54 protein-coding genes and 5 pseudogenes (1 of these 59 running past the window's edge) are annotated in these 55,651 nt (G+C 70.5%); 20 read left to right on the top strand and 39 right to left on the bottom strand.

The features are described from left to right. Window positions 1-172: 172 nt before the first annotated feature. The 4 genes from ABD944_RS04620 to ABD944_RS04605 form a co-directional block, all read right to left on the bottom strand. Window positions 173-418: a hypothetical protein gene (locus ABD944_RS04620; RefSeq protein WP_345172710.1), complete on the bottom strand. Its 246-nt coding sequence runs from the start codon at window positions 416-418 to the stop codon at window positions 173-175. 281 nt (window positions 419-699) lie between these two features. After that, entirely contained in the window at window positions 700-867 is a 168-nt protein-coding gene (locus tag ABD944_RS04615) for a hypothetical protein (RefSeq protein WP_345172709.1), read from the bottom strand. 32 nt (window positions 868-899) lie between these two features. After that, window positions 900-1,256 carry a PRC-barrel domain-containing protein gene (locus tag ABD944_RS04610; RefSeq protein WP_345172708.1) on the bottom strand — a complete coding sequence of 119 codons (357 nt, stop codon included), beginning with the start codon at window positions 1,254-1,256 and terminating at the stop codon, window positions 900-902. A gap of 10 nt (window positions 1,257-1,266) precedes the next feature. Next, window positions 1,267-1,677, bottom strand: coding sequence for a hypothetical protein (locus ABD944_RS04605; protein ID WP_345172707.1), 411 nt, complete (start codon window positions 1,675-1,677; stop codon window positions 1,267-1,269). A gap of 635 nt (window positions 1,678-2,312) precedes the next feature. Between ABD944_RS04605 and ABD944_RS04600 the strand changes: the two genes are divergently transcribed. The 3 genes from ABD944_RS04600 to ABD944_RS04590 all read left to right on the top strand — a co-directional run bounded on the left by ABD944_RS04600 (window position 2,313) and on the right by ABD944_RS04590 (window position 3,613). Beyond that, window positions 2,313-2,513 carry a hypothetical protein gene (locus ABD944_RS04600; protein ID WP_345172706.1) on the top strand — a complete coding sequence of 67 codons (201 nt, stop codon included), beginning with the start codon at window positions 2,313-2,315 and terminating at the stop codon, window positions 2,511-2,513. A 47-nt stretch (window positions 2,514-2,560) separates the two neighbouring features. Next, complete coding sequence (locus ABD944_RS04595) at window positions 2,561-3,139, top strand: DUF5994 family protein (RefSeq protein ID WP_345172705.1); 579 nt, start codon at window positions 2,561-2,563, stop codon at window positions 3,137-3,139. Between the two features lie 78 nt (window positions 3,140-3,217). Then, the gene (locus ABD944_RS04590) at window positions 3,218-3,613 is read left to right on the top strand and encodes an STAS domain-containing protein (protein WP_345172703.1); all 396 of its coding nucleotides are present in this window, start codon (window positions 3,218-3,220) and stop codon (window positions 3,611-3,613) included. Window positions 3,614-4,020: 407 nt separating this feature from the next. Here the strand turns inward: ABD944_RS04590 and ABD944_RS04585 are convergent, their stop codons facing one another. The 5 genes and pseudogenes from ABD944_RS04585 to ABD944_RS04565 form a co-directional block, all read right to left on the bottom strand. Further along, complete coding sequence (locus tag ABD944_RS04585) at window positions 4,021-4,278, bottom strand: DUF6458 family protein (protein WP_345172701.1); 258 nt, start codon at window positions 4,276-4,278, stop codon at window positions 4,021-4,023. Window positions 4,279-4,548: 270 nt separating this feature from the next. Further along, entirely contained in the window at window positions 4,549-5,757 is a 1,209-nt protein-coding gene (locus ABD944_RS04580; protein ID WP_345172699.1) for a PP2C family protein-serine/threonine phosphatase, read from the bottom strand. Window positions 5,758-5,837: 80 nt separating this feature from the next. Continuing rightward, the gene (locus ABD944_RS04575) at window positions 5,838-6,128 is read right to left on the bottom strand and encodes a UBP-type zinc finger domain-containing protein (protein WP_345173119.1); all 291 of its coding nucleotides are present in this window, start codon (window positions 6,126-6,128) and stop codon (window positions 5,838-5,840) included. 60 nt (window positions 6,129-6,188) lie between these two features. Beyond that, a complete protein-coding gene (locus ABD944_RS04570; protein WP_345173118.1) occupies window positions 6,189-6,593 on the bottom strand; it encodes an acyl-CoA desaturase in 405 nt (134 codons plus the stop codon). A gap of 223 nt (window positions 6,594-6,816) precedes the next feature. Next, a pseudogene (locus ABD944_RS04565) lies at window positions 6,817-7,284 on the bottom strand (fatty acid desaturase family protein); the annotation flags it as partial. A 247-nt stretch (window positions 7,285-7,531) separates the two neighbouring features. Between ABD944_RS04565 and ABD944_RS04560 the strand changes: the two are divergent. Then, on the top strand, window positions 7,532-8,446 hold the full coding sequence (locus ABD944_RS04560; RefSeq protein WP_345172698.1) for a LysR family transcriptional regulator: 915 nt from the start codon (window positions 7,532-7,534) through the stop codon (window positions 8,444-8,446). A 168-nt stretch (window positions 8,447-8,614) separates the two neighbouring features. Further along, a complete protein-coding gene (locus ABD944_RS04555) occupies window positions 8,615-9,490 on the top strand; it encodes a slipin family protein (RefSeq protein WP_345172696.1) in 876 nt (291 codons plus the stop codon). 369 nt (window positions 9,491-9,859) lie between these two features. Here ABD944_RS04555 and ABD944_RS04550 read toward each other — a convergent pair whose 3' ends face one another. From ABD944_RS04550 to ABD944_RS04535, 4 genes are all read right to left on the bottom strand, one after another. After that, window positions 9,860-10,684: a serine/threonine-protein kinase gene (locus ABD944_RS04550; RefSeq protein ID WP_345172694.1), complete on the bottom strand. Its 825-nt coding sequence runs from the start codon at window positions 10,682-10,684 to the stop codon at window positions 9,860-9,862. A 1,406-nt stretch (window positions 10,685-12,090) separates the two neighbouring features. Next, window positions 12,091-12,492, bottom strand: coding sequence for a hypothetical protein (locus tag ABD944_RS04545; protein ID WP_345172692.1), 402 nt, complete (start codon window positions 12,490-12,492; stop codon window positions 12,091-12,093). 189 nt (window positions 12,493-12,681) lie between these two features. Next, a complete protein-coding gene (locus ABD944_RS04540) occupies window positions 12,682-13,113 on the bottom strand; it encodes an STAS domain-containing protein (RefSeq protein ID WP_345172690.1) in 432 nt (143 codons plus the stop codon). A gap of 54 nt (window positions 13,114-13,167) precedes the next feature. Then, complete coding sequence (locus tag ABD944_RS04535) at window positions 13,168-13,758, bottom strand: DUF5994 family protein (RefSeq protein ID WP_345172688.1); 591 nt, start codon at window positions 13,756-13,758, stop codon at window positions 13,168-13,170. Window positions 13,759-14,973: 1,215 nt separating this feature from the next. Here ABD944_RS04535 and ABD944_RS04530 point away from each other — a divergent pair. From ABD944_RS04530 to ABD944_RS04520, 3 genes and pseudogenes are all read left to right on the top strand, one after another. Further along, entirely contained in the window at window positions 14,974-15,366 is a 393-nt protein-coding gene (locus tag ABD944_RS04530) for an STAS domain-containing protein (protein WP_345172686.1), read from the top strand. Between the two features lie 412 nt (window positions 15,367-15,778). Beyond that, window positions 15,779-16,219, top strand: a pseudogene (locus tag ABD944_RS04525) (PAS domain S-box protein); the annotation flags it as partial. Between the two features lie 301 nt (window positions 16,220-16,520). Then, the gene (locus ABD944_RS04520) at window positions 16,521-17,513 is read left to right on the top strand and encodes a SpoIIE family protein phosphatase (protein WP_345172684.1); all 993 of its coding nucleotides are present in this window, start codon (window positions 16,521-16,523) and stop codon (window positions 17,511-17,513) included. 49 nt (window positions 17,514-17,562) lie between these two features. On the opposite strand, the gene ABD944_RS04515 is transcribed toward ABD944_RS04520, so the two are convergent. From ABD944_RS04515 to ABD944_RS42380, 4 genes and pseudogenes are all read right to left on the bottom strand, one after another. Continuing rightward, window positions 17,563-17,859 (bottom strand): hypothetical protein, encoded by a 297-nt coding sequence (locus ABD944_RS04515; protein ID WP_345172682.1) that lies wholly within the window; start codon window positions 17,857-17,859, stop codon window positions 17,563-17,565. A gap of 603 nt (window positions 17,860-18,462) precedes the next feature. Next, window positions 18,463-19,764, bottom strand: a pseudogene (gene qcrB / locus ABD944_RS04510) (cytochrome bc1 complex cytochrome b subunit); the annotation flags it as partial. Between the two features lie 158 nt (window positions 19,765-19,922). Then, window positions 19,923-20,654: an MFS transporter gene (locus ABD944_RS04505; RefSeq protein WP_345172678.1), complete on the bottom strand. Its 732-nt coding sequence runs from the start codon at window positions 20,652-20,654 to the stop codon at window positions 19,923-19,925. 79 nt (window positions 20,655-20,733) lie between these two features. Then, window positions 20,734-21,138, bottom strand: a pseudogene (locus ABD944_RS42380) (MFS transporter); the annotation flags it as partial. Between ABD944_RS42380 and ABD944_RS04495 the strand changes: the two are divergent. Beyond that, window positions 21,092-21,226, top strand: a complete 135-nt coding sequence (locus tag ABD944_RS04495; protein ID WP_345172675.1) for a hypothetical protein — start codon at window positions 21,092-21,094, stop codon at window positions 21,224-21,226. The pseudogene ABD944_RS42380 and the gene ABD944_RS04495 overlap by 47 nt on opposite strands. Window positions 21,227-21,516: 290 nt before the next feature. Here ABD944_RS04495 and ABD944_RS04490 read toward each other — a convergent pair whose 3' ends face one another. The 4 genes and pseudogenes from ABD944_RS04490 to ABD944_RS04475 form a co-directional block, all read right to left on the bottom strand. After that, entirely contained in the window at window positions 21,517-21,741 is a 225-nt protein-coding gene (locus ABD944_RS04490) for a sigma-70 family RNA polymerase sigma factor family protein (protein WP_345173126.1), read from the bottom strand. 85 nt (window positions 21,742-21,826) lie between these two features. Beyond that, a pseudogene (locus ABD944_RS04485) lies at window positions 21,827-21,904 on the bottom strand (hypothetical protein); the annotation flags it as partial. Then, complete coding sequence (locus tag ABD944_RS04480) at window positions 21,904-22,299, bottom strand: sigma factor (RefSeq protein WP_345172673.1); 396 nt, start codon at window positions 22,297-22,299, stop codon at window positions 21,904-21,906. The pseudogene ABD944_RS04485 and the gene ABD944_RS04480, both read right to left, overlap by 1 nt. Before the next feature lie 238 nt (window positions 22,300-22,537). Next, entirely contained in the window at window positions 22,538-23,281 is a 744-nt protein-coding gene (locus ABD944_RS04475; protein WP_345172671.1) for an AraC family transcriptional regulator, read from the bottom strand. Between the two features lie 64 nt (window positions 23,282-23,345). Between ABD944_RS04475 and ABD944_RS04470 the strand changes: the two genes are divergently transcribed. After that, window positions 23,346-23,915, top strand: a complete 570-nt coding sequence (locus ABD944_RS04470) for a TIGR03086 family metal-binding protein (RefSeq protein WP_345172669.1) — start codon at window positions 23,346-23,348, stop codon at window positions 23,913-23,915. Between the two features lie 137 nt (window positions 23,916-24,052). Here ABD944_RS04470 and ABD944_RS04465 read toward each other — a convergent pair whose 3' ends face one another. Continuing rightward, entirely contained in the window at window positions 24,053-25,177 is a 1,125-nt protein-coding gene (locus ABD944_RS04465) for a glycoside hydrolase family 76 protein (protein WP_345172667.1), read from the bottom strand. 283 nt (window positions 25,178-25,460) lie between these two features. Between ABD944_RS04465 and ABD944_RS04460 the strand changes: the two genes are divergently transcribed. Continuing rightward, entirely contained in the window at window positions 25,461-26,213 is a 753-nt protein-coding gene (locus ABD944_RS04460; RefSeq protein WP_345172665.1) for a DeoR/GlpR family DNA-binding transcription regulator, read from the top strand. A 228-nt stretch (window positions 26,214-26,441) separates the two neighbouring features. Here the strand turns inward: ABD944_RS04460 and ABD944_RS04455 are convergent, their stop codons facing one another. From ABD944_RS04455 to ABD944_RS04430, 6 genes are all read right to left on the bottom strand, one after another. After that, on the bottom strand, window positions 26,442-27,638 hold the full coding sequence (locus tag ABD944_RS04455; RefSeq protein WP_345172663.1) for a UDP-N-acetylglucosamine--N-acetylmuramyl-(pentapeptide) pyrophosphoryl-undecaprenol N-acetylglucosamine transferase: 1,197 nt from the start codon (window positions 27,636-27,638) through the stop codon (window positions 26,442-26,444). Then, window positions 27,635-28,219 carry a peptidase gene (locus tag ABD944_RS04450; RefSeq protein ID WP_345172661.1) on the bottom strand — a complete coding sequence of 195 codons (585 nt, stop codon included), beginning with the start codon at window positions 28,217-28,219 and terminating at the stop codon, window positions 27,635-27,637. The genes ABD944_RS04455 and ABD944_RS04450 overlap by 4 nt, the downstream gene beginning before the upstream one ends. Before the next feature lie 58 nt (window positions 28,220-28,277). Beyond that, the gene (gene vanX / locus ABD944_RS04445) at window positions 28,278-28,886 is read right to left on the bottom strand and encodes a D-Ala-D-Ala dipeptidase VanX (RefSeq protein WP_345172659.1); all 609 of its coding nucleotides are present in this window, start codon (window positions 28,884-28,886) and stop codon (window positions 28,278-28,280) included. After that, window positions 28,883-29,923 (bottom strand): D-alanine--(R)-lactate ligase, encoded by a 1,041-nt coding sequence (gene vanA / locus ABD944_RS04440; protein ID WP_345172657.1) that lies wholly within the window; start codon window positions 29,921-29,923, stop codon window positions 28,883-28,885. Before vanA ends, vanX begins: the two co-directional genes overlap by 4 nt. After that, complete coding sequence (locus tag ABD944_RS04435; RefSeq protein WP_345173116.1) at window positions 29,920-30,909, bottom strand: D-isomer specific 2-hydroxyacid dehydrogenase family protein; 990 nt, start codon at window positions 30,907-30,909, stop codon at window positions 29,920-29,922. The genes vanA and ABD944_RS04435 overlap by 4 nt, the downstream gene beginning before the upstream one ends. A 437-nt stretch (window positions 30,910-31,346) precedes the next feature. Next, window positions 31,347-31,544 (bottom strand): hypothetical protein, encoded by a 198-nt coding sequence (locus tag ABD944_RS04430; protein ID WP_345172655.1) that lies wholly within the window; start codon window positions 31,542-31,544, stop codon window positions 31,347-31,349. A gap of 212 nt (window positions 31,545-31,756) precedes the next feature. Here ABD944_RS04430 and ABD944_RS04425 point away from each other — a divergent pair, with 212 nt between their 5' ends. Next, on the top strand, window positions 31,757-32,320 hold the full coding sequence (locus ABD944_RS04425; protein WP_345172653.1) for a dihydrofolate reductase family protein: 564 nt from the start codon (window positions 31,757-31,759) through the stop codon (window positions 32,318-32,320). A 141-nt stretch (window positions 32,321-32,461) separates the two neighbouring features. On the opposite strand, the gene ABD944_RS04420 is transcribed toward ABD944_RS04425, so the two are convergent. Next, window positions 32,462-33,469, bottom strand: a complete 1,008-nt coding sequence (locus ABD944_RS04420) for an RNA polymerase subunit sigma-70 (protein ID WP_345172651.1) — start codon at window positions 33,467-33,469, stop codon at window positions 32,462-32,464. Between the two features lie 276 nt (window positions 33,470-33,745). On the opposite strand from ABD944_RS04420, the gene ABD944_RS04415 reads away from it, so the two are divergent. The 3 genes from ABD944_RS04415 to ABD944_RS04405 all read left to right on the top strand — a co-directional run bounded on the left by ABD944_RS04415 (window position 33,746) and on the right by ABD944_RS04405 (window position 37,941). Continuing rightward, on the top strand, window positions 33,746-33,997 hold the full coding sequence (locus ABD944_RS04415; protein ID WP_345172648.1) for a DUF4873 domain-containing protein: 252 nt from the start codon (window positions 33,746-33,748) through the stop codon (window positions 33,995-33,997). A gap of 715 nt (window positions 33,998-34,712) precedes the next feature. Further along, a complete protein-coding gene (locus ABD944_RS04410; protein WP_345172646.1) occupies window positions 34,713-35,501 on the top strand; it encodes an ABC transporter ATP-binding protein in 789 nt (262 codons plus the stop codon). Between the two features lie 88 nt (window positions 35,502-35,589). Beyond that, window positions 35,590-37,941: an FtsX-like permease family protein gene (locus ABD944_RS04405; protein WP_345172644.1), complete on the top strand. Its 2,352-nt coding sequence runs from the start codon at window positions 35,590-35,592 to the stop codon at window positions 37,939-37,941. Between the two features lie 80 nt (window positions 37,942-38,021). On the opposite strand, the gene ABD944_RS04400 is transcribed toward ABD944_RS04405, so the two are convergent. Continuing rightward, window positions 38,022-38,405 (bottom strand): DUF5997 family protein, encoded by a 384-nt coding sequence (locus ABD944_RS04400; RefSeq protein WP_345172642.1) that lies wholly within the window; start codon window positions 38,403-38,405, stop codon window positions 38,022-38,024. 55 nt (window positions 38,406-38,460) lie between these two features. Between ABD944_RS04400 and ABD944_RS04395 the strand changes: the two genes are divergently transcribed. The 3 genes from ABD944_RS04395 to ABD944_RS04385 all read left to right on the top strand — a co-directional run bounded on the left by ABD944_RS04395 (window position 38,461) and on the right by ABD944_RS04385 (window position 41,781). Beyond that, window positions 38,461-39,144, top strand: a complete 684-nt coding sequence (locus ABD944_RS04395) for a LysR family transcriptional regulator substrate-binding protein (RefSeq protein WP_345172640.1) — start codon at window positions 38,461-38,463, stop codon at window positions 39,142-39,144. A gap of 94 nt (window positions 39,145-39,238) precedes the next feature. Then, window positions 39,239-40,243, top strand: coding sequence for a hypothetical protein (locus ABD944_RS04390; protein ID WP_345172638.1), 1,005 nt, complete (start codon window positions 39,239-39,241; stop codon window positions 40,241-40,243). A 221-nt stretch (window positions 40,244-40,464) separates the two neighbouring features. After that, on the top strand, window positions 40,465-41,781 hold the full coding sequence (locus tag ABD944_RS04385) for an MFS transporter (protein WP_345172636.1): 1,317 nt from the start codon (window positions 40,465-40,467) through the stop codon (window positions 41,779-41,781). Window positions 41,782-41,919: 138 nt separating this feature from the next. On the opposite strand, the gene ABD944_RS04380 is transcribed toward ABD944_RS04385, so the two are convergent. The 5 genes from ABD944_RS04380 to ABD944_RS04360 form a co-directional block, all read right to left on the bottom strand. Further along, window positions 41,920-43,146 (bottom strand): Wadjet anti-phage system protein JetD domain-containing protein, encoded by a 1,227-nt coding sequence (locus ABD944_RS04380; RefSeq protein ID WP_345172634.1) that lies wholly within the window; start codon window positions 43,144-43,146, stop codon window positions 41,920-41,922. Further along, the gene (locus tag ABD944_RS04375) at window positions 43,143-46,487 is read right to left on the bottom strand and encodes an ATP-binding protein (protein WP_345172632.1); all 3,345 of its coding nucleotides are present in this window, start codon (window positions 46,485-46,487) and stop codon (window positions 43,143-43,145) included. The genes ABD944_RS04380 and ABD944_RS04375 overlap by 4 nt, the downstream gene beginning before the upstream one ends. Continuing rightward, window positions 46,484-47,155, bottom strand: coding sequence for a DUF4194 domain-containing protein (locus tag ABD944_RS04370; RefSeq protein ID WP_345172630.1), 672 nt, complete (start codon window positions 47,153-47,155; stop codon window positions 46,484-46,486). Before ABD944_RS04370 ends, ABD944_RS04375 begins: the two co-directional genes overlap by 4 nt. After that, window positions 47,152-48,687 (bottom strand): DUF3375 domain-containing protein, encoded by a 1,536-nt coding sequence (locus tag ABD944_RS04365; RefSeq protein ID WP_345172628.1) that lies wholly within the window; start codon window positions 48,685-48,687, stop codon window positions 47,152-47,154. The genes ABD944_RS04370 and ABD944_RS04365 overlap by 4 nt, the downstream gene beginning before the upstream one ends. Window positions 48,688-48,773: 86 nt before the next feature. Continuing rightward, window positions 48,774-49,991 (bottom strand): NAD(P)/FAD-dependent oxidoreductase, encoded by a 1,218-nt coding sequence (locus ABD944_RS04360; RefSeq protein ID WP_345172626.1) that lies wholly within the window; start codon window positions 49,989-49,991, stop codon window positions 48,774-48,776. Window positions 49,992-50,147: 156 nt separating this feature from the next. Between ABD944_RS04360 and ABD944_RS04355 the strand changes: the two genes are divergently transcribed. Both ABD944_RS04355 and ABD944_RS04350 read left to right on the top strand, forming a co-directional pair. After that, entirely contained in the window at window positions 50,148-50,780 is a 633-nt protein-coding gene (locus tag ABD944_RS04355; RefSeq protein WP_345172624.1) for a TetR/AcrR family transcriptional regulator, read from the top strand. A 42-nt stretch (window positions 50,781-50,822) separates the two neighbouring features. Next, entirely contained in the window at window positions 50,823-51,731 is a 909-nt protein-coding gene (locus ABD944_RS04350; RefSeq protein WP_345172622.1) for an alpha/beta hydrolase, read from the top strand. 108 nt (window positions 51,732-51,839) lie between these two features. Here the strand turns inward: ABD944_RS04350 and ABD944_RS04345 are convergent, their stop codons facing one another. From ABD944_RS04345 to ABD944_RS04330, 4 genes are all read right to left on the bottom strand, one after another. Next, window positions 51,840-52,985 carry a serine hydrolase domain-containing protein gene (locus ABD944_RS04345; protein WP_345172620.1) on the bottom strand — a complete coding sequence of 382 codons (1,146 nt, stop codon included), beginning with the start codon at window positions 52,983-52,985 and terminating at the stop codon, window positions 51,840-51,842. A 489-nt stretch (window positions 52,986-53,474) separates the two neighbouring features. Beyond that, the gene (locus ABD944_RS04340) at window positions 53,475-54,137 is read right to left on the bottom strand and encodes a DedA family protein (protein ID WP_345172618.1); all 663 of its coding nucleotides are present in this window, start codon (window positions 54,135-54,137) and stop codon (window positions 53,475-53,477) included. Window positions 54,138-54,261: 124 nt separating this feature from the next. Beyond that, entirely contained in the window at window positions 54,262-55,398 is a 1,137-nt protein-coding gene (locus ABD944_RS04335) for a TolB-like translocation protein (RefSeq protein WP_345172616.1), read from the bottom strand. Continuing rightward, window positions 55,395-55,651, bottom strand: the final stretch of a protein-coding gene (locus tag ABD944_RS04330) for a SigE family RNA polymerase sigma factor (protein ID WP_345172614.1). The gene runs 277 nt beyond the window's last position; 257 of the gene's 534 nt are visible here — the last part of the coding sequence; its start codon lies beyond the right edge, outside the window — the gene reads right to left on this strand; its stop codon occupies window positions 55,395-55,397. The genes ABD944_RS04335 and ABD944_RS04330 overlap by 4 nt, the downstream gene beginning before the upstream one ends.

The following is a 55,651-nucleotide window of genomic DNA, read 5'->3' as shown; positions in this document are numbered from 1 at the left end:
CGCCACCTCCGCCAGCAGCAGTGGCCCAGCAACGGGGTTAGATACCGCCGCACATGATCGGCGTAACCGGTCACCGTGGACGGCGCGCCCTGGTGGTTGTCCAGCCAAAGCTGCAGCCACTCGGCCACCGTGAGCGGACTCCCGGCCGGGCCGCACAACCGCGCCAACTCCTCTAGCGCGGACTTACGGGTCCGGAAACCGCCGCGGCGGACACGGCGCCGACGACCATCCGCACCGGATGGCGGCGGTCGCGGTCAACGTCGTGCTGTTCACGGTGGCGTTCCGGATACTGACCGTCCGGCCGCTCACTGTCGCGCAGGTCCGGGTGGGGGCGATCGTTTCGGCGCTGGTCTGGCAGGCCCTGCAATGGGCCGGTGCGTTCCTGCTCCCCCACATGCTCGAGGGCGCGAACCGCCACCTACGGCATGTTCGGTCTCGTGCTCGGGCTGCTGACGTGGATCTACCTGGGCGCGGTCACCTTCGTGGCCGGCGTGGAGATCAACGTAGTGCGCGAGCGGCGGCTGTGGCCCCGCAGCCTGCTGACGCCCTTCACCGGCAATGTCGAGCTGACCGCCGGAGACCGGCGCCTACGCCTCCTGTGCCGAGACCGAACGCCACAAGGGGTTCGAGAACGTCGACGTCGACTTCGACCCGCCCGCGGACGACGCGGTGACGTCGGGGCCGTTTCCGTGCAGGTGGTCAGCGAAGCGGCCGTTCGCGCCTGGTCGAGCGCACGCCGAGGAACGCCAGATCGGCGACGAGAACGATGACGCCGATGATCAGCAGGTAGAACAGGCCGTGGACGAGGATGCCGAGGATGCCCAGCACCAGCGCGGCGATCACCACCACGAGGACGAAGACCATCATGTGCCTTCACTCCTTCGGTCGGGTCCGAGTGTTCAGCGGCGGGCGAGCTGGCGCTCGCCGCCTGCGCCGGGTTCGTAGTGCAGGCCGTAGTGCCGGAAGACCGCTTCCTCGTCCTGGGCGGGCAGAACGTCGTCCATGCCGATCGCGGGACTGTGCTTGACCTGCGACCTGTCGTGGGCGATCCGCACGTAGCCGGGGCCGGCGGTCGCACCTTCCAGGGGGACGAAGGCCAGGCGGTGCCGGGTGGGCAGACCGATCCGCACGGTGGCCATGGCGGGTTCGTCGGTGCTGGTGTCGACGTAGACCGACTCCAGCGTGCCGATCTTGCGGCCGCCGGAGTCGAGGACGGCGCGGGTGCGCCATTCCCTGATGTCGGCCATCTGGATCATTGGGACTCCTTCATTCTTCGGTTGAATTTCCCCAGTCTTCGTCGTCCAGTTCGTCCCAGGTCGGCTGATCCGTGGGCGGTGTGCCCGGACGGCGGGGGGATCTGCCGCAAGCGCCGGCGCGGGGCGGCGGTGCCGGGGACGGTGCGGCGGCCGGTTCGTCCAGGCGGGGTTTGAGTTGCCGGTAGCGCTCCTCGGTCTCCTCGACGCCGAGGCCGAGGACGGCGGCGATCTGTTCGAAGCTCAGGCCCGCGGCTTGGGCGGTGCTGAACAGGCGCGCCTCGGTCTGGTCCAGATCCAGGCGGACCGCGCCCAGCACCAGCAGTGCCGCAGCGACCTCGACCTGCTCGGGACTGTCGCCGTTTCCGTGCTGGGCCCGGTCGCCGGCGTCGAGGACCGCGCCGATGGCGTCGCGGTCGGGCATCGGCCGTTCCCTGGACTGCCAGAGAAACTCGTCCACGCCGGTGGCGTGGCGGGGGGTCAGGAAGGCGCGCGCCTGCTGGACGGAACGCGGTGCGGGCGCCGGCAGGCCGACTGACACGACCGCCGGCGAGGCGGCGTCCGCGTTCGAGGGCCGCTGTTCGTGGTCGGCCCAGTCCGGCGCGCCGGGAGGGGGGCTGCATTTCGAGGTTCGGATCGGGGAGATCCGGTCTCGGACGGTCATGGGGCTCACTTCCTGTTCAGCAACCCGGCCAAAGGTCTCGCCTCACCACGGGTCGGCCATGGTCCAGGACCGGCCGGCTCGGGGAGGAGCGGACGGTCCTGGACCAGCCGGGCGCAGCCCCCAGCGGTGACCGGCTGTTTCTCATTCAAGTCGGACGGCCTGAAGGCGGGAAACAGGCAAAGCGCGCACACGCCATCACTCGCACCGATGACCGCCCGCCCGGAGCTCGAATGAGTCCTGATCCCGTGTCCCTGCACACCTTCAAAAGAAATCTTTTTAGAGAATTGCAAATATTCATGAATCGTCGGGTAGGATCAAATTATCCGGCAACGATGACGTCCTCATTCTGAGGTTGTTCCGTCACACCGGCTCGCTCGCCCCCGAGAGGGGGAGTCATGCCGAATTCGGCCGTCTTCATGGTGGTCGTGGTAAGCAACACCGGCGACGCGCGAATCTCCTTCGCCGGCATGAGCGGTGTCCTGCCGCTGGCGGTCGTGCTCCTGGCCGCGATGGCCGCCGGAATCGCGGTGACCCTGATTCTGGGCACCGCCCGCCTCACCCAACTGCGGCCGCTGACCCGCAAGCGCCTCCGATGAGGAACCGGCTCGCCGCATCGATCGAAATCCAGAAGAAGGTGCCGGCCATGTGGACCACCACCGAACGCCGCACGACGATCAGCCTGTCACCACCCTCGACTCCACGATTGCGGTTGCGCCCCGCGGCTCCTCCCGGCTCGGTGCGGACCGCGCTGGACGGCGCCTGGTGGCCCCGCTCGGCCGACCCGGTCGCGGAGTTGCCGGGGCTGGTCCTGGCGCTGCAGGACCACGGCCCCATCGACGACCACCGTCCCGTCACCCACGTCCTGCTGCGGGTGGACGACTGGGACAGCCGACCGCGCCGGCTGCGGATCGACGGCCCGGCCGACAGCAGGGTGGTGCGGCTGAGCTGGTTCGACTCGCTTCCCGCCGGGCTCCTCACCGCGATCCATGCCGACGGGCGGCGCGTCGACCTGCTCACCGTCCCGGTCTCCACGACCCGCACCGAAGCCGAGGCGGTGATGGAACTGGCGTCCCACCCCGCCAACCATCTGCACACCCCCGGCCTGCTGGCCGCCCTCACAGCGGCACCCGGCCGACCGGACCGGGCCGGCACCCAGAACGCCTCGGAGGACACCTGGGAATCCGAGGGCGGACGCCTTCGAGGAGACCCGGCGACACGCTGATCCGACCCGTTGCCCGGCCGGCCCGTCGGGCGGCCGCCCGGGCACGGAACCTCCGCCCCTCCCCGAACGGAGATCACCATGACCACCTTCACCACCACCCCGCCCGCCGCCGCAGATCTCGTGCGAGGCCCCCACGAGGTGCGGATGCGCGCCCACCGGCGCCCCGGTCACACCATCGTCGCGCTGTCGGGCGCCCTGGACGGTGCCGCCGCCGCAGCGCTGCGCGAACACCTGATCGGCGCGTTGCGGCCCAGCGGCCGCCTGCTGATACTCGACCTGAGCGCGGTGACGTCCGCCGACGCGGCCGGACTGGCCGTGCTGATCGGCATCCGCCGCCGCGCCGCCGGACTCGGCATCACCCTGCGCCTGGCCGCCCCCGGCCCGCAGGTCGCCGCGCTGCTCCGCGCCACCGGGCTCGACCGCGCGCTCATCGTCCTGCCCGCTCGGGCAGTCCGCGCCGGGCTCGCCGCATGACCGCATGGGCGCCGGGCACAAAGAGAGGCGATGTGACCAGACCGAGCCCGGTTCCGCGATACCGGCCTGCCCTGCCGCGCACGGCCCGGTCGATGTGCGGCCGGAACCGCGCGCCTGCTGTGGCGAGATCCGCGCCCGTATCCGCGTCGCTCGGGAGCCCGTCCGGGGCCGCCGGTCATCCGTCCGGCCACGCGGACGGCCACGGCATCATCGCCCTGACGTATGGGCGCCGGCCCTCCCGCAGGCGTGCCCGGTACATCCACTCCTTCGCCTGGTGGCAACGGGACCCAGCCGCCGACTGGTGATCCCGTCAGGAAACGACGACGGCGACCGCCGCGATGAGCACGCAGACGATCGCCACCGCGATGACCATGCCGCCGATGAGTCCCATCACCAGCCGAAGGTATTCATTCTTCATGCTCATCGGGCACCCTCTGCCGTCTTTGCCTGGCGTGCGCTTCGTCGATGGCGTCTTGGCGGCTGCGGGCCGGCCATCGCTGCGGACGCGGCCTTCCGCGCACGACCAGCGGAAGCAGCAGCAGGGCCACGCCGGCGACCATGAAGATGGCGCCCACCGCGTGCAGATCGATACCGCTCACGGATCCGGTGACGGCGAAAACGAGAATCGCGCCGATTATGAGGAGAGCGATACCGGCTATCGGCATCACACGCCGCCCTTCGGTGAGATCACATCAATGAACCGGGCGTCCATGCCCATGAGCGGACTCCTTGAACGAGCCGTGAATTCGGTCCGGATGGGCCTTATGGTCACCGGACTCGCATGCTCAATACCATCAAACCGCCCCCCGGCCGCAACGGAAACAGCGGATTTCCGAACGTCTCTTCTCTTCAGGAGATGACCGGTCGTCATCTCCACCAACCCTCACCGCCTCACCTCCCGTTAGCCCGGTCGCCAACTGGCAGGGGTCTCGTGGTCACAGGAGGGGCCGGGTGAGGTGGTCGGCGGTGCCGCCGCGCCATTCGATGAGGAAGAGGGTGGCATCGTCGCTGGTGATTCCGCCTCGCTCACCCATAAGGGTGTGGGAGAGGTCGCGCACCATTTGCTGGACGGTCGCGCTGGCGGGCCCGACGCGTTCGATGGTGGCGATCAGCCGATCCTCGCCGAACAGAGTCCCGCCGGCGGTGTGCTCTTCGATGAGGCCGTCGGTGTAGGCCAGGACCCGGTCGCCGGGGAGGAGCCGGCGGTGGTTGATCAGGGGTGTGGAGCCGCCGAAGCCGACGGGGAGTGTGCCGTGGCCTTCCAGTGCGCAGATGACCTTGTGGTCGCGGATCAGCATGGGGGCGGGGTGGCCGGCGTTGACCCATTGCAGGTGGCCTGTTCCGATGTTCAGCCGCATCATCTGCGCGGTGACGAAGTGGTCGGGGCCGAACTGCTCGTCGATGGCGGTGTCCATGAACGCGTACAGCTCGGCGAGCCCGGCCTCGGCGCGTCTGGCGTGCCGGTAGGCGCCCACGGCGACGGTGGCCAGGACCGCGGCGTTCAGACCGTGGCCCATCGCGTCGATCATGGCCAGGTGCAGGACGTCGTCGTTGAGGGCGTAGTCGAGGCTGTCGCCCGCGACATCGTAGGCGGGTTCGAGGATCCCGGCGACGGCGACCTGCGGTGTCGTCATGGTGAGCGGGGGCAGCAGGGACCACTGGATCTCCGCGGACACGCTCATGGGCGCGCGCCGCCGTGCTCGCAGGAACTGGTCGGTGTAGTTGTTCTTGGTCACCAGCATGTCGGCGACCAGGCCCGCGAGCCGCCGCAGCAGCCGGCGGTCGTCGTCGTCGACCCTGTCCAGGGTCAGGGACATCACGCCGATCTCGTCGCTGCCGTCCAGCAGCGGCAGGAACATCCGCACCCCATCGGCCCGCCGTTGTTCGACGACGGTCTCCGACAGGAACGCGCGACCGGCCGAGGACCCCTCCAGCGGCAGCGGTTCACCATCGGTGAGGCCCCGGCCCGGCAGCGGCACCAGCGTCAACTGGGCGTAGTCCTGCAGCAGGATCGAGACGTCCCGGCCGCCGATCGCACGCACCTCCTCGGCCACCAGCGGTGCGATGAGCTGGGGCGGCATCTCGTGCGCCCGGTCCAGCAGCTGTCCCAGCAGCCGCTCACCGAAGCCTTCGCTCCGATCCACCCCGTCCTCGGGCCCGTTCAGTTCCCCCACGTCGTCTATGTGCCCTCCGGCATGGGCGATAACTTCGCATAGCGAGAGTGTTATACGGGACGTTCGTGGATATAGCACCATTTCCAGGTCGATCCCGGCTCCATAGCGGCGGCGAGCGGATGATCGGTCTCCTGGTAGTGCGCTCGCGCGTGCCGTCCGGGCGAGTCGTCGGAGCAGGCCACCCAGCCGCAGGTCAGGCACAGCCGTAGCGCCGTCCACCGGTCACCCCGTGCCTCACACGCCGCGCAACCAAGTGATCGTGGCGTGACGGGGGCCAGGCCGTCCGGATGCTCACAGCGCGGCGCCGAGCCGTTGGGGCTGTGCGGCACGCCCGAGGCCATGGCGCGGACCCTCATCTCGTGATTCATCGAACCTCCCCCTTCCGGGTGTCGCGTTACGGGTCAGTACTCCAGTTCCAGGCGCAGGGGACCGCCGACCGCGTGCAGGTGACGCATTACATCGGCGTAGGAGCCGGTGAGGGTCGTCTCACGGTAGGCGATGTCGTTGCGGGCGCAGAAGGCGCGCACGAGGGCTTGGGCGCGGCGCAGGTTGGGCCGCGGCATGGAGGGGAAGAGGTGGTGTTCGATCTGGTAGTTCAGGCCGCCGAGTACGAAGTCGTTGATCCGGCCGCCGCGGATGTTGCGCGCGGTCAGCACCTGCCGGCGCAGGAAGTCGGACCCGTGGTCCCTGCCGAAGATCGGCATGCCCTTGTGGTTGGGGGCGAACGAGCACCCCAGGTAGAGCCCGAAAAGTCCCTGCTGGAGGAGGAAACCCACGGCCCGGGCAGGCGCCAGCACCCAGAACAGGACGGTGAGGTATCCGGCGGCATGGACGAACAGCAGGCCGCCCTCGACCAGCCGCGTCGTTCCCGGGGTGTTCGCCCGGGAGGTCGCGCCATTCCCCGAGCAGTGCCCGGACGCTCGCCAGGTGCAGGTGGAGTCCTTCCAGGAGCAGCATCGGGAAGAACAGCCAGGCCTGGCGGCGGGCCAGCCATACGCCGAGAGCGCCGCGGGCCTGGGCGTCGTCGCGGGTGAAGGCGATCGCGCCGGTGGCGATGTCGGGGTCGCGGTCGATCTGGTTGGGGTGGGCGTGGTGCTGGTTGTGCTTGGCGACCCACCAGCCGTAGCCGAGACCGACCAGCAGGTTGCCGTGCAGCCGTCCAAGCAGGACGTTGACCCGCTTGGAACCGGAGATCTGCTGGTGGCCCGCGTCGTGGCCGAGGAACGCGGTCTGGGTGAACGCGGCCGCCAGGAACGCCGCCACCGCGAACTGCCACCAGGACGGGCCGATCAGCACGAAGGCGGTCCAGCCCGCGGCGAGGAACAGCAGGTTCGTCGCGGCCTTCACCCAGTAGTAGCCGGGCCGCCGGGCCAGTAGCCCGGCCCATTTCACCTGCCGCGACAGCACCGCGTAGTCGCTGCCTCGGACGCTGCCTGGTCCGCAGGTCTCGTCCGGTGCGCCGCATCGAGGGCCGCCTGGCGGGACGATCTTGGTCATGGTCTTCGACTCCAGAAAGATGCCCTCCGGTGAGGGACAACCGGCTCGAACGCCGCCGGTGGGCTCGGGAGCCGGGAAGGCGCCTATCCCCAGTTGAGCCTGCTCTTGGGCCGGACCGAACCGGGCAATGCGGGCAGGGATCATCAGTAGCGGCGATAACCGCCGGACGGCGATGCAGAGCTTCAGGTGCACGCCGCGATGTACGCTGCTGGAGGGTCCAGCTGTTCCGGCCCGGAAGGCGGGAGACGTGGAACTGCGCCAGCTCCGCTATTTCGTCTCCGTCTCCGAGGAGCTCAATTTCGGGCGCGCGGCGGCCCGCGAGCACATCGTCCAGTCGGCGCTGAGCCAGCAGGTACAGCGGCTGGAGCGGGAGCTCGGGGTGCGCCTGCTGGAGCGCACCACGCACTACGTCGCCCTGACCCCGGCGGGGGCGGCGTTCCTGATCGAGGCGCGGCAGATCCTCGCCCACGTGGAGCGCGCCGCCCAGGTCGCCCGGACCGCGCAGGGCACCTCGCCGGCGTTGCGGGTGGGCATCATCGACGCCAGCTACGACTCGATGCCGCAGATCCTGCACGAGGCCCAGGCACGCTACCCCGACCTGGTGATCCACCAGGTCGAGGTCGGGGTTCCCGAGCAGTACCAGCAGCTCGTCGACGGGCGCCTGGACGTGGGCATCGGCCGCGCCGCGCAGGCACCCGGCGGGATCGCCTCGCACCTGTTCCGCCAGGACCGCCTCGGCGTCCTGGTCCCCCGCGGGCACCGGTTCGCCGACCTGGACGAGGTGGCCGTCGATGCCCTGGCCCGCGAGCCGCTGCTGCTGGCCGAGGAGATGAAGGCTCCGGAGTTCAACCAGTTCACCGTCGAGATGTGCCGCGCCGCCGGCTTCACCCCCACGGTGCACCAGGGCACCGTCGACAGCATCCGCGCCGCGTCCACCCTGGTCGCCCAGGGCCGCTGCCTGTACTGCGTGCCCTCCTCCTGCATCTCCGCCCTCCCGGGGACGATCTGGCGCCCGCTCACCGAACCGGTCTCGTTCTACCCCTGGTCGATCCTGTGGCGCGCCGCCGACGACTCCCCTCACGTCCGCGCCGTCGTCGCCTGCGCCCGCGGCATGTCCGAACGGCTCAGCTGGCTCATCACCGCCGACCAACCGGCCGGCTGACCCGTCCGCCACTGATCCACCGGCCTCCACCCGACCCGCGCGGTGATCGGTCGTGGTGATCGGCTCAGACCGTATCGGCGGTATCCCCGGCGGCCGCACGGGATTGTCTGTAATAGGGGTCTTCCACACGGCCCGTCCAGGCCCAGCCCCCACCGAGCGGAGCATTCGATGGGAATCCTGATCGCCGTTGTCGTGATCATGGTGCTGGTGGCGCTGTTGCTGCTCGCGATGGCGGTGCGGATCGTCAAGCAGTACGAGCAGGGGGTGCTGTTCCGGCTCGGCCGGGTCCGCGGCGTTCGCGAGCCCGGCCTGCGGCTGATCATTCCGGTGGTGGACGTGATGCGGCGGGTGACCCTGCGGATCGTCACGATGCCGATCCAGTCGCAGGGCATCATCACCCGCGACAATGTCAGCGTGGACGTCTCGGCGGTGGCCTACTACCGGGTGGCCGACGCGGTGAAGTCGGTCGTGGCGATCGAGAACGTCCGCGCCGCGATCGACCAGATCGCCCAGACCACGCTGCGCAAGGTGGTCGGGCAGCACACCCTGGACCAGACGCTGTCGGAGACCGACCGCATCAACGCCGACATCCGCGAGATCCTCGACGTCACCACCATCGCCTGGGGCGTGGAGGTGAGCCTGGTCGAACTGAAGGACATCCAGCTCCCCGAGACCATGAAACGCGCCATGGCCAAGCAGGCCGAGGCCGAACGGGAGAAGCGCGCCAAGATCATCAGCGCGGAGGGCGAGTCGATGGCCGCCGCCGCCCTCGGCGACGCCTCGGACACGATGATGGCCCACCCCCTTGCGCTGCAACTGCGGAACCTGCAGAGCCTGGTCGAGATCGGCGTGGACAAGAACAGCACCGTGGTGTTCCCCGCACCGCTGATGACCACCATCGCCGAACTCGGAGCCTTCCTCGCCCGCGAGAAGACCGCCGCCGTCCCCGCCGCCACGCCGAACGGTGCCCCGCAACCCAACGGCGCCCCGCAACCCGCCGCGACCACGTTCGTGAACCCGCCCGCTCCCCCTCCCGCCACCTGAGAAGGCCCCCATCGGGAACGCCGTCGCTCACGCTCGGGCGCCCGACCCTCAGCCACGCGGTCAGTCGACTCCATCCGCATCACGACGCCGGCCCCGCCACGCGATGATCACCGGTCGGCCGCGCCCCCGTCTGAATCCGGGCGATGCGACTCCGGCAAGCTCTGAAAGAGATAAGCCATGCTCGGATACCTCATGGCCATCACTCGACGGATCATCTTCGCTGAGCAGTGATCCGCCATGTCGGGGGGACCGGCCGGATCTCTCCGGGGCCGCCCGTTGGAAGGAACTCGGGCGGCCCCGGACGATCTCGATGAACGCGAGCGCGCGCTCGAAGCGAGACGTGCAGAAGCGGAGATTCGCCGCAGCCCCTCATCCGGTTGCGAGTGCGCGCCGGCAGCCGGCGGCGGCCGCAGGCAGGTCGCACATCACCTGGCCGGCATTGGGCCGCAGGGCCGGATCCTTGGCCAGGCACGCGGCCGCCAAGGCGCGCAGTCGTCCCGTCAGCCGGCCCAGTTCGGGATCCTCGTCGAGGATCCGTCGCATTACGGCCGGGATCGTGTCATCGCCGAATGCTGGTGATCCGTTCGCCGCGAAGGCCATCGTGGTGGCCCAGGCGAACATGTCGGCCGCGGGCCCGGCACATTCGCCGAAGAACTGCTCGGGGGCCATGTAGGAGGGTGTGCCGATCACCTGGCTGGTGGCGCTCGTACTCGCCTCCAGCACCCGCGCGATCCCGAAGTCGATCACCCGGGGCCCGTCCGGGCCGATCAGCACGTTGGCGGGCTTGAAGTCGCGGTGCACGATGCCGGCATGATGAACGGCCGCCAGGGCGGTGGCCGTGCCCAGCGCCAGCCGGTCCAGGTCACCACCGCGGCGCGGTCCCTGCCGGCGGACCAGGTCCCGGAGCGAGGGCCCGGCGATGTACTCGCACACGATGAACGGTCGCTCACCATCGACCTCGGCGGCCAGCACGGCGGCGGTGCAAAAACTCGCCACGCGCTGTGCCGCGGCCGCCTCGCGGACGAACCTTGTCCGTGCCCGCTCGTCATCCCCGCGGTGCATCACCTTGACAGCGACCGGCTTCCCGCCGCCGGTCTCACCGAGATAGACCATCCCCTGGCCGCCCTCGCCCAACCGGCCGAGGATCCGGAAACCGGCAAGCCGTGATGGGTCGCCGGGTCGCAGCGGCTCCATGATGTCCCACTCTCGTCATGCCGTGCGTGCTATGTGCTCCGTGGGAGCACGGGAACGGCTCGGTGCGCCTATGACCGCGGTCCCGCGCATCTTTCAGGTCCTTGCGGGCTCGCTGGAGGAGTTCGATCGTTGAGCCGTCCGGGGCCGCGGTGCGGTTCTCGGCGGAATCGGGATGGCGTCGCGTGCCCAACGGCGGCGCTGCTGAGCCCGCCTGCGGGCGGCCGGCGCGAAAGCGTTCCGAACGAGCATTACGCACCGAAGTTGCCGGGGGGCCGGGGCCGGAGTGCGGGCTCATGGGTGTCCGGGCCGCCACGGTCCACCGCCGCCCCAGGGCCATTTCACCTGCGGCCTGCCCAGCTGTTCGAGCGGCCGGGACGCCGGCCGTTCCGGCGTCCGCCGCCGTGTCCGGCGCGGCGTGTGGTGATGAAGTGGTAGGCGAGCAGGAGGAGTGCCGATCCGGCGACGGCGGTGATCCCGGTGGTGGACGATCACTCCGGCGACCGGGCCGAGGATGATCCAGGCGATGATGCCCATGACCGAGCTCCTAGACGAGCCTTGAATCGATGGCTGCCCGGCAACGGTCATCCGGACCGGCCGGGGCAGGGGCCCCGGCATATCTTCCGCAGGAGCGCGGAAAGGGGCCGCTCGTTCACCCCTCAGCCAATCCCGTTGGCGCCGGACGGGAAACAGTCAATCCACGACAAGTGTCATCACCGTGACCGATGACCGCATGGGCACCGGAAGTCAGGTGATCGGACCTAGTGATGGCCTTTGCGCGAATCACCCGTTTCCCGTGACCCTTTCCGCACCCCGATGCCGCGACGCCCCGGACGGGAGCCCAGCGCGCCCAGAGGGCGCCGACCGGGGCGACGCCCCCCTTTGTCCTCCTGTTGGCTCGCGGGCTCGATCGGGACCTCCAAACGCCCGAGTCACGCCCGGAAATCCCCCGATCCTGCGCCGCCAGGAGGTGCAGGTGGTACGGTGCCCTGCCGGGTCCGAGGAGGTCTGTCCGCTGGTGACGACCGCATGGTTCGGCGGCGCGGCGGCCGGACACCAGGGCACCCTGGATGGAGCCGGTGTCGCGGTCCCGGGGCGGCGCCGTGGTCGCCGCAGACGTAGCGTCCTCCGTGTATCCGCACCGGGCGGCGCGGCCGCAGTGGCGGGAGCATCGCCGGAAGAGCGCCTTCGATCGGATACGTGGCGATCAGCTGCCACCCGGCGGTGTCACCGTAGATCTCCTCCAGCCGGCGGCGCACGCGCGACCCGTCGGCGTCGATCCCGAGCAGGGAGGTCGCGATGAGCGCGCGGCCATCGGCGGAGTACTCGGGCGCCGCGTCGGTGAGGACCGGCATCCGTCCCATCCCGAAAGCGGGGACGCCGCGGCTGCGCTCGGCCTGCCGATGACCTCAGCGTGGCCGTTCCGCCGTCCAGCGGCGGTGACGTACTGCGTGGAGTCTCCCGTCGGGCGGGGAGGTCGTGGCCGGCGGCGCCTGGGGGGCGATGGCGTGGGCGAGCGCCGCGGCGCGGATGCCGTGGATGATCTCGTCGAGTGCGCCGATCGCCTGCCGCAGTGTCCTGCGCAGCCGCTCGGTCTCAGCGGGGGTCACCCGGCGATGGGCCGCGGCGGCAGGTCGGCCGTCGCGCTGCCGCCGGGGCAGCTGGTCGTCACCGTCCTGTGGGCTGAGCCGGGCGAGGTCCTGATGCAGGTCCATGCTGACGGTGAACGCCCGGCGGATCAGCCCGTCGGCCAGCACGGTGAAGTCGGGGGGCCCGCCGTCCGCGGGTAGATGGGGCCGTTGTTCCGGCATCGCAGACCTTCCTTACTGGATTGAAGGACGACGGCCCCGCGGTGGTGAACTCGCTCCGCCCACCGCGCGAGCCCAGCAGCGGCGCCGACCACACCTGACGGCCACCACGCCGGTCCGGCCGCCGTCCAGGCCTGATCGCCTGGACGGCGGCCGGTCTGGCGGGCACCGTGGATGTCCTCTTCGGCCGCATCATCTGCCCGGGGCATCCGGAGCGTAGGGAGAGGGGTCCGGGCGGACGTTGAGGCCGCGGTCCAGGCCGGTGATGCGCAGCAGTTTGGCGACCTGCGGGCGGGGGGCGGACAGCCGCAGGGTGAGGCCGAGTCCGGTGGCCTGGCGCTGGATGCCGATCAGCAGGGTCAGCCCCGCCGCGTCGCAGAAGGTCACCCCACTCAGGTCGAGGATCAGCAGCCGGGCGCTCCGGGGCAGCGCGGCGAGCAGATGCTCACCTAGTGCGGGGGCAGACGCCATGTCGAGATCGCCCTGCAAGGCGAGAATGGCGATTCCCGATCGTCCGCGGGGAAACGCAGTGGCCCTGGCGGCTCCATGGGAGCGGTTCACTGCTGCGAACCTGGTGTGTTCGGCGTATCGGTTGCTCAGAGCGGTGGGCCTGCTGCCGGTCATGGCGATCTCCGATCGCGAGGTGGTGGCTCCGGCCGTGTGAATCCTGTCCGCTGATCAGCGCGACGTCGCCGGTTCACGCAGTCGTTCGCCTTGCCGTGTCGAGGCGCTTCGGGGTGGTTCGGCGCCCCACCCGTCCCGCGGCTTGGCCGGAGCGGTCGGTACGGCCGGCACGTCGCGGGCGGGCAGACTGCCGGCAGGATCGGCGGCCCTCTCCAGGGCCGCCTGAGCCGCCGCACTGCCGGTGGCGGCCGGGACGGTGAGCAGCTCGACGCGGCGGCCGTCGGCGTAGATCGCGGTGAGCAGCCCGGCGGGCAGGTGGTCGAACCAGCTCAGCAGGACCTCGCGGGTGTCGTCGGGACCGTTGACGAGCAGGCGGCGCGGATGGCTGTCCCAGTCGGCCGCCCGCAGCAGAACGTGGCTGATCGGCCGGCGGTCGTCGGGTGGGCCGTGGGCCCTCAAGGCCAGCAGCAACCCGGGCAGTTCGGCGACCGGATCGGCCGAGCGGGGCCACCACGCACCGTCCAGAAGCGTGCGGCCCCGTTCTGAACGGTTTCGGCTGAGCGGGGCGGACGGCCGCAGGACGAGCCGGGGGGCCGAGGGCGGCGGAGGGCCGACGATCGTTCCTGGTTCCGCGGTGGCACGCATGGGATTCCCCTTCCCCTTGAACCGCGAAGCGGTTCCGAGCAGTGAACGAGCCGGTGTGGCGGATCACCCTCTAGGGTGGGGATGTCGTCTTTGCCGGATATGTTTACTCTAGCCGCCAACCCTCGGCGCCTTAAAAACCTGGAGTAATATCCGCCCAAGTTTTCGACATTTCTCCCCTGTCTTTTGATTCCGAGGGTTTGACGGAGGGGGATTTCCAATCCCGAATTTCCGTCCGTCCGGAGGTGCCGAATCCGTGCCGCCAGGGCTGGCCTGGGGCTTCTCGGCGTCCCTGATCTGCAGTGATCAGTAGTGGAGCGCGGCACAAGGAACGTCCCCTGGCCGCTCAGCGTGGCGAGAAATGCAGGCGTGAAGAGAGCTGCCGAGGCCCGCCGGGCTCCGACCGCCCCACCGGCTCCGGTGGCCGCTGGGGTCAGCGGGAGCGCAGTCTGTCGAGGCGATGGGCCGGCACCCCGAGCGCCTGCAGAGCGTCGCGCAGTTCGCCGCGCTCCCCTGCGCTGACCGGTGCGTCCCTCATGTACAGGCCCATGATCAGCTCGCCGATCGCCTTCTCCCACCGCCCAGGGCGGCCGAGTCGGCCACACGCCGCAGCGTCGAGGCGGGAAGGCGATCCTGGAAACCCCCGGGCAGGCACCGCATGGCGTCAGCCAACTCCCGGTGCTGCGCGGCTGCCAGCGGTGGCGCGGATGCTGGTTCGGGGGGCGGTCTGGTGAGACCGAGTAACCGCACCATCTGATCCATCGCGCCCACAGCGTGCCCCTGCCTTTGCTGGCCCGGAGGGGGCGCCCGGCGTTCGTGCCCGTTATTCCGGAGGTGTGGCCAGCTCATACCCCCGAACGCCCAGGCCCACCCATCGCGATGAGCCGGCGCAGGGTGGTCCGGCGCTCCAGTGACCTCGATCGCCGGCAGCACCCCCGGGCGAGGCCCGGTGGCGTAGGCTCCGTGGTACCGGAGGCACTTCGTGCGCGGGCCGCCATGTCGGCGCCGTCTCCTGCGATCACGACCCGGTCCTCCACAGACCGAGAACGGGGCCTTCGAGATGGCCCGCACGGTCTTCGATTCGCATACGTCGCCAGGCGGCGGTCCCGGTCGGCCAGGTGCCGCGGAGGAGATCCGCGCCTCCCGTGCCACGCGATTCGGTGTCATTCATCGCCCACCTCCCGGGGCGGTAGAGCGTTCCGTGATCGGAGATCACCAATGAGTGCCATGACCGCCGCGTCCACTGCCGATGATCTGACCACGGCACCCGCCACGGGACGGGTGCCCGCCCGTCGGCGTCCCGGCCACACCACCGTCGCGCTGCACGGCGACCTCGATGCCGCCGCGGCGCCGGCACTGCGCGAGCATTTGCTGCGCATGCTGCGTCCAAGCGGCAGGCTGCTGATACTCGACCTGGGAGAGGTGCCGTCCTGCGACGAGGCGGGGCTCGCCGTTCTGGTCGGCGTCCAGCGCCGCGCGGCAGGACTCGGGATCATCGTCCGCATCGGTGCCCCGAACCGGCAACTCACCGAACTCCTCCACCTCACAGGTCTGGACCGCGTACTCGTGGTCCAGACGGCTCCGGGGGCCCGGGCCGCGTCCACGGCATGACCGCCGGGACTCCGGACGGCACGGGCACGCCGGCCAGAGCGCACTGTGCCCGGCCACGCCGGTCGTACCGGACGGCGCGGGCCGTTCACTGATCGGCCGCCCACGTGATCCCCCGCCACTCGCTCTGCACCCAGGCGGCCCCGACGAGAATCCATCGAATCCCGAGGCGGGCGAATGACGATGAAGGACGAATACCTCGCGCTGATGAAGGGCCTCGCCGCGGGCATGGCCATCGCGCTGACCGCCGTCTGCGCGGTCGTCGCCGTCGTCTCTCTGATCGTCTCCTGAATCGGCCGGTCGGAGGCGGCAGCGCAGTGCACCCGAGACCCTTCGGGGAGCGGGCCGCCGGCAGATCGGCCCATGCACCTGCGGGACCGAGGTGTTCCGGTGGCCGCGGGGGGCAGGGGTCCTGATGTCCGACCAGGAGGAGCAGATGAGCGGGCAGCCGCACGCCCGGGTCGGTGCGGACCACGCGGGCCCGGTCGGTGCGATGGACTCGGCGATCGTGGCCGTCAGCACGTCCGGCAGGATCACTGCCTGGAATCCGTGGGCCCGGCATCTGCTGGGTTACACCGCCGAGGAGGCGCTGGGACGGCCGGTGGAGCGGTTCCTGCCCCGCATCGCAGCGGGCGGTGCCCCTCCGCTGCGAGACCACCGCATCCTGCGGGCGCTGCGGGCCGGTGTCCCCGACCACGCCGACGGCGACTCGTTCACCCATCGTGACGGGCACCCGGTGATGCTGGCCTGGTCATCCGCTCCGATCCACGCCGACGAGCCGGGAACTGAGGGACGCGGAGCCGGGGCGGTGACCGGAGCGGTCATCGTGCTGCAGGACGCGACCGAGCGGCTCCGGATCGAGCGGGAGCAGCACGACCGGATGGAGCAGGCGCGGCGGGCCAACTCCCGGTTGGAGCTGGTCGCCGAGATCACCACCGTGCTGTCGTCCACCCTGGACGAGAACGAGGTGCTGCGGCGACTGGTCCGGCTGGCGGTGCCCGCGCTCGGTGACTGGGCGGAGGTCGACCTGCTCATCCCGGACGGACGCGTCGAGCGGGTGGCCGCGACCCACCGCGAGTTCTCCCCCGCCGACATCGCTCACCTGGAAGGGCCACTGCCGCCGCTCCCCCGGTCCCCGCGCGGGCCCCCTCGCGCGAGTGCTGCACGGCGGCACGACCATGGTCGTCGGCGGCGACGATGCCCGGCCGTACTCCGACGAGCCGCTCACCGCCGCGCAGCACGAGCTCTTCCAGACCATGGACGCCCACAACGTGATCATCACCCCGCTGGCGGCCCGGGGCGAGACCTACGGCGCGCTGACCCTGGGCTACTCCCGCCCCCGGCACGGCTACGGTCCTGACGACCGGCTCGTCGTGGAGGACATCGCGCGCCGCACCGGCCTCGTCCTGTCCAACGCCCGGCTCTTCGCCACCCAACGGAACACGGCCGAGGCCATGCAGCGCAGCCTGCTCACCCCTCTGCCCCAACCGGACGACCTGCAACTCCAGGCCCGGTACCTGCCCGCCGCCCAGGCCAGCTGGGTCGGCGGCGACTGGTACGACGCCTTTCCCCTCGCCGACGGCGCCACCGGGCTGGTCATCGGCGACATCATGGGCCACGACCTGCGCGCGGCGTCCCGCATGGCGCAGGTCCGCAACATGCTCAGGGCCCTGGCCTGGGACCTCGCCGCGCCCCCGAGCACCGTCCTGGAGCGCCTGGACGCGGTGATGGACGCCGCCAGCGACGCCGAACTCGCCACCGCCGTGTTCGCCCGCGTCGAGAAGACCACCGCCGGATCCTGGCAACTGCGCTGGTGCAACGCCGGCCACCCCCCGCCGCTCCTGATCACCCATGACGGCGCCACGACCTTCCTCGAAGAGCACGGAATGCTGCTCGGCAACCCCGCCCTCACCGGTGGCCGCCCCGACGGCACTCGCGAACTGCCGCCGCTGTCCACCCTGCTGCTCTACACCGACGGCCTCATCGAGACCCGCGGCACCGACCTGACCGACAGCCTCACCAGCCTTCGCCGCCACAGCGCCCACCTGGCCCCGCTCCCCGTGTCCGACCTGTGCGACCAACTCCTGGAACGCATGGAACTCAGCGGCGAGGACGACGTCGCCCTCCTCGCCCTCCGCGTCCCCACATGAAGGCACAAGCCCTGCGCCCCAGCGACAGGGGGCCGGCGTGCGCCTCCGCTCACAAGGGTTCGCTGACCCAGCGCCAACCGCCGTCAACACGCCGCGCACTGATCAACTGCGCGCTCCCAGAGTCCGCGACCTCGGCGATCATCCGGACCAGCCGGCGATGGAAGTCCGCGGGCGGACGACCATCGCCCGACACCCCCTCCAACAAGGACACGCTGACCTTCGCCTCGTCGCGCAACTGCACCGTCAACCGGCCAGTCCCGTCCAGACGCAGGACCACGATCGCATCAGCACGGATCAGGTCGCCTTCAGCCGCCGAAATCCATACCTCTGGTGCATTACCGCCCATGAGCCCCACCTTCCATGAGTCCAGGAGCCCGCCTCACCCCCGAACCTAATGCGGACCCCGCCCCAGACCCCTCGGCGCGCCGACGAAGAGGACACCGCCCACAGCCGGACGGCGCGGCGACAGCGCCCAGCCCCCTCCTCCCTCCCGGGAGCAGACCGGCCCAAGCCTCACGTCAAGGTCCCCACCCGCCCCACCGCCGTTGCCGTCGACCAGGTCGGCTCGCTACCTGCTCGACGGTTCTGAACCAGGGCAGCACCACGCGACATGGCACGGTATGGAAATGGAGTTGGATGTGGACAGAGCTGTGCACCCCGGCACTAAGAGCACTGCTCTGATACAAGAACTGCGGACTTTTAATCCGTAGGTTGTGGGTTCGAGTCCCACGCGACCCACCCAGCCCTGACCAGGGCGAACGCGAGAACGCCAGGCTGGTCCGCCGCCCGCTTCGCCCCACTTCGTCCCCATGTCGGCTCCAGGACGGGCTCGGCGGCCCGATCCGAGCCCCACTTCCCCCTGGTCACGCCTCAGTGCCCGGCGTGCTGCGGGTCGGCCTGGACGACCCGCCGCGGTCAGGGCGGCCGCCTGTGGTCGATGAGGCCGAGGTCAATGTGTCAGTTCGCGGGGCCTGTGCGGGGCTTCGTGGATCTCGCTGAAACCGCCTTCCGAACTCATCACGATCCGTCCGGTCTCGCGGCCGTGCTCGGAATCCCTCTGGTCCCTGTAGGTCAGCCCGAGGCAGATCAACCGGGTGACGGCGTAGACGAGCGGCGGTCCGGCGAAGACGGCCAACCGGAAGAACCAGGTGACGTCGTACAAGGACAGGCGGAAGTTGTCCGCGATCTGGTCGTTGGCGGCCGCGGCCCACAGCAATCCATAGAAGGCGATGCCGGCCGCACCCACTGCCGTACGGGTCACCGCGTCGCGGGGGCGGTCCAGAACGTGGTGAATGCCGTGATCGCCGGTAAGCCGCCGTTCTATCCAGGGATAGACCGCCAGGACCGTGAAGAACGCCCCCGGCATGAGAAGCGCGGGCACCAGCACCGCGAGGGTGATCGGGTGGCCGGCCACGCTGGGTTCCCAGCCCGGCATGATCCGCACGGCTCCGTCCAGGAAGCCCATGTACCAGCCGGGCACCGCTCCGGCGGTGATGTCCCCTGGCCGGTACGGGCCGTACTGCCAGACCGGGTTGATCTGCGCGAACGTTCCGAGGAGCGCGAGAACCCCGCCAGTGGCCAGCAGAAGCGCCACCGCTGAGCCGCGCGACGCGTCTCCCGAGAAGGCGCCGGGAAAACGGGTGTGGCCGTGCTCGCGGACGAGCCTCTGGCGGAGGACGAACAGGGCGGCCAGGACCGCTGGAAGGACGAGGATGTGCAGCCAGTAGAGCCGGGTGATGATCTTTTCCCCCGGAAACTCACCGCCGAAGATCAAGTAAGTCAGGCTGGTGCCGACCAGGGGAATCGCTTGGGTCACGCCTTGGAGGAGCCCGAGGCTGCCGCCGGACAACATGTCGTCCGGCAGAATTGTGCCGGTCCAGGCCGTCACCATGCCCAGCACCAGTACGGTCACCCAGATCAGCCAGTTGAGGCCGCGCGGGCGGCGGAACGCGCCGGTGAAGAACAGCCGCAGCAGTTGCAGGGTGATCGCGGCGACGAAGATCAGCGCGGCCCAGTGGTGGATCTGCCGCATGAGCAGTCCGCCGCGCACGTCGAGGCTGATGTCCAACGTCGACGCGTACGCCTCACTGACCGGGATGCCCCGTAGCGGCCCGTAAGAGCCGTTATAGGTGACCTGCGTCATGTCGGGGTCGAAGAAAACGGTCAGGAACGCGCCCGTGACGATGAGTACCAGGAACGAGTAAATCGCGAGCTGGGCGAACAAGAACGACCAATGATCGGTCCGTGCATGCCGTGACCACCGTCCCACGCCGCGGGCTTGTCCCTGCATTGGCTTCACTCCCCGAACTGGTTCTGGTACACATGCGACACTCCGAGATCGGCAGATGTGACATCCCAAGGGAGAAAACCGGCAGGTGTGACATAAACGACGAGCGGCCGCTCGTACGGTCACTGGGCGGCGACGGTCTCGGTGTGCTCCGCCTCGTCCGGTGCGGCCGCGGGGGCGGCGTTCTTCGGGCCCCGGAGGACGATGTACACGAGCAGCAGGCCCATAAGGGCGACGCCTGCCCACATGGACTGCTGCAATCCGTCGACGTAGGACTGCTTTGCGGCGTCTACCAGGGTCTGAGCCTGCGAGCCTGCGCTGTTTGAGGCCTGGAGTGCGTTGGCGATGCCCTCGCGTGCGGTGCCTGCGGTCCCCTGCGGAATGCCGTCCAGCCGGTCGTCGATGGCGTTGCGGTAGCCGGCTGTCAGGAGCGCGCCGAGCATGGCGACGCCGAGTGCGGTGCCGAATTCTCGGGTGACGTCGTTGAGGGCGGAGGCGACGCCTTGTTTCCCTTGCGGCAGGGAACGGGTGATGGCCTCGGTGGAGGGCACCATGGACAGGGCCATGCCGACGCCCATGACAACGATTCCGGGCAGGATCGACAGGTAGCCGCCGTCGATGGAGACGAACAGGGCCAGGAGGGCCAGACCGACGCTGGTCAAAGCGATTCCCGAGCTCATGGTCAGGCGGGGGCCGACCCGCGCGGCCAGCCTGGGGGCCAGGCCGGAGGCCGTCATCATCGCGACCGCCATGGGCATCAGCGCCGCCGCGGACAGCAGCGCCGACCAGCCGAGCACGGCCTGGAAGAACGGGAAGAGGACCACGAAGATGCCCGACTGAACACCGAAGACCACCAGCAGCGTGAGCGGAGCGCTCGTGGGAGTTGGGAACCGACTTCGACGTCATGGCCAGGGCCATGACGATCAGGGCCACGGGCAGGACGAACATCCAGCGCCAGTCGGCGACGTCGACCAGAAGAGCGGACAGGAACATGCCCAGGATGCCGCCTCCTCCGGCCACGCCGGTCCACACGCCGATCGCCTTCCCGCGCTGCTCCTCGGGGAAGGTGGATGTGATGACGGCCAGGGTGATGGGCATGATCGTCGCTGCGCCGATACCGCCGGCCACGCGCGCGGCGATCATGACTTCGGCGGTGGGGGCCAGGCCCGCCGCGATGCTCGCGACCCCGAAGACGACCAGCCCGGCGATCAGCGTGGGCCTGCGGCCCAAGCGGTCACCGATCGCGCCGAGCGGGAGCAGCAGTGCGGCCAGGGTGAGGGTGTAGACGTTGATGATCCACAGGACCGTGTTCTGCGAGGTGTCGAAGTCGACGGCCATCTGCGTCTGGGCGACGGTCAGCCCGGACACCGACGCGATGACGGCCATCAGCGCCATCGAGACGGCTGTCAGGACCACGCGCAACTGACGCGCGTCCGGCACGTCCCCGCCGCCGTCGGCGAGCGCGACCCGTGAAGGTTTCATACTCATGGAGTCCTTTCAAGATGGGCATGCGGCATCAGCGTCGAAGCGGCATCGGCCGGTCTGTCACCGGCTGAAGGGGATGTGGAACCCGACCGCCGTGCAGGGTGGATCCCTCGGATTGCCGTCGCCTGCAATGGGGTCGATGAACGGAGCCTGCTCGGTCACCTGATCGGCGCAGCCTCAGCCGAGGGATGGTGCCTCAGTGAGGTGCGCGCGCCTGCTCCGCGACCGTGCTCATCGCAGGGTGAGTGAGGTCTCGGTCTCTACGTGGGTCAGCTTGCCGGGGTTGCGGACGTAGTAGAGACCGGTGATGCGGGCGTCCTCGACGCGCACCGCCAAGACGCCGTCGACCTCGCCGTTCACGCGCAGAATCAGAGCCGGGTTGCCGTTGACCACGGTCGGCCCAACGGTGAGAGTGGCATCGGTCTTGGCCAGGCCGCCAACGATGAAACGGGCCACCTTCTCGGCGCCGGTGATCGGATGGGGCGCGGTGAGCGATCTGGCGGACGGCCGCGGAGGTTTTCCCGACGGCGGCCGCGATCTCGCCATAGCCGAGCCCGAAGGCCTCGCGCAGCACGAACACGGCGCGTTCGGTCGGTGACAGCGTCTCCAGCACGAGCATCAGCGCCATGGACACGCTCTCGGCGAGCTCGATGTCTCGGCCACGTCCGGTGTGGTGAGCAGCGGTTCGGGCAGCCAGGGACCGACGTAGGCCTCCCTGCGGCGTCTCATGCTGCGCAATCGGTTGATCGATTGGCGGGTCGTGATCTGGACCAGGTAGGCGCGCTGATCGCGCACCTGCCCCACGTCGGCCTTCACCCATCGCAGCCAGGTCTCCTGCAGGACGTCCTCCGCGTCGGCCGCCGATCCGAGCATCTCGTAGGCGACAGTGAACAGCATGTTCCGGTGGGCGAGGAACGCCTCGGTCTCCGGGTCGGCGACGAGCTCGCCCACATCTCGAGCCTTCTCCTTCTCCGGCGGCCCTGGCTGCCGGCGGCCCTCACGCGGTGCGTCCACGACACGGTCCTCTTTCGGAGATTGCCATTGAGCGCGGCCCAACGGGTTGGTGCAGTCGACATCAAGACACCGGCTGGTGCACGCCTGTGACATCGAGCCGCCGCGGCCGTCCACTCACCCGGCGGACACCCGCCCGGCGCGCCTGCCGTCGTGACCTCTCCTCCGGTTCAGGGGGGACGGGTCGGTTGCCAGCGCGATGTCGTCGAGCGCGCCGCCGTGGGTGTCGCGGGAACGCGGACTAATACCGCTGCGCGTACCAGGTCGGTCGCTCGCCGAACATGCCCTTGAAGTCGCGGATGAAGTGGCCCTGGTCGACATAGCCGAGGTCGGCCGCCAGCGCGGCCCAGTCGATCGCCCCGCCGGCGGCCATGCGTGCGGTCACCTCGTGCAGGCGGTAGCGGCGGATCACCCACTTGGGGCCGATGCCGACGTACTCCGCGAAAAGCCGTTGCAGCCCCCGCATGCTCAGCCCCAGCTCGCCGGCGAGGCGTTCGACCCTGGTCAGGGCCTTGTCCTTGGCGATCAGCTCGACCGAAGCCACCGCCTGGCGCACCCGGGGGTCGTCGTCCGGCAGGTGTCTCAGCAGGAAGGCTTCCACGGTCGGCACGTCGAGCGTCGTGGGCAGGTCCGGGCCGAACACCTCGGTCGCCGGGACAACGCGGTCGGTGATCGTCGAGACGGAGGCACCGAGGAACAGGCGGAAGCAGCCCGGCCGGAACGCGACGCCGAAGACCTGGTCGCGGCCCTCGAGAACCTTGATCTGGTAGCCGCTGCACACGCCGTTGACGTCCGCGCGGCCGCCGCCGAACGACAGGTGCACGTTCGGGTACGGCACGATCTTCTGCCGGTAGGGCTCGGCGTAGTCCCAGCGAGCCTCCCAGTACCGCTCCACCCATGGTGCGAGCGCCGGCGACGGGCTGTGAAACGTGTGGCGCTGATACCTGGTCCACGCACCCCGCAGCTCACGAACGTCCCGCTCCACTCAGCAGAGTGTATGTCGCCTTTGTCCAATACCCCTCCGGCCCGGGCCGCCTAGCGTCGCTGCCATGTCACATCTGTCCAACGCTGCCGAGGCCATGGCCGCAGTCGCCCGCACCATCACCGACGACCAGCTCGCCAACAAGACTCCGTGCACGGAGTACGACGTGCGGGCGCTGGTCAACCACCTCCTGTTCTGGGGCCCGTCGCTCGCCGGCGGCGGCCGCAAGGAGTCCGTTCCGCAGCCGGCGGGCACCGAGTCCGAGGTTGACCTGGCGGCCGGCGACTGGCGCGGCCACCTGCTCGCCCTGCTGGACGACATCACGTCGTCGTGGGCGCCGCCGAGCGCCTGGGAGGGCGAGACGAGCATGGGCACACCGCAGACGCTGCCCGCGCCCGTCCTGGGCGACATGATCGTCGGCGAGCTGGCCATGCACGCCTGGGACCTTGCGGTCGCGACCGGGCAGCGGCTGGAACTGCCCGCCGACCTGCTGACGCATCTGCACGACACAGTGTTCGCCAGCGTGGAGCAGGGGCGGGAGATGGGCATGTACGGACCGGAGGTCGCGGTGCCGGCGGACGCACCCACCTTGGACCGCATCGTCGGCCTGACCGGCCGTGATCCCGCCTGGACATAGTTCCCAACCGGTGATGCGGTCATACCTGACGTGAATTGTCGAAGCATGGTGCGGCGGCACCGCGTCCATGCCGCCTTCACGTGGCGTGGCGGATGTGGCGGCGTCGTCGTGGGGGGGCGAGTCCGTTCGCTCAGGGGTTACAGGACGGCGATGAGCAGGCTCACGGCGGACTCCTGGCGGGCGATGTCGGCCTGGTCGAACGGGCCCGTCCAGCGCAGGCCGTACTGGTCGGCGTTGTTCCGTCCGTAGGTGAAGGCGGAGCGGGCCTGGGTCGTCAGGTAGCTCCGGTACGGGTGGCCGGGGAGCGCGCGGTCGAGTTCGGCGAGGTTCCGCGCGAAGATGCCCTTGAACGCCGCCTGGTCGGAGTTGCACGTGGCGGCGGCCTCGCAGGGTTCGGTGAGGATTCCGCGCGGTGACAGGCCCGGGTCGGTGGTCACGGCGTCGGCGATCCGCCGGGCGGTGGCGAGCAGGGACGGGTCGCCGGTGGCGCGGTGCAGCTCCGTCAGGCCGCCCAGGATCACGCCCTGGTTGTACGTCCAGGTGGTGCCGCCGTTGTTGCCGCAGTTTCCGCTCTGCGTCGCCAGGCCGTCGTTGACCAGGTGGGATCCATTGATCATCCCGCTGCGGGCGAACCAGCGCCAGGTCTGGCGCGCGCGGGCGAGGTACTCGGTGTCGCCCGGGATCCGGTTGTGCAGGGAGGCGGCCAGTTTGAGGTAGAGCTCGTTGCTGATGGCGTTCTTGTAGGTCTTCCCGGGCAGGTCCCACCAGATGCCGCCGCCGCAGGTGTCGTCCCAGTACTGGCGCATGTACGCCTCGTCGGTCTCGGCGATCTTCAGGTACCTGGTGTCGCGGGTGAGGTCGTACATGCGGACCATCGCCAGCGCCCACCAGCCGGTGTCGTCGGTGGAGTCCGCGCGGAACTCGCCGTCGCCCTGCGGCCACCAGGGCAGCGGCTTGCGCTGGAGCTCGATGGTGTTCTTCACCTGGGGCAGGTACCGGGTCGAGCGGGTCCGCGCCATGTAGTCGAGGAGCGCTTGGAGCGCGTTGCCCGACTGCCACCAGGGGCTCTCGGGCTGCCAGCGTCCGCTCGCCTGGTCGTAGAACCCCATCATCGCGTCGACGGCCGAGGTGGCACGGGCCCGCGCGTTCCTGTCCTCGCCCGCGTCCGCGCTCGCGGCGGACGTGCCCACGGTGAGCGCCAGCACGGCGCCCGTCACGAGGGAGACCAGACCCTTTCCCGTAAGTCGCTTCAGTCCGGTCATCGCGCACCCTCCATGGCAACGAGGCGTCCCAGCCCATGGCCTCCGCCCTGGGCGGGCAGTGCGCTGAATTGTGCCCCGGGTAGGACAAGGCACGCAAGAGTCATCAGGATCGTTCACACATGTGAGCGTTCTTGCTTGAAATTGCCGGAGGTGTCGGTCGGTTCGCCGCGACGGCGGTCAGGTGGGAGCGCCTGTCGGGTTCGTGCGCCCACGAGAGCCGACGCGCAAGAGCGTGATCGAGAATGTCTGGTGGTGATCGGTCTTGCGCGAGTACGGTCGACGCATGCTCCGGGACCGACGCCATGAGCTGATCCTCCGCGTCCTGCGCTCCGAAGGGCCGGTGACGGCGGAGACGCTGGCCGAACGCTTGGCGGCGAGCCTCGCCACCATACGCCGCGATCTGCAGAAGCTCGACGAGGAGGGCCTGCTCAAACGGGTGCACGGCGGTGCGATGCCGGTCGAGGGCCATGACGACCCCTTCACGGACGTCGCCGAGGTCCGGCCCGCCGAGAAGGACGCCGTCGCGCTGCGCTGCGCCGAGATGATCCAGGACGGCGAGACCGTGCTGCTCGACATCGGCACGACCGCGCACATGGTGGCGCGGCACCTGCGGGGCCGGGCGCTGACGGTCGTCACCAGCAGCCTCCCGGTGGTCGAGACGCTGGCCGACGACCAGCACGTCCAACTCGTCGTTCTTGGCGGCATGCTGCGCCGTGACTACCGGTCGCTGGTGGGCTACCTGACGGAGGACAACCTGCGGCAGATCCACGCGGACCGGCTCGTCCTCGGCACCAGCGGGATACGGCCGACCGGAACCGTCATGGACACGACGGTGGTCGAGGTGCCGGTCAAACGAGCCATGATCGCGGCCAGCGGGCAGGTGGTCCTCGTCGCCGACGTCGGCAAGTTCCCGGGCACCGGCATGGCGAAGGTCTGCGATGCCACCGACCTGGACGTGGTCATCACGAACGCTCCGGTCGATCCGGACACGGGGGCGGCCCTCGCGGATGCCGGAGTGCAGGTGCTGGAGGTGTGAGGCGCCCGGCGTCCACCGAACCGTTGTCGGCTCGGCGGTTCCGAACCGGATCGGCACGCGGCGGCACCGAACGCATCCGCAGCGGCCATGTAGGTGTCGGCCTTGGTCTGGCGATCGCCAAGAGCATCACCGAGCACACGACGGAACGCTCTCGCTCACCCCGCGCGGATTCCAGCCTGGCCGGTGCAGCCGCGTCGCTCGCCGGACCTGTGCGCGTCCGGCCGTCGATCATCGCTGGTGCCCTCCGTCGTACGCATCCGCGGCCGGCGGCGAAGACTCGGCGTGCCGGGAACCGGCGCCGTATCCGCGTGTTCGGTCGCGTCGCTCCGCGACCGCGGTGAGCACGTGCCGGGCCAGGACGACGTCCGCGTCCGGTGCGCCGGCAGCCGACGCGCGGGCCGCCATCGCCGCGATCCGCTCGGGATCGTCGAGCACCGGGATCAGGGTGGTCTCGATCCAAGCCGCGTCGAGGTCGGCGTCGTCGACGAGCATTGCCCCACCGGCCGCGATGACCGGCTCGGCGTTCAGCCGCTGCTCACCGCCGCGCAGCGGTAGCGGGACGTACGCGGCCGGCAGGCCGACGGCGGCCAGTTCGGCGCACGTCATCGCCCCCGAGCGACAGATCACGAAGTCTGCCGCGGCGTAGGCGTACTGCATCTCGTCCACGTAGGCCATGACGACGTAGGGCGGGTCGGCGGGGCCGCGGTCCGGCGCTTCGACCGCGTGCTGCGCCCCGGTGATGTGCAGCACCTGCACGCCGGCCGCTCGCAACGTCGCAGCCGCACCGGACACCGCGGCGTTGATCGACCTGGCGCCCTGCGAACCGCCGGTGACCATCAGCACCGGCCCGTCGGGGCGCAGCCCGAACCGCCGCCGGGCGGCGTCGCGCAGCACGGACCGGTCGAGCCCGCTGATCGCCGGCCGCAGCGGGATACCGATGGCGGTGGCGTGAGCCAGCCGGACACTCGGCGCGGCGGTGAACACGTGCGTCGTCATCCGGGCCGCCAGCCGGTTGGCCACTCCGGGCCGGGCGTTCGCCTCGTGGATGACGATCGGCAGGCCCTTCCTGTGTGCGGCGAGGTAAGCCGGCATGGCCACGTAGCCGCCGAAGCCCACCACGACCTCGGCCCGGACGCGGTCGAGCACGGCCTCGGTCGCCCGCACCGAGTCGCGCAGCCTGCCCGGCGTCTGCAGCAGGGCCCGGTTCAGTTTGCGCGGCAGCGGCGCCGGCGGGATGAGTTCGAGCGGGTGGCCACGGGCGGGAATGAGCGTGGTGTCCAGGCCGCGGACGGTGCCGAGAGCGGTGATCTCGGCCACGGGCTCCAGACGGCGCAGGGCGTCGGCGAAGTTCATCGCGGGCTCGATGTGCCCTGCCGAATGGCCACCTGCGACAACGACGCGCGGTGGCGGCTCGCCTGGGATCACGATGTCCTCCTGATCAATATTCCGCGTCTCGCGTGAAAGCGTTCGAACGCCTGCATGGGCAGCGATGCGGAGTCTGAATTGTGGGAATAGCCTGACGGATTATGGAAGCGCACTACACCGTCATCGACCGCATAGACCAGCACAAGGTGACCCCCACGTTGGGGCTCGCGAGTGTTCGGGTCGCGAATCTCGGGTGATACTGACGCGATCAGGACCTGCCCGGGCCCCACCTCTCGGTGGGATACCTGAATGGGCGTGTGCTCGACCAGTTCGCAGTGCAATCCGAACTGTGAATCGACCCAGGCCATGAACGGCCGGTAGATGAGTCCTTGGACCTTGCCGGAGGGCTCCACCACGTAGCAGCCCCAGTCGAGGGCCTGCGCGAGGAGTTCACCCATCGACAGCCGGATGTCGGTCCAGCCGCGGAGCAGCGACTGCAGACACGCCAGACCGCAGACCTTACGGGACCAGAACAGATACTCCTCGCTTGAGCGGTATCCGTCGGAGGCCCAGTCGTGCAGTCGCGATGGATCGATCCCCCCCAGGAAGACCTCCAGCCCGGACAGGCCGGTGCGCCGCATGACGACCTCATCGTTGCGGTCCAGAGCCCCCCACTGCGAGATGCAATGGAGGCTCCGATCACGTGATGGGAAAGTCGAAGTAGACATCAGGATAGGGCTCGTTTCTCAGCGTGTAGTGCCACCATTCGCAGTCGTAACGATCGAATCCGCAGTCCTCCATGATGGATCGGAGATGCTCACGGTTTCGGGCCTCGGATGGCGTGATTTCGCTGGCTTGATGACGTGAGATCGGGTCCATGAGGTCATGGCCGCCACCCATGAGGACGAGCTCACCGGTGGCAAGGTGATAGAGGGTCAGATCGACGGCGCCGCCCCTGCTGTGGCCCGACTTCGCGGCCACATATCCCTTCTTGACCATCTCGGCCCGGTCGATGTTCGGGTAGTGGTGCGACTTGGTCCGGCCATCCTCGGGCTGTTCCGACCAGCGCAGGAAGCAGTCGACGGCGCGTTGGGGGCGATACCCGTCCCAGAGAAGCAGCCCGAAGCCAAGGGAGGCCGCCTTCTCGCGTGCCTGCTCCAGGGCCGCGCACAGGGACCGGGTGCCGACGATTCGATTCGCGAGATATCCGTCAACCGGTTTGCCGGTGAAGTTGTCCCAGGTGGCGTACTTGGCATCCCAGCGGATTCCCGACACCCAGTCGTCAACGTAGACGAAGTCGTCGTTCACCGCTTCTTCCCGTGCAGTGTCATCGATATGAGCCGGTCGATCACGTCCGAGAGCGACAATCCCGCGGCGGCCATCATCCGCGGGTAGCGGCTGTAGGAGGTCATGCCGGGCATGGTGTTGACCTCGTTGAGCACCACCTGTCCGTCGTCGGTGAGGAACATGTCGACGCGGGCGAGCCCCTTGCAGCCCAGGACGCGGTAGATGGTCTTGGCGGTCTGCTGTGCGAGCCGGCGCGAGTCGTCGGAGATGTCGGCGGGAACGATGAACGTCGAGTTCTCCGAGCCGGTCTCGGGGGAGTCCTCCTGGTGGATTCTGAAGAATCCGTGCGAGAGGTCGACGCGGTCCACCTCGCCGGTGACCAGGCCGAATCGTTCTTCGAGGACCGCGCAGCCGATCTCGCCGCCGGCCACCGCCTCCTCGATCAGAACCTTCGAGTCGTACTGTCGCGCTGCGCTCAGCGCGCTCGGCAGATCGTCTTTATCGGTGACTTTGCTGACGCCGAACGATGAACCTGATCGCGCCGGCTTCACGAACACGGGATAAGGGATACGGTCGGAGTCGACCTTCTCGTTCTCCGCGACGACCCAGAAATTCGGCGTGGCGATTCCTGCGTTCCTGGCGACGGTGTAGGCCAGGGACTTGTCCATGCACACGGCCGAGCCCTGGATGTCGCAGCCGACGTAGGGGATGCCGGAGAGCTCCAACAGGCCCTGGATCGCGCCGTCTTCGCCGAGCTTGCCGTGAAGTACGGGAAAGACGAGGTCGAGGCGCACCGTCTCGTAGCCCCCCTGTCCCATGACCAGCAGACCGTGCACGCTTCGGTCGGGTGACAACGTGACGGGACGGGCGCGGCCGTTCTCCCAGTCCGCGGCGGGGCCGTCGCACAGTTTCCAATCGCCGTCGTCCGTGATGCCGATCCAGAGCGGCTCGTACTTCTCGGTGTCGAGGTTCCTCGCCACCTCGCGCGCCGACTTGACGGAGACGGGATGTTCCTCGCTGACGCCTCCGAAGATGACTCCGACCTTCAGTCTGCTCATGCTGTTCTCCCGCTCTCGAATTTCAGGCAGTTGATGAGAGTGTTCTCGACGATGTCTTTCAGGGCGTGCTCGGTGTCATAGGCGGAGTGCGGACTGATCAGCACATTCGGCAGGCGCTGCAGTCGCTTCAGGGCCTCGTTCTCGAAATGCCTGTTCCGGAAGTCGGCGTAGAAGATGCCTTCCTCGCCTTCGAGGACGTCCAGTGCCGCGCCGGCCAGCCTGCCGCTCTCCAGCGCGGCGAGGAGCGCCTCGGTGTCGAGCAGCGGTCCGCGACCCGTGTTGACGATGTACGCGCCGGGCTTCATCCGCTCGATGCGACGGCGGTCGAGGAGATGGTGGGTGTCCGCGGTGAGCGGGGTGTGGAGCGTCACGATGTCGCTCAGTTCGATCAGTTCGTCGAACGGCACGTGGTCGTTCGAGGCGTGAGATCGGTTGTTGTGGGCCAGCACGCGGCAGCCGAAACCTCGCAGGCGGTGGATGACCGCTGTGCCGATGCGGCCTGTGCCGACCACCCCGACGGTCAGGTCCCGCAACTCCTTGCCGCGAGTGTCGCTCAGCCGATAGTCATGAGCGTCGGTGCGGCGGATGGTGGATTTCGCGTGGCGGACGGCCATCAGCATCAACATCAACGTGTAGTCGGCCACGCTGTCCGGCGAGTAGGCGACATTCCCGACCGAGATACCGACGCGCGCGGCGTACTCCAGGTCGATGTGGTTGCAGCCGATGCTTCTTGTGGAGATGTATTCCACACCGGCTTTGCTGAGCGCCAGAAGCGTGGAATCGGTGACCTGAGTCTTGTGGTTCACGCTGATGCATCGGTTGCCACGTGCCAGTTCGGCGTTGGTCTCGCAGACGGCGGCCTCAGTGAGGGTAAGCGACAATCCGAGGCGTGCCCCCATCTCCTGGAAAAAGGCGGCTTCATCCTTGCCGCATCCAAAGACCGCGAGGCCTGTTGTCGGGATGGACGAGGAAGACCGCTCGGCCATCTCTTGGGCGCGACGGACCGAGGTCGCTTCGCTGTAGATCGAACCCAATTCGCTGGAGGCCATGTCCCAAGTAAAGACAGCGCCGTGTTATCAGCACGTATGCGATTTTCGATACGCGGGCGATATACCGCCCCAGCCCGCCGGGGGCACGTCAGAGCGTCATGAGGTGCCCTCGCCGACCGCCGCGTGTACCTGGCGCTCACCGCCCTGCTCTGGCAGGTCTCCCCTATGAACGCCGGACTCGCCATCCAGGCGACCATCGACCTCGCCGCTCTCCCCCTGGGAAGGTTTGGGCGTGCTGATCGCCTGGACCCTGGCGGCCTTCTGGTCGGCGGCCTGCTGCTACGGAATCTGACGCATGACGGGCGCCGGAGGCTCGGCGTGGAGAGCCTGGCACGGCCAGGGACACGGCGCGGGCGGTCGTAGAGCCCGACGTGTCATTTGCTCGGCTGGGGAACCTTGCAGTTGGCGGTGGGGTTGAGACCGATGTAGTTGAGCGGACCGGTGGCCAGGGTGATTCCGATGGTGGCGACTCGGGCGCAGCTGCCGTCGAATTGGGTGTAGTAGTGGCGCTGCCCCGCGGCGAGCGCTCCGATGGTCAGCCAGGCGACGAGCATCCACCGTCCGGACCTCATCGCTACCTCCGGTCACCGCTTCGCCGACCCTGGGGGTACGACAGTAACGACAAGGTCGTCCATAGTTAAGCAAGTCGGGGCGGGTGTGTCATGTCACCGACGTCTCGCGCAGCCGTTGGATCCACTGCTTGCGGACGCAGATCGCGCACCGATTAGGTTTCCGCGCCGCGCCCGTCAGTACTTGTGCGATCGACCCACAGGAGGCTGGCACGATGCGGAAACTGACCTTCGGCATGAACCTGAGCGTGGACGGCTACGTCGCCGCGCCCGGCGACGACATCGGCTGGAGCGCCCCGAGCGACGAGCTGTTCCAGTGGTGGTCCGACCGGGTGGGGGCGACGGAGCTGTCGCTGTACGGGCGCAGACTGTGGGAGACGATGAGCTCCAGCTGGCCGACCGCCGACCAGCAGCCCGGCGCCACACCGGCGCACATCGAGTTCGCCCGCCGCTGGCGGGACATGCCGAAGGTGGTGTTCTCCTCCACGATCAGGAAGGTCGACTGGAACGCCCGCCTGGTCACCGGCGACGCGGTCACCGAGATCACCCGGCTCAAGGGCGAGGACGGCGGCCCGATGGACATCGGCGGCGCCACACTCGCCGCCGCGGCGATGCGGGCCGGGCTGGTCGACGAGTACGTGCTGGTCACCCACCCGGTCCTGGTGGGCGGCGGCGCGCCGTTCTTCACCGCGCTGGACAGCTGGGTGAACCTGGACCTGGTCGAGACGCGGACCTTTCCCGGCGGCGTGGTGCTGACCCGGTACGAGACGAGGCGATGAGCGCGGGCCGAATGCTCGGAAGATGAGGACGACGGCGTCGTTGACCGCGATGGCTTGAAGACGCCCCGCCGGCGACGCCGGCGGGGCGGTGGTGTTCCGCGGTGACTTCGGTGCCGCCGACCGTGCGCTGGACTTGTCCGATCACAGCGTCGCGGGCAGGTCCAGCCATGGTTTGTCGGTGGCGTCGAATCCGGTGAGCTCGGCGATCTTCCCGTCGACGATGCGCAGGACCGCGATGTTGAACAAGCGGTACTCCGGGTCGCCGGGGGTGCGGAGGTAGAGCACGGCGGCAGGCATGCGGTTGACCGTCGTGGCGATGCAGCGCCAGTCGTCGCGGCCGGGCTGGAAGAGCCCGCCGGAGACCCAGCCGTCCACCGCGTCCTTGGCCGTGACGGTCAAGGTGCCCCGCTCGGGCAGCATCACGAAGCGCAGGTCGTCGCGCAGCAGGGCCGTCAGCCCGTCGAGGTCGTTGCGCTCATGGGCGTCGATGTACGACTTCACCACGCCGCGCTCGTCCTGCGACAGCTCGTTCGTGGCGGGGCTCCGCCAGTCGAGGCGGCGGCCGGGCAGCTGCTCGCGCATCGTCACGCGCGCCCGCTGCAGTGCGCTGGTCACCGATGCGACGGTCAGTTCGAGAGCGCCCGCGACCTTCGACGCCGGCCAGCCGAGGACGTCGCGGAGGATGAACACCGCCCGCTGCCGCGGCGGCAGGTGCTGGACGGCGACGATGAACGCCAGCTCGATCGTCTCCCGCGCCACCAGCGATTCCTGCGGGTCCTCCGGGAGCATCCGGTCCGGGTAGGGCTGCAGGTAGATCACTTCCGAGCCCGCGTCCGGCAGGTCGGCGGGCACGGGTGTGCGGTCGTTGCGCTTCTCCAGGAAGTCGAGGCAGGTGTTCGTCGCGATCCGGTACAGCCAGGTCCGCGGCGAAGCGTGGCCCTTGAACGACGCCCGCTTGTTCCACGCCCGCAGGAACGTCTCCTGCGTCATGTCCTGGGCGTCCTCGTAGTTCGCGAGCATCCGGTAGCAGTGCACCTGCAGCTCACGCCGGTGGCGCTCCGTGATGAGCGCGAACTGCGCCGTGTCATCCGAGCGGGCGGCCGCGATGAACGCGGCCGTGTCGGCGCCTGGCGGCGTGGCGTCGGTCATGGTCGTCAATCCTTCCGCGGGTGGCGAGGGGCTGCCAGAACTGACGACGTGGCGGAGGATTTCTGATCGGTGAAGCAGCCGACACCGGGCCGTTCGTCAGGCCGGATGGGTCGGGGTCGATCCAGGCACGTGTTCGGCGCCGCCGGGCGCGACGCCACTCGTCCAACGAAGGGTATCCCCCGAGCGCTCCAGCGGCGGCCTGGGAACGTCCGACCCTCGCACTAGGGTTCGTCTTATGAACACATTCCGCACCAGCCGTGATGAGAAGGCCCCGGCGTGAGCCGGTACCGGGGGTCCGCCACCCTGATCGACAGCGCGGGAACCGAGATCGAGGTCTACGTCGATCTGCGCGCCAAGCAGCGGGAATGGTCCGGGACCGCGACCATCGCCGACTTCGATGCCGACGGCTCTCACGACCAGACGCTGAGGCTGCCCGACGGCCGCGAGGGGCAGGTCACGCTCAACGGTTCGCAAGCCTGGTCCGACGTCATCACGCTGGTCGGAAGCGGTCCGCCGCCCTTCGCCTAAGCGGGGGCCGAGGGAGGTTCGGGCACCCCGGCGGTCACCTGACGGGCTTGCCGCGCGCCTCCTCTAGCGGCTGCCGCATGTCTCGATCGTGGGCATCTCAGCTCCTGCTCGCCTGCCGGGGCGACGGGACCTCACGCGTCCCCTCCTGAACGCCCGGCCCCGGCCGCCTGGACGCTCACCCCATCCGCGGTGCGCGGCGTTGTCCTGCTGACGCGGGCACTCGCCCGGCTTCGACGGTCTTTCCGTCGCCGGGCTCACGGGCTGGATCGATGGCCCACTGCACCTGGGGCGCTCTGCGCTCTTCAGCCCCGGCACTTACGGCCTCGCTGGCTGCGGCGGCAACTCCGCGGGCGTGCCGGAGATCGCCCATCAGCCCGAGCCAGGGTCCTTCGTTCGACCGCCCTCGGGCCGCCGACGGACGGCACGCCTGCGCCGCGGAACAGCCGGTCACAGGCATCGTGACCGGCCGTGTCTCCCCGCTGTTGCGGGACAACCCTGAGAAGGACCCTCGGGAAGATCGGGGATCGTTCGGGGTGCTCCCCAATGGCGAGGCGGTGTCACCGACCTCAAGACTCGACCCATGAGCTTCGCCAGCTCGCCGACGCGTCGAGCTCGATGAGTGGCGCCTACCCCGCGGGAGAAATGAGTTGCAGTGCGCCTTGTAGGAAGACGCCGGAATCGCGGCGGCCTGGCCCCGGTGGACGCCCTTCCAGTAGTGGTGCGGCTGGACAACGTGGTTCGCCGTTACGGGGGCGGTCAGGCCGAGGTGGCCGCCCTGGATGGCGTGTCGCTCGACTTCGGACCTGGGACGTTCACCGCGATCATGGGGCCGTCGGGCTCCGGCAAGTCGACGTTGCTGCACTGTGCTGCCGGGTTGGACCGTGTGGACGAGGGCCAGGTGTGGTTGGCCGGGCAGGATCCGTCCCGTCTGCCGCGGCGGGCGTTGACCGAGCTGCGGCGTGACCACACCGGGTTCGTCTTCCAGGCGTTCAACCTGATCCCGACGCTGACGGCGAAGCAGAATGTGGAGCTGCCGGTACGGCTGGCAGGCCGTGTACCCGACCCGGACCAGGTGGCACGCTCGCTGGACCGGGTGGGACTCGCCGACCGCGCCGACCACCTGCCGACACAGCTTTCGGGCGGTCAGCAGCAGCGGGTGGCGGTCGCGCGTGCGCTCGTCGCCCGCCCCCGGGTGCTGTTCGCGGACGAGCCCACCGGGGCTCTGGACATCCGTTCGTCGCGGGAGGTCCTCCGCCTGCTGCGTGACACCGTGGCGCAGAGCGGAACGGCCGTGATCATGGTGACGCACGACCCCGTGGCCGCGGCACACGCCCAGCGGGTGGCGTTCCTCGCCGACGGGCGTCTCGTCGGCGAGCTGGCCGGTGCGAGCGCGGAGAGGATCGCCGCGCGCATGGCGCTGCTGGAGTCCGGTCGATGGGCCGATGGTCAGGACGGCCACGCGCCGGACCGTTCCGGTGAGGGAGCCGTCCGTGCGCGGGGTTGACCGGCTGACCTGGGAGCTGGGACTGGCCAGCGTGCGGCAGCGCTGGTCGAGCTTCGTGGGAGCGTTCGTGGCCCTGGCGGTCGGGACGATGATCACGGCCGCCAGCGTTCACGTCCTGTCGGCGACCACGAGTACGCCCTCACCAGGGCCCCAGCGTTTCGCGGCGGCTCAGAGCGTCGTCGTCCCGGTCGACGGCCTCGGGACGCCGTTGCCGGCCCCGGCGGGCCTGCCCCGAGAGGCCGTGGAACGCGCCCAGCGCGCCGGCCCGGCCGTGGTGGATCGCAGCTTCGCGGTTCGAAGCCTGACCGGGGGCGGGGCGGAGGCTTTGGGGCACGGATGGTCCTCGTCGTCCCTCGCCTCCTACAAGCTGCTCTCCGGGCATCGGCCGGTCGATGACCACCAGATCGTCGTGACGGCCGACGACACCGGCTCCGCTCCCCTGGGTGAGCAGGTCAGGGTGGTGACGCCGCTGGGAACGGCGTGGTACACCGTCGTCGGCGCGGCAGAGCGCAAGCCGTTCGAGGACGCGGTCTTCTTCACTGACGCGGAGGCCGCTCGCCTGTCCCCGGCTGTGAACGCGGTGGCCGTCCAGGCGCCGGCCTCCGCGGTTCGTGCTCATGTGCCCAGCGAGACCGCCGGAGTGCTCTCCGGCGACCTGCGGCGGGTGGCGGATCCGCCCACTGTCGGCGGTATCGGCAAAGCCCGGTCCGTCGTGCAGATGACCACCGGGCTGTCGGTCTTGGTGGTGGTGTTCGTCCTGATCGCGACGTTCGCCTTCGTCGTCGAGCAGCGGTCGCGCGAGCTGGCGCTGCTGAGTCTGGTGGGCGCCTCGCCCGCGCGGATCCGGAGGATGGTCCGTGCGGAGACCGTGGTGGTCGGCGCCGCCGCGGCGCTGCTGGGGTGCCTGCTCGGAATCCCCGCCAGCCTGCTGCTGCGGTCCTGGATGGTGGCCAACCGCCTGGCACCGGAGTGGTTCCACGTCGGTTTCCACCCGGTGGCGTTGGTGATCGCGTTCCTGGTCGGCATCGGAGCGGCGGTGCTCGGCTCCGCCGCCGCCTCATGGCGCGCGTCTCGCGCCGAGCCCCTCGACGCCCTGCGGGAGACGATGGCCTCGCCCCGCGTGATGTCACCGGTGCGGTGGATCCTCGGTGGCCTGATCCTGGCCGTCGCCATCACGGTCGCGCTCGTGTTCGCCGTGATCAGCCCTTCGAGCGCCGCCAACCCCGGAACCTATTTCGAGGTGCCGATCCTTTGCGCGGCGGGTCTCGCGATTCTTTCGCCGGCGCTGGTCCGCCCAGTGGCACGGGTCGTGACCTGGCCGCTGATGCGCTTCGGCGCGCTCGCGCTGGTCCTGCGGCAGAGCACCCTCAACGGGGGACGCCGTGTGGCTGCCATCGTGACGCCGGTCGTCCTCGCCGTCGGCATGTTCGGCGGGATGATCAGCATGCAGGATTCCGGCCGTGACGCGGCCGCCCGCCAGCGCACTGCCGCGGTCCGGGCCGACTTCGTCGCCACTCCGGACTTCGGCGGCACCTTCAATCTCCCAGCCGTCTCCGCCCTGCGCCACGCCGGCGGCGTCCGGAGCGTCGAAGTGACCGACGAGGTCGTCACCCTGGCCACGAAGGGCGGCCAGGTCCTCGACACGGTCGACGCGCGAGGCGTCGACCTCAGCGCCCTCGGCGACGTGGTGACGCCACGGGTGCGGCAAGGCTCGCTCGACGCGCTCCCCGCCGATGCCATCGTGGTGAGCCGCGACCTGGCCGCCTCCGCCGACCTGCGGATCGGCCAGCTCCTCGTGGCGCGGATCGGCAACGGTCATCGCGTCACCGTGCATGTCGCCGCCGTTGTCGACTCAGTGCTCGGAGGCGGTGCGGCCTACGTGCCCGCCGAGCTCCCGGGAAGCATGACGCCCGGCACAGCGTTCCTCCGCACCCTCCCCGGCAAGAGCGCGACACCGCAGTTGAGAGAACTGCGCGAAGCGGGCGTGCGAATCGAGCCCGTCTCGACGTACGTGGCCCGGGCGAGCCAGGCCGAGAAGGAGGACTCGCATCTCGCGAACGTCGTCATCCTGGGCATCGTGATGGCCTACGCCCTCCTGGCCCTCGTCAACACCCTCGTGACGAGCGTCTCCGCGCGACGGCGAGAGATCGGCGCCCTCACCCTCACCGGCGCCACCCAGCGGCAGATCGTCGGCATCGTCGTCAGCGAGGCAGTGCTGGCGGTGGCCGTCGGCACCCTGGTCTCGATCCTCTCCGCGGGAGCGGTGCTCGGACTGCAGCACGTCACGCTGAGCCGCGTCATCGACCATCCGCCTCTGGCACTGCCCTGGACCAGCCTCTGGCAGATCGTCGCGCTGTGCACCGCGACAGCCGCGCTCGCTGCCTTCGTCGCCGTCTGGCGCACCCTCGCACGCTTCGAGGCCACACCCACAAGCGTGTAACGGGCCGATGACCAGCAAGAAGGCCTGGACACCGGTCGGGCTGCGGGACGGCCACAGCTCGGCCGGGGGCATGAGGTGAGTCAGGACTTGGCGCGCTGCTGTTTGAGGCGGAGTTCCTCTTCGCGGACCTTGGCCCGGATGGCCTGCTCGCGCACCAGCCAGTCGGGGTTCTCGGCCTTCAGGTCCTCGATCTCCGCGGTGGTGAGGGGACCCGTGATGCCTGCGCGGGCCAGACCTGAGGCGGAGACACGGAGCTTGGCGGCGATGACCTGGCGGGGGTGGGGGCCGTCGCGGCGAAGGTCGGCGAGCCAGGCGGGCGGGGCAGCCTGGAGCGCGTTCAGTTCGTCCCGGGAGACAGGGCCCTCCTGGAACTCGGTGGGCGCTGCCGACAGCAGGATCCCCAGCTTCTTGGCCGCGGTCGCGGGCTTCATGGTCTGCGGGGTCTTCGCCTTGGACGCGCTCATGACCTCAAGGGTAGCCAGCGGCGGGGGGCCGCCTGGACGTGGCTAGGCTGGGGCGGTGACCGAAGGTGAGTTCCGGCTGGCCTACGTGCCGGGAGTGACGCCCGGAAAGTGGGCCGGGGTGTGGGCCGAGCGGGTGCGGGATGTGCCGCTTCGGCTGATGCAGTTCCCCGCCGCCGAAGTCGTCCCCCTGCTGCGGAAGGGCGATGTGGACGCGGCGTTCGTGCGCCTGCCCGTCGACCGCGAGGGCCTCCACGTGATCCCGCTCTACCTGGAGACGACCGTCGTGGTGGTGCCCAAGGACCACGCGGTCGCCGCGGTGGAGGAGCTGGAGCTTGCCGATCTCGCCGACGAGGACGTGTTCGAGCCGCTCGACGAGGTCCTGACCTGGGACGACCGCCCCGGGCAGCCCGCCTTCACCCGTCCCGAGACCACCGCTGCCGCGATCGAGCTGGTGGCGTCGGGGGCCGGCGCCCTGCTGCTTCCGCAGTCTCTGGCCCGCCTCCACCACCGCCGGGACCTCACCTACCGCACCGTGACCGACGCTCCCCAGTCCCAGATCGGCCTGGCCTGGCTTGAGGCCGTGACGACCGACCTCATGGAGGAACTGATCGGGATCGTCCGCGGCCGCACCGCCAACAGCTCCCGCGGCCGCAACGCCCAACAGCAGCCCGCCCGCAAGAAGCCGCAGCGCCGGCGCTCCACCCCCAAGCGCCGCCAGCCGAAGCGCCGCCGGACGTGAAGAAGGCCGCGCTCGGCGGCGGTAGCGTGCACAATGCTCTGCACGGTCGTCTCGTTCCGGCCGGCTGGTACTCATCCTTCCCGTGGGCGTGAACATGGACGCTGAGAAGCAAGGGGCCCCCGTTCAGCCTGGCCGGCTCGCGAACCTCCGGTCCAGGCTCCGCGACGGGCAGGACCGCCCGCCGACCTCGGTCTTCGTCGTCGGCACGCTGTTCTCGGGCTCGACCCTCATCGGGCGCGACATGACCACCCGGATCCGGGGCGCCCACTACGTCGGCGAGCTGAACAACTTCACGCAGATGCCCGACTACAGCCACAAGGACGCCGGCCGAGGCTGCGGGCCCTGCTCACTGCTCGGCAAGGAGTGCCGGCACTTCACGGACGCGCTCCGGGAGCAGGTGTCCTACGACGACATCATCGGCATGCACCGGCGGTTCGCCCGGTCGCTGGGCGCCTCGGCGGTCGTCGACGGGAGCAAGTACGTCACCTGGCTCCGGCAGGCCGTCGAGCAGCAGCTCGCCGCCCCGGCGGACCGGGCGCAGGTGAGCGCGATCGTCACGGCGCGAAACCCGATCGCCTTCGCGACCAGCTACCGGAACCGGACGGGGGAGCCGCTGTGGCGGGGCGCGGGCATCTGGCGGGACACGTACGTGGACGCCCTCCGCACCGCCAACACGTACGGTCTGCCGCACATCGTCGTCCGCTACGAGGACCACATGGCGCATCCGGAGCGGTCGCTTGAGCGGCTGGCAGGCTTCCTGCACCTTCCGCTGGACGCGGAGCCCGACAACACGAGGATCCACGACACAGGCGGCAACTGGAGCTCCTTCGTCCCGTACGTGGGGAAGGAGCAGCTGGAGGACTACATCCAGCGGCTCGACGGTCCCGGGCGCGCGGAGGCGGAGGACTTCGTGAGGCATGCGCGGGCGTACTGGAACGACGAGAAGCCCCGGGAGGACACCCGCTGGCGGGGCGGCCTGGAGGCCGGTGAGGCCAACGCGGTCCTCAGCACTCCGGGACTGACCGACGTGGCGAGCATCCTCGGCTACAACGTCGCGGAGGTCGTCCAAGCGGCCGTCCGGGGCGCGCCGGCGAAGTAGTCCCACCGGGGAAGGCGCCAGGTCCTCGCTCAGTGTGGAGTGGAAGCCGCTGAACCGAACCGCGGGTGAGGCGCCCCCTGGGTGAGCCCGCCCTGCGCATCGTTTGCGGTTCAGATTGCACATCCATCCATCTCTTGCTTTGTCGTGCACTGGCCGGACGGTCCTTGCCGTGGCGTTTCAAGGGGCGCCATGAGAAGACCACGCAAACGAGAGGAATAATGATGTCCGACATTTCGGGCAAGGATGGAGCCGAGTCCGCAAGGGAGGGCCCGGCAGGCAGGGATCCTGAAGCGGTTCAGCAGGACCCCGGCCTGTTCCGCGCGCTGCGGAACCATCGCAACTACCGGCTGTTCATGACGGGTCAGAGCGTCTCCGGTGTCGGCACCTGGATGCAGCTGACCGCCCAGGACTGGCTGGTGCTGGAGCTGACGCACGGAAGCGGCGCCGCAGTCGGCATCACGGCCGGCCTGCAGGCACTGCCGGTGGCGCTGTTCAGCCTGTACGGCAGCGTCCTGGCCGACCGGTACCGCAAACGGCGCGTCCTCCTGATCAGCCAGGCGGTGATGGGGGCGCTCGCGCTGGTGCTCGGCCTGCTCACCGTCACCGGTTCCATCGAGGTGTGGAATGTGTACGCTCTGGCCTTCGGTCTCGGCCTGGCCGTAGCGCTGAACAAACCGGCCTGGATGGCGTTCACCTTCGAGGTGGTGGGGCCCGACGACGTGTCCAACGCCGTGGGCCTGAACAGCGCGACACTCAACACGGCGAAGATTCTGGGCCCGGCCGTCGCCGGCGTACTGATCGCCGCCGTCGGCACCGGTCCGGTCTTCCTCATCAATGCCGCGTCGTTCGCCGTCATGGAACTCGTGCTCTGCCTCATGCGTGAGGACGAGCTGTACGTCAAGGCTCCGCTGGCACGGGCAAAAGGCCAGTTACGCGAGGGCCTGCGCTACGTCCGAGACCACCGCGACCTGCTCATGGTGATGACCATCATGCTGCTGGTCTCCGCGTTCGGCATGAACTTCGCGGTGACCGATGCCCTGATCAGCCGAGAGGTCTTCCACACCGGAGCCTCGTCATTCGGCCTTGTCACGACGATGATGGCCGTCGGCGGGCTGGCCGGCTCGCTGCTCTCCGCCCGCCGGAGGCAGCCGAGTATGCGGGGCATGCTGACCGCGGCGGCAGCCTTCTCGGTGCTCGTCATCGTGACCGGGCTGATGCCGAGTTATTGGGCGTTCGCGGCCATGCACCTACCGGCGGGCATGGCGATGACGTCGTTCGTCACAACGGCCTCTTCTCTCACGCAGCTGAGCGCTCCGGAGGAGATGCGCGGCAGAGTGACGGGCTTGTACGTGCTGACGCTCATCGCGAGCAACCCGATCGGCTATCCCCTGATCGGCTGGCTGGCCGAGATCTTCGGGCCACGTTCGACCCTGGTCATCGGGGGCTTCGTGTCCCTGGTCTCAGTGGTGGGCGCCGTCGCCGTCATGGCGCCGGTGGCCACGGGGCTGCTCGCACGCGGAGCAGCGCCGCGGCCCTGACCAACCCCGTCGGCACGCAGTGCTGGCGCGACTCACACTCAACGAGTGCTCCAACCAAGGGCCCGGCGTCAGCCGGGCCCTGCTCACTTGGACCGCCTGCCCCCGGACGCGGCCGAGGCGAGAAGGCCGGCGGCCCGGTTACGGGCGGGATTTCGCGGCGGCGTCCAGCAGCCGGGTCACCGCGTGGTCGAGGGGGATCATCTCCTGTTCGATCCGGCGGAACGGGGTGGGGCCTGCGGTCGCGACGGTGTCGTAGGCGGTCGCCTCGGCTTCGGTGAGGTGCGGCAGTATCGCCGGGGACGGCCTGATGGGACGACCCGCAGTGTCGTGATTCACCCCGTGCCGGGCGTAGTGGTGCAGGTCGGTGGCGTCCATGAGGATCGAGGTGACCGGCTTCGGTGGCGCGTCGTCCGGGGCGGGCTCGGCCAGTGCGGCCCGGAACCGGTCGAGGATCGCGTATCCGTCCGCGTCGATGTCTCCCCAGTAGACGATGTGGTCCGCGGCACGGAGCCAGGGGACGTTCGCTAGGAGGGCCGCGGCCGCCTTGCCGCCGCCCTCGACCACGATGGTGTCCCGCACCGGTGGGAACCAGAGGCGGCAGTCGCGGTTCTCGACGACGAGAACGGTCCGCGGCCGGTAGGCGATGTCGTGCGTGTCGCCGGTGGTCCATGCGTCGTGTCTGCGGCGGCCCGACGCGACGTGATCGGGGTCGACGTAGGTCAGGTGCAGCACGGCCGGGCGGGGGCGGACCTCGTCCCGGACGTCGCGTCCGGCGACGTCGCGCAGCAATGCGCCATGGGTGTCGAGCCACTTGGTGTGCATGCCGGGGACCGGGAGTTGCCGTGCGGTCCATGCGCCCGCGTCCGGGTTCCGGCGCAACCAGGTCACCGCGCTGAGCAGCACCTCCGCGTCGTCGGCTCCGAGCCGGCAAGCGGCCCGGACGGTGGCCGGGGTGAGGACCGCGCCGGCGGACCGCAGCGACGACGCGAGCGCGCGGGCGCGGCCGACGTCCACGGGCGGCGGTCCCGATTCGGAGACCAGGGCGACGGCGGCGTCCAGGCCCGCGACGAGCATGGCGGGGTAGTCGTCCGTCACGCCTTGGACGGACACCGGCTTGCGGACGACCTCCACGCCCGTGGGGTGCCGGCCTGCGAACTCGCGCCAGCGCACGTGCCACTCGTGCCAGGCGGCGTGCCCGATCCGCGCCACCGCGCTGCCGGTCGACACGCCGGGGCGGAGCGGGACGGAGAACGTGACCGGCTCTCCGGCGCCGAGGTCGGCGCACACGGCAGCCGCCCACTTCTGGTGGACCTTGCGGCGGAGCGACTCGACCGCGCCGGCCGGGGTGACCAGGCGGGGGGTCATGCGTCGGGAACCGCCACGATGGGTTTCGCCCACGACCGCCCCTCAGCGTTCTTGAGGGTCAGGTACTCGGCGTCCACGTGGGGCTCGATCGCGCTGTGCTTGTCGTTGGGGGCGCTGATGACGAGTTGGAAGCCGAGCCCCCGCCACGCGCCGATGGCTCGGCCGGTGAAGTGCGCGTCCGCCTTGATCAGCGCCTCGTCGAGGAAGACGGGGGCGTAGCGGGGGCGTTCGGCGCCCGCGTCGCCGAGCTGGTAGCGCAGCGCGGCGCCGACGATGAACGCGACCAGCTCCTGGGACTCGCCGCCGGACTTCTCCCCGATGTGGTCGTAGACCGCGACGTGCTCGCCGGCGAGGTCGATCTTCTCCGCGCTGATCCGGACGTGGTTGCGCACGTCGACCAGGTCGGCGAACTCGGGCGCCGTGCGGCGGATGCGGTCGATCACCCTGGCCATGCGGTGGTAGGCGCGTTCCCGGTCGGCGTCCGTGGCCGCCTTGTCGATGACGGCGCGCACGTCGCGCAGCTCCTTGCGGAACCGGGCGCGCACCGCGGAGTGGCTCTCCTGCGGGTCGATGCGCAGCCGGTGGCCGTCGTCGGCGAACGGCAGTTCGGCGAGGATCCGGTTGACCGGGTCGATCCGGTCGCGGATCTCGCGGACGGCGGCGGCGAGCTCGCTGTCCAGGCTGGTCAGGTCGTTGCCGGAGAGTCTGAGCAGGCTGTCGCGCCACTCGGTCTCCAGTTCGTGGAGGCCGCTGGTCTCCAGATCGGTGAGCAGGCGGTCGAAGTCGCGGTAGGAGTCCTCCGGTTCGGTGCCGAGGTTCGGGTTCGGCCAGCGCTCGACGAACATCGAGAACGTGTCCCGCAGCGCCTTGCGCGACCGTTCGATCTCCTCCTCCGACGACGTGCGGTCGGCGCGCATCCGTTCGGAGCCGCGACGGTGCGCGGCGTCGAACTCCCTCAGCGCGGCCGCCGGGTCGGCGCCGTCGGGGACGGCGTCGAACAGCCCCGTGAGGTAGTCCCGGTGCTCCGCGCTCACCTCGGTGCCGGTCGCCGCGGCGGTGTCGAGCGCCTTCTGGGCGCCGTCCACCTCGTCGACGATCGACTCCCACTGCTTCTCGAGCTCGTGCAGTTCCCGCTTCCGCCCGCCGACGCGCTCGGTCAGGTCCTTGATCTCCTGCTTGAGCTCCTCCGCCTCGCGCTGCAGCCGGTCGATCTCCGGGTTGCCCTCGCGGACCTCGTCGATGACCTGCTTCCAGCGGTCCCGTTCGGCGGCGACCGACGCGACGTCCACCTGCTCCCAGGACAGTTCGGTCACCGCCTGGTGGGCGGTGCGCCGCTCCTCGAACGAGTTGAGGGTCCGCTCCGCCTCCGCCTCCCGCGCGACGGCGTCCTCGTGGCGCTCCCGGGCGTGCCCGATCCGGGTGTCGAGGTCGGCGAGCAGCCGGGTGTTGCTGAACCCCAGCAGGTTGGCCCGGCCGTGGCCGCCGTGCGCGCCCCGGCTGCCCTGCGACATCTGGCCGGTGATCGTGAGCGCCTTCGCGTGCTGCTTCAGCAGCTTGGGCGTCTCGACGCAGACGAAGTCGAAGCCGCGGACGAGTTCGCTCTTGAGCCAGGCGGTGAACGGCGACGGCCGGTAGTCGAGCCGGCCGGGGAGCGTCCTGTCGTTCAGTCCGATCTGGTCGTGCATGCCGGTGCGGACGCCTTCGAACTGGATGCGCCGGGGAAGGCTCACCGCGTTGATCGCCTCGCGGAACGCGTTCAGCCGGCCGATGTCGATCAGCATCCGGGTGGCGAATCCGCCGAGCGCCAGGTTGAACGCCTCCCGCCACGGTTCGAACTCCGTGCGCACCTCGATCAGCTCGCCGACGAACGGCAGGTCGTCCGGGGTGACCCCGGCGGCGTCGGCGAGCCGGTCGCGGGCGGTGTGCAGGTCGGCGGGGATGTTGCCGCGGCGGGCTTGCGCCGCCGCGCGCTCGTCGCGCAGCCCGGCCAGGTCGCGCGCGGCGGCCGCGGCCTCCCCCGCCGCCTTCGCGAACGCGTTCTGGGCGGTCTTCCTGGCCTGGGAGTCCGCCAGCGCCCGCCGCGCCGTCTCGGCCAGCGCGGCGAACTCCTCGCCGGTCGACACGGTGGCGCCGATGGCGCCCAGGGCCCGGTCCAGCCGATCCCGGCCGCGTTCGACGTCGGCCAGCCGCCGCTCCACGTTGCGGATCTCCCGGAGCGCGGTCTCCAGCCGGTCGCCGCCGGACGCGCGCAGGGTGTCCAGCAGCGCCTCCCGCCGGGACTCCGCCACGCCGATCGCCGTGGCCGTCTCCGCCACCTGCTGCTCGGCCCGCCGGCGCCGTCCGGTCAGGTCCTGCTCGGCGGCGCGCAGCAGGTCCAGCCGGCGTTCGTGCCACCACAGCGCCGCGGGGGACGCCGGGTCGGTGAACGATCCGACGGCCTCGATCACCCGCAGCCGCGCCGCCGCGCCGTCGATGGCCCTGCGGTGGTCGCGGATGGGGGCCAGCGCCCGCACCTGCCGCCGGGCGGTGATCATCCGCTCGCGGGTGCCGGACAGCTCGTCGAACTGCTGCACCACCTCGTCCGCCGTCGCCAGGGTGGACGGCTCCTCCAGGACCATCGTCTTGTACAGCGCGTCGACGGTGGTGATCTGCTGGCCGGCCTGGATCCGGCCGAGCAGCCCGACCGCCTTGTGCCCGTCCCCGGCGGCGCCGATGCCGAGCGCGGTGTGCAGCCGGGCGGTGAAGTCACGGTCGGTGCCGAAGCACGTCAGGCCCGTCGCGGCGACCGCGTCGCGGGCGAACCTGCTGCCCGCCGGGCCGTCCAGCTCGCGCAGGTCGTAGTCGTCGTCGCGGACGGCGCGGACCACGACGACGTCGTCGAGGGCACGCGCGGACGCCGGCACGTACCAGGCCCGGATCGCGGTGAACACCGCACCGCCCCGGTCCGCCCAGGTCATCGCGATCGCCGTCCAGGTGTCGCGGCCGTCCCCGCGCAGCACCCGCACCTTCGTCCCGCCGTCCGTCCGCGATTCGTCGAGCTTCCCGCGCGCGTAGGAGAGGATGTTGCGCTGGTCCTTGCCGCGCGGCCGGCCGACCACCCCGCCGTTGGACGCCCCGTTGAACGGCGTGGTGTGCGGCATCAGCAACGCGATGTAGGAGTCCATCAGCGTCGACTTGCCCGACCCGGAACCGCCGCTGAACAGGGTCGCGCCCGGGGCGAACCGGACGCGGTGATACCCGTCGTAGCCGCCCCAGTTGACCAGCTGCAGGTCCCTCGCGACCCACTGCTGCCCGCGCGATGCCGCCGGGATCAGCCCGAACAGCGTGTCGATCATGCTCATGACGCGGCCTCGTTCTGCTCCCGCAGCCACCGGCTCAGCTCGGTGAGCTTCTCGGTGCTCAGCACGACCTCGACCAGCGGCGTGATCCGGTACCGGCCGGCGGACTCCTCCGCGAGCAGCCCGTCCTTGGCCAGCCGCTCCACCGCGTTGCGGATCTCGCGCTGGCCGCGGGCGAGGTTGTGGTCGTCCGGGTCGAAGTAGGTGAGCACGGTCTGCTCCAGCTCCTCGATGTCGACCCGCGCGGACGTCTCGCCGGTCCCGCGTTCCCGCTGGAAGACGGTCCGCAGGTGAACCAGCACCAGGGTCTCGGCCCGGGTGTAGGGGTCGTCCTTCAGCAGGATCGGGACGTCCAGCTCCGCCGAGCGCACCTGCTGCTTGTAGGCGATGCCCCGGTCGTGGTCGACCACGAGCCGGACGAACAGGTCGTGCAACCGCGACTCGATGAGCTGCTGGTTCTCCAGCAGCGTGCGCCACTGCGCCGAGTTCTTCTCCGCCAGCAGGAACCTGCGCTGCAGCAGCCGCACCAGCACCCGCCGCACCTCCACGTCCAGCGTGCCCGTGTCGCCGGCGAACAGTTCGGACGGGTCGTCCTCCATCGCCACCGGGTCGATGAAGCCGGCCTCCGCGCCGGTCGCCCAGTCGTCGTCCGCGCCGTTCGGTTCGCTCATCGCCGCTCCCCCGGCCCCTCGTCGTCGGCGCCGGACCCGTCCGCGGCGGCGGACGGCGCCGGGTTCGCCGCCAGCACTCCGCCGAACGCGAGACGCCGCCGGGTCTGGTCGGGCCGGACCGCGTCGACCACCGCGACCTCGGCCGTGTCGGTCATTCCGAGGCCGTGAGCGATCTCCAGCAGGCCGAGCAGGTCCACCGGCCGCCGTATCCGCTCGGCCGCCGCGCGGAACGCGGCCGCGACGTCGACGCCGTCCGCGTCCCCGTCCCCGGCGAACGCCGCCAGATGCGCGCGCAGTTCGGCGTACTGGGGACCGCCCCATGCCCGGGTGTCCGCGTCCGGCACGTCCTCCACCTCGTCCCATTCCCGCAGCGGCGTGGGCGGCTGGGGCGGACGCAGGTCGCTCAGGGTCTGGCGCAGCTGCCTCACATCGGCCACCGGCAGGCGGCGCAGCGGAGCGACGACCGCGCCGCGGCGCGACCTCGGCACCCACGTGTGGAACCCCGACATCACGTCCCGCAGCAGCTCGTCCACCTGGCGGTCGCGCATCGGGTCGTGGTCGCGGACCTGGGTGGTGATGACGTGCGACGCCTGCCGCTGCGCGGCCAGCACCTCCTTGACGCCCTGCTCGATCCGGCGTGCGACCTCGGCGAGTTCCCGCCGCTGCGGCTCCGGCATCAGCTCGGTGAACCCGTGCCGCAGCACGGTGCGCAGCAGGTTCCACAGGTCGTCGATCTGCGCCGGGTCGCCGATCAGGCGCATCGCCCCGGCGAACGCGCGGCCCTCCGGCGTCGTGTCCATGATCTGCCGGCCGCGCTCCAGGTACTCGCGCAGCACCTCCCCGGTCGGCCGCGCATCCTGCCGCAGGTCGGCGACGACGTCCCGCTGCATGGCCTTGATCGACTCGGCGACGCGGGCGAAGTCGGCGGGCAGCTCCCGCGCCAGATGCAGCACGTTCTCGGCCGCCTCCAGCAACTGGTCGTCGTCGACGGTGTCGATGACGCCGCCCCGTTCGAGCCGTTCGAGTTCCCTCCGGCGTTGATCGATCTCCGTCTGGAGGCGCGCCATCCGGGCCATCACGTCCGGGTCCGCGTCCTGCGCGAGCCGCTCGACCGCCTCCAGCAGCGTCCGGACCCGGGACTCCGACACCCTGGTGCGCGCCCCGCCGACCCGGCCGGCCACCTCCAGCGCGCCGACCCCGTGTGCGGACAGCCGGTACACCTCGACGTCGTCGGAGACCTGCCGCACCAGCCAGCCCGCGTGCACCCACTGCCTGCACAGGTCACGGGCGTTTCCCGCGGGCAGGGGCTGGTCGCCCTCATCGCCGTAGCCCGCCGCCCGCAACTGTTCGAGGGCGTCGGCGACCTCCGCGTGGGCGTCCGCCACCGCCACCGCCGGCCGCTCCGGCGTGAACATCATCGCGAGCACCGTCACCACGAACGGCGCATAGGTCCGGTGGAGCAGATCGAGCATCGGGTTCTGAAACGCCCGAAGGGCACCCTGATATGCACCCTCCACCCCTCGTGTTCCCATCGCCCACAAGAATAGGACCTGCGCCACCACGCCACGCATCCGAAAGCAGGGCCCTCACTGCCCCCGCGCACCGGTGGGTCGACGGCTCAGCCGGGCAGGTCGGCCAGGACGGCTTCGGCGGCGCGGCGGCCGGACACCAGCGCGCCCTGGATGGACGCGGTGTCGCGGTGGTCGCCGCAGACGTAGCGTCCCCTGCGGATCCGCACCGGGCGGCGCAGCCTCAGCGGCGGAGGCATCGCCGGAAGAGCTCCCTTGATCGGATAAGTGGCGATCAGCTGCCACGCGGCGGCGCCGCCGTAGATCTCGTCCAGCCGGCCGCGCACGCGCGACTCGTCGGCGTCGATCCCGAGCACGGAGGTCGCGATGAGCGCGCGGCCGTCGGCGGAGTACTCGGGCGCCGCGTCGGTGAGGACGAGGGTGTCGGTGATGATCCCCTCGGCGTCCAGGATCTGCAGGGGCTCCTCCAGCGGAGACTTCGGCGCCGCGTGGTAGAAGGTGGTGACGTCCCGCATGACGGGCGCCTCGATCTCGGGGACGAGGGCGGCGGCCCGGACGGGGTCGGTCGCCACGATGACGGCGTCGGCCTCGACCGTCTCCCCATCGGAGGTCCGCACCCCCTCACCGGTGACCGCTCCCACGGCGGTCTCCAGCGACAGCGCTCCGTCCGGCAACCGCGCCGCGAGTTGCTCCGCCATCCGTCCCATCCCGAGGGCGGGGACGCCGATCGTGCCGCGTGCGAACGACCGCCAGATCAGGTGGAAGAAGCGGCTTGAGGTCTCCAGCTCCCGTTCCAGCAGCACCCCGGCCAGGAACGGGCGCAGCAGCTTTTCGGTCATCCGCTCGGAGATGCCCCAGTGGCGAAGCTCCGCGGCCGTGTCGCGTTCGGCTTCGCGCAGGATCCGGGGGACGGGAAACGTCAGGTCGCGGGCGGTCATCGCGGCCAGCCCGGCCTTGTCGCGGACGGAGCCGACGTCGGCAAGGGCGCCGCTCAGCGCATGCCGGGGATGCTTCCACGGGAGCATCACGCGCTCACGCCGTCCCTCATGGAACACCAGCAGACCGGAAGCGAACGGCCTCAGGTCCAGGGCCCGGATGTCCAGGACGCGCCTGGCCTCGGGATAGGCAGTGTTGAAGACCTGGAAGCCCCGGTCGAGACGGAATCCGTCGACGATGTCGGTCCGCGTCCGGCCCCCGACCCCGTCGGACGCCTCCAGCACCCGCACCGGCACCCCGGCCTCGTTCAGCCTCACCGCACACGCCAGCCCGGCCAGGCCGGCGCCGACGATGACCACGGCACCAGACACGCGACCCTCGCTTCCGTAACGGTCCCCCCCCAATGGGCGTTCTGTCTCCCCGGTCCTCCTGCCCCCCCTTTGGCCCCTTATCCGGTCGCGCCGGCCACTGTTAATGCAAAGAATTTCGCGTTACTCTCTGAGGCGACCCACGGAGAGGGGCGCCCCATGGACGCGAAGCCGCGCGCGACGGGGGCCGTGAGGCCTGGCGGCCGAACGGCGCGCACTCGTGCCGCGGTGCTGGCCGCGGCCCGGGACGAGCTGGAGGCCGGCGGATACGCCGGACTCACCCTGGAGAAGGTGGCCGCGCGTTCGGGCGTGCATCTGGCCACGCTGTACCGGCGATGGCGGACGGTCGAGGGACTCGTCGTCGACCTGCTGGGCGAACTGGGCAAGACCGAGATCCCGATACCGGACACCGGCTCGTTCAAGGACGACCTCCGGGCGCTCGCGCTGGAGATCGCCGCGCTGTACCGGCAGCCCAGGGCCCGGGCGCTCGTCGAGGGCGTCGTGGCCGCCGCCGTCCGGTCCCCCGAGGCGTCCACCGCCTGGGCCACGGTGATCGCCGAGCGCAACCGCCTCGCGTCCCGGATCGTCGAGCGGGCCGTGGGACGCGGCGAACTGCCGCCGGGGACCGACGGCGTCGCGATCATCAGCGCCGTCGGCGCCCCCCTCTACTACCGGCTGCTCGTCGCCCGCGGGCCGGTGGACGACGAGATCGCCGAGAGCGCCGCAGCGGCCGCACACGCCGCCGCGCTCAGCGGCGTCTTCACCCCCGCCGGATCCCCCGGCCCTCCATAGACCGCGGCGGACAGCCGCCGCACCAGCGAAAGGACCCGCACAATGCGCCAGGACATCGAGTTCGTCTCGGCCGGGACGACCCTCCGCGGATGGCTCTACACCCCCGACGGCGCCTCCGGCCCGCACCCGGCCGTGGTCGTCACCCACGGGCTCGGGGCGGTCAAGGAGCAGTACACCGACGACATCGCCGAAGCGCTCGCCGCGGCCGGGCTGGCGGTCGTCCTCTACGACCACGCCTCGTTCGGCGCGAGCGACGGCGAGCCGCGCCAGGAGGTCGACCCCTGGACACAGATCCAGGGATACCGGGACGCCATCACCTTCCTGTGCACGCGTCCCGAGGTGGACGCCGAGCGCATCGGGGTCTTCGGGTCGAGCTTCTCAGGCGGGCACGTGCTCGTCGTCGGGGCGATCGACCGGCGGGTCAAGGCCGTCTACTCGCAGGTGCCGGTCATCAGCGGCGGGACGACCCTGTCGCGGTTCATCCCCAGCGAGGCGCTCGCCGAGGTGCGCAGGAGCTTCGACGCCGACCGGCTCGCCCGGTTCAACGGCGAGGCGCCGGCGATGATCCCCCTCATCACCGCGACCCCCGGGGAGCCCGCCGCGATGGCCGACCGGGAGACCTACGAGTGGTACCAGACGATCGAGCCGGAGCGCCTGGCGACCTGGCGCAACGAGGTCACGCTCCGGTCGGTGGAGGCGATCGCCGGCTACGAGCCGGGCGACTACGTCGCCCGCATCTCCCCCACGCCGCTCATGCTCGTCGTCGCCCAGCACGACATCCTCACTCACAGCGACCTGGCCTTCGCCGCCAACGAACGGGCCCTGCACCCCAAGCGGCTCGTCACCCTGCCCGGCGGCCACTTCGTCGTCTACAACCAGGAGTTCAAGAACACGCTCGCCCTCATGACCGAGTTCTTCCTCCAGCACCTCGCCCCCCGGACGACCGCCTGACCGACCACCCCGCCCCGGGCGCTCCGCCCACCGGGACGCGGTTCGTCTCGGCGGGTGGGAGGCGCCGTTGCGGTCGAGCCGGCCGGCGTGGGGATGTCGGTGTGACCGTCAGCAGAACACCTTGCCCGCGAAGGCGTAGAGCTTGTCGGCCGAGGGCGGCGAGGAGCCGAGGTTCACCGACAGGTTCATCTGCCGCCCGTCGTCGGAGCGGAGCGCGTAGGTGGTGTAGCCGATGAGCTGGCCGCTGTGCCCGATCATGTGCTTGCCGCAGGTCAGCGTGTACTCCTGGAGCCCGAGCCCGTAGGCGAATCCGGCGCCGGTGGGACGGGCCGCACGCATCGCGGCGAGCGTCGCGGGGGACAGCAGGCCTCCGCCGAGCAGCCCGTCGAGGAAGCGGCCGAGGTCACGGGTGGTGGAGATCATCTCGCCGGCCGCCCAGTCCAGGGAGGGGTTCATGCGCGTGGCGTCCACGGTCCGCCCGTCCGGCAGCAGCGCGTAGCCGTGCGCGTGCGGGCGGGGGAGCCCAGGCCGGTTACCGGGAACGATCGTCTGCGTCAGCCGGAGCGGGCGCAGCACACGCTCTTCCACCTCCTTCCCGTAGGGCCGCCCGGTCAGCCGCTCGATCAGTTTCCCCACGACCACGTAGTTGGTGTTGGAGTATTTCCAGGTGACGTCCGGGGGAATCTGGGCGGGGACGCGGAACGCCTGCGCGAGGAGCCGGTCGGGCCTGTAACCGCGGAACCGCTGCGCCCCGCGCCAGCGGTTGGTGGACCACCCCGGGTCGCTCATGTAGTCGCGAAGCAGACTGGTGTGCTGGAGGACCTGCCGCACCGTGATGCGCTCGCCGTCCGGGACGACTCCGGGCAGGTGCTCGGCCACCGGGTCGTCGAGCCGCAGCCGTCCCTCGTCGACGAGCTGCAGCAGGACGGTCGCCGCGAACGTCTTGGTGACGCTGCCGATCCGGAAGTACCCGGCCGGATCGGCCGGCCGCCCCGTCCGGACGTCGGACACGCCCGCCGCACCGGACCACTCGCCCCCGCCCGCGGTCCGCACCCGGAGCAGGACGGCCGTGGCCGCCCCGGTCTTCACCAGGTCGTCCAACATCGCCTGGAATCCGTCCTGGGACGCAGGGGTCCGGTCGGACCGCGACTGCGCCGTACGCGCGTCGGGAGCGGCGAGGAAGACCGTGGCCGCCGCGAAGGTCGCCGCCGCACCGGACACCGCGAGAGCCGTCCACCGAGAAATTCTGATCACGGATGAACGCTACGGAGCCGGGCCCCTTGCCGCCCATGCGGACGACCGCCCGGCCCTTTGCGGAAAACCGCACCCGCCGCGCTGCGGACTCCCCCTTCGACAACGTCATCGGTCGGCCTGGTCGTCGGGCGGGGCGGCCGGGGGGCGCCGTGGCGGCTGCCAGGTGGTGCTGGTCGTCCAGATGCCGTAAGCCATGGCGAGCACGGCGACGAAGATGATCGCCAGCCGCGGCGGGGTCGTCCTGATCTGCCAGCCCCACGGAGGCGCCCGAGCGCGAGCCCCTGGTCGTGTAGTGCGACAGGGCCAGCAGGCCGATCACGGTCACCGCGACGAGCCCGCCGCAGGCGAACCACGCGGCGCCGCTCGGATGTCTGATGCCACCCTGCGGGGCGGTCGCGACCAGGAAGGCGACCAGCCCCGCCGTGGCCAGCGCCGCCGCGAACCCGAAGAACACCGAGGCGGCCAGGGCGATCGCGACCGCCAGGACGTTCACTCGGACCGACCGGAGCGTCCGCCGCCCGGGCCGCCGTGGCCGTCGCGTCTCCGGCGCAAGTGATCGCGAAGCCGCCAGACGACGACGGCGAGCACGACCACAGCGACGATCACGATCGCGGTGATCCGCCCGGCGACGTGCTCGACCCGGGCGTAGGCGTGCCCGGCGAAGTATCCGAGCAGCGTGAAGGTCACGCCCCAGACCAGGCCTCCGGCGGCGTTGTAGAGCAGGAACACCCGGCCGGGCATCCCCGAGACCCCGGCCAGCGCGGGCATGATCGCGCGGAAGAAGGCGATGAACCGCCCGGCGAAGACGGCGGCACCGCCGCGGCGCCGGATCAGGTCGCGGGCACCGTCCACGCGGTCGCGGTGGCGGCGGAGCGGACGGCTGTCCAGGATCGGCTGCCCGGCATGGCGCCCGATCTGGTACCCGGCGAAGTCCCCCGCGATCGCCGCCAGGACCACGATCACGGCGAGCCACACGACCGAGACCTTCTGCTGGGCGGCCAGCGCCCCGCCGAGGACGACGGCCGTCTCACCGGGCAGCACGAAGCCGAAGAACAGGGCGTCCTCGCAGAACACGAGCCCGCCGACGACCCCGTAGACGACGGGCCCGGACAGCCCGGCCACCCACGACACGACCGAGGCGAACAAACCCAACGCCTCCATCCAGATCTCTGCACGCCGGCAGCGCTCCGGGCCCGCCGACACCTCCCCTACCGGCCCTTCCCCTTCCCGGGATCAGTACCCCGACCTGCCGGGCCCGCGCCTCCACGGGCGGGAACTACCAGGCGATCAGGCCCAGGTCGCTGCGGTGCATGTCGGGGAGACGGTGGAAGCGGCCGTCGTCCATGCGGAAGACGGCCCGGTCGTGGCGCGAGCTGACGAGGAGGTGCCTGCCGGTCGCGTCGAGGGAGGTCCGGAAATCCACCGGTGCCGCGGGCGCGATCTGCCGGGCCGTCATGCGGTCGAGCTCGCGGACGGGCGCCGTGCGGGACGTGTCCCCGCGAGACAGGGGCAGCTCCACGATCGCGACGGAGTCGAACGTCCCCCCGACGTAGGTCTTCTCCTCGATGGCCGTGACGGTACGCCCGTCCGGGGAGGGCCGGAAGGAGGACAGGTCGGCCACGCTCCTCAGAACCGCGCGGGCGTGGGCGAGGTCGGCGTCGGCCCTGCGGGTGTCGAGCTCGCGCAGGACGATGCCGTTGTACTCCCCCTGGGGGCTCTCCGGGGCGTTGGTGACGAAGAAGAGGGTGCGGCCGTCCGCCCCCCATGCCGGGGACTGCGCGTACTCCAGTGAGCTCGCGCTCGGCGGCGGCAGACGCCATCCGCGGTGGGCGCCGGACGGGGAGTCGACGACCGCCACGTCGTCGCCGCGGCAACCGGTGAGGTTGTTGAAGACGAGCGCGACGCGGCCGCCGTCCGCGGTGGCGGCCATCTCGTCCACCCGGGTGTCGAACCCGCCGGGCAGGGTCGTCCTGCTCGCCACGGTCCCGTCACGGCGCAGGCCGACCTTCTCGATGCGCGTGCGGCAGGGGCCGCTCTCGTCGGCGAGGAAGGCGGTGCGCCGGTCGCCCGAGACGGCGAGCGCCGAGTAGTGCCCGGCGCGGGGCCCGATGTCGGCGATCATGCGTCCCGTCCAGGAGTCGAAGACCCCGACGCCGCCCTTCCGGTGGGTCGCCAGGAAGTACGGGGGCCCCTCGTGCGCGCCGACCACGTCCGGGCTGCGCAGGGCGCCGCGGAGAGCGACGGTCACGGCCGCGACCGCGATGACCGTGAGGGCGGCGGCGACGGGCACGATCCACCGTCCCGCCGGCCGCCGGCGGCGCGCGGCGGGCAGGGCCAGGGGCGGCAGCGACTCGCGCGTCACCTCGCGCGTCTCGGCGGCGGCGGCGTCCTTCAGCAGCCGTTCGACGTTCACGAGGTCTCTCCCAGCATGCGCTCAAGGGCGGTGCGCCCGCGTGACGTGTTGGACCGGACGGTGCCCCGGCTCACCCGCATGATCTGCGCGGTCTCCTCCTCGGACAGATCCAGGACGAACCGGAGCACCAGTGTCTCCCGCTGCCGGTGCGGCAGGCGGCGCAGCGCGTCGAGGATCTCCCTGCCCTGCTCCCGTCCGAGGACCCGGCTCTCCGCCGACGCGGCGGGCGGATTCTGGGCGCCGAGAGGGCGGC

This window comes from Actinomadura verrucosospora (genome assembly GCF_039540335.1).
GTDB classification, from domain to species: domain Bacteria; phylum Actinomycetota; class Actinomycetes; order Streptosporangiales; family Streptosporangiaceae; genus Spirillospora; species Spirillospora verrucosospora.
The sequence above is the reverse complement of the archived record's forward strand: the minus strand, read 5'-3'. Positions and strand labels throughout refer to the sequence as shown.

Coding starts and splice junctions, on each gene's coding strand:
- ABD944_RS04605 (WP_345172707.1), bottom strand. CDS start 1,677: ATGCCCGACCGCGACGCCATCGGCGCGGTCCTCGACGCCGGCGACCGG.
- ABD944_RS04590 (WP_345172703.1), top strand. CDS start 3,218: ATGACCACCTTCACCACCACCCCGCCCGCCGCCGCAGATCTCGTGCGA.
- ABD944_RS04425 (WP_345172653.1), top strand. CDS start 31,757: ATGCGGAAACTGACCTTCGGCATGAACCTGAGCGTGGACGGCTACGTC.
- ABD944_RS04595 (WP_345172705.1), top strand. CDS start 2,561: ATGTGGACCACCACCGAACGCCGCACGACGATCAGCCTGTCACCACCC.
- ABD944_RS04545 (WP_345172692.1), bottom strand. CDS start 12,492: ATGCCGGAACAACGGCCCCATCTACCCGCGGACGGCGGGCCCCCCGAC.
- ABD944_RS04390 (WP_345172638.1), top strand. CDS start 39,239: ATGGACGCTGAGAAGCAAGGGGCCCCCGTTCAGCCTGGCCGGCTCGCG.
- ABD944_RS04610 (WP_345172708.1), bottom strand. CDS start 1,256: ATGATCCAGATGGCCGACATCAGGGAATGGCGCACCCGCGCCGTCCTC.
- ABD944_RS04535 (WP_345172688.1), bottom strand. CDS start 13,758: ATGCGTGCCACCGCGGAACCAGGAACGATCGTCGGCCCTCCGCCGCCC.
- ABD944_RS04465 (WP_345172667.1), bottom strand. CDS start 25,177: ATGACCGGACTGAAGCGACTTACGGGAAAGGGTCTGGTCTCCCTCGTG.
- ABD944_RS04430 (WP_345172655.1), bottom strand. CDS start 31,544: ATGAGGTCCGGACGGTGGATGCTCGTCGCCTGGCTGACCATCGGAGCG.
- ABD944_RS04405 (WP_345172644.1), top strand. CDS start 35,590: ATGATCACGGCCGCCAGCGTTCACGTCCTGTCGGCGACCACGAGTACG.
- vanA (WP_345172657.1), bottom strand. CDS start 29,923: ATGAGCAGACTGAAGGTCGGAGTCATCTTCGGAGGCGTCAGCGAGGAA.
- ABD944_RS04600 (WP_345172706.1), top strand. CDS start 2,313: ATGCCGAATTCGGCCGTCTTCATGGTGGTCGTGGTAAGCAACACCGGC.
- ABD944_RS04530 (WP_345172686.1), top strand. CDS start 14,974: ATGAGTGCCATGACCGCCGCGTCCACTGCCGATGATCTGACCACGGCA.
- ABD944_RS04615 (WP_345172709.1), bottom strand. CDS start 867: ATGATGGTCTTCGTCCTCGTGGTGGTGATCGCCGCGCTGGTGCTGGGC.
- ABD944_RS04450 (WP_345172661.1), bottom strand. CDS start 28,219: ATGCGGCGCACCGGCCTGTCCGGGCTGGAGGTCTTCCTGGGGGGGATC.
- ABD944_RS04470 (WP_345172669.1), top strand. CDS start 23,346: ATGTCACATCTGTCCAACGCTGCCGAGGCCATGGCCGCAGTCGCCCGC.
- ABD944_RS04550 (WP_345172694.1), bottom strand. CDS start 10,684: ATGGAGCCGCTGCGACCCGGCGACCCATCACGGCTTGCCGGTTTCCGG.
- ABD944_RS04380 (WP_345172634.1), bottom strand. CDS start 43,146: ATGACCCCCCGCCTGGTCACCCCGGCCGGCGCGGTCGAGTCGCTCCGC.
- ABD944_RS04355 (WP_345172624.1), top strand. CDS start 50,148: ATGGACGCGAAGCCGCGCGCGACGGGGGCCGTGAGGCCTGGCGGCCGA.
- ABD944_RS04350 (WP_345172622.1), top strand. CDS start 50,823: ATGCGCCAGGACATCGAGTTCGTCTCGGCCGGGACGACCCTCCGCGGA.
- ABD944_RS04420 (WP_345172651.1), bottom strand. CDS start 33,469: ATGACCGACGCCACGCCGCCAGGCGCCGACACGGCCGCGTTCATCGCG.
- ABD944_RS04370 (WP_345172630.1), bottom strand. CDS start 47,155: ATGAGCGAACCGAACGGCGCGGACGACGACTGGGCGACCGGCGCGGAG.
- ABD944_RS04575 (WP_345173119.1), bottom strand. CDS start 6,128: ATGGCCTCGGGCGTGCCGCACAGCCCCAACGGCTCGGCGCCGCGCTGT.
- ABD944_RS04375 (WP_345172632.1), bottom strand. CDS start 46,487: ATGAGCATGATCGACACGCTGTTCGGGCTGATCCCGGCGGCATCGCGC.
- ABD944_RS04515 (WP_345172682.1), bottom strand. CDS start 17,859: ATGGGCGGTAATGCACCAGAGGTATGGATTTCGGCGGCTGAAGGCGAC.
- ABD944_RS04540 (WP_345172690.1), bottom strand. CDS start 13,113: ATGACCGGCAGCAGGCCCACCGCTCTGAGCAACCGATACGCCGAACAC.
- ABD944_RS04365 (WP_345172628.1), bottom strand. CDS start 48,687: ATGGGAACACGAGGGGTGGAGGGTGCATATCAGGGTGCCCTTCGGGCG.
- ABD944_RS04555 (WP_345172696.1), top strand. CDS start 8,615: ATGGGAATCCTGATCGCCGTTGTCGTGATCATGGTGCTGGTGGCGCTG.
- ABD944_RS04460 (WP_345172665.1), top strand. CDS start 25,461: ATGCTCCGGGACCGACGCCATGAGCTGATCCTCCGCGTCCTGCGCTCC.
- ABD944_RS04435 (WP_345173116.1), bottom strand. CDS start 30,909: ATGGCCGAGCGGTCTTCCTCGTCCATCCCGACAACAGGCCTCGCGGTC.
- ABD944_RS04495 (WP_345172675.1), top strand. CDS start 21,092: ATGATCCACAGGACCGTGTTCTGCGAGGTGTCGAAGTCGACGGCCATC.
- ABD944_RS04585 (WP_345172701.1), bottom strand. CDS start 4,278: ATGCCGATAGCCGGTATCGCTCTCCTCATAATCGGCGCGATTCTCGTT.
- ABD944_RS04400 (WP_345172642.1), bottom strand. CDS start 38,405: ATGAGCGCGTCCAAGGCGAAGACCCCGCAGACCATGAAGCCCGCGACC.
- ABD944_RS04385 (WP_345172636.1), top strand. CDS start 40,465: ATGTCCGACATTTCGGGCAAGGATGGAGCCGAGTCCGCAAGGGAGGGC.